This is a genomic window from Mesorhizobium sp. GW821-FHT04C10 (assembly GCF_059420305.1).
On the sequence record NZ_JBWKTL010000001.1, the window covers coordinates 5,066,479 to 5,120,982 of the forward strand.

The following is a 54,504-nucleotide window of genomic DNA, read 5'->3' on the forward strand; positions in this document are numbered from 1 at the left end:
GCACGGACTTCACGGATGTTGTGGCGGGGATTGTTCATCATTGTCCCTTTCAAGACGGGCGGCGCGTCAGCGCCTTGCCCAGTCGATCGCGGTTTCGAGGATGGTCTTCAGCGTCGCGCGGATCGGCGCCGCATAGGTGGCGTCGTAAGGGACCGGCCAGTTCTCCGGCGACCCCTTCTGCGACGGCTCGCGCATATAGCCACGGTTGGAGAGCTCCATCTGCAGCGCATGAACACCGTTATGCGGCTGGCCGAAGCCGCGGGTGATAGAGCCGCCCTTGAAGCGACCGTTGACCACCCAGGTCTCGCCGGTCGCAGCGAGGATGGCGGCGACCTTATCCTGAAGAATGGGGTCGATGCTCTTGCCGTCATTGGTGCCGAGATTGAAGACCGGCAGCGTGCCTTCGAACAGCCGCGGCAGCACCGAGCGGATCGAATGGCAGTCGTAGAGTACGATCTTTTCATGCATGCCGCGCAGCCGGCCGATCTCGGCCTGCAACGCGGCATGATAGGGCTTGAAATAGGTTTCGCGGCGCTGATCAATCTCGGACGGGGTCGGCTCCTCGCCCATGCGATAAAGCGGATCGCCGTCAAATGTGTCGGTCGGGCAAAGTGTGGTCGTGGTCTGTCCGGGATAAAGCGAAACGCCTGAGGGGTCGCGGTTGACGTCGATCACGGTGCGCGAAATGGCGGTGTGCACAACGGTTGCACCGAGGTCGTTGGCGAAGTCATAGAGCTTGTCGATCCACCAATCGCAGTCGCGGCGGCCGAGCCAGGGCGACACCAGCCGGCTTTCGATGCCGGCAAGGTCGATGCCGGTGTGCGGGATCGACACCAGCAGCGGCGCGGTGCCTTGGCTGACTGTTAGCCAGGGTGTGGCGGCCATCATGCCGCTCCCGCAATCGACGGCAGCGCCACCGCGCCGGCAGCCTTCACGGTCGCGCCACTGCGCACCATGGCGATTGCCTTCTCCATGTCAGGGTGGAAATGCCGGTCATTGTCGAGATGCGGCACTTCGGCCCGGACCAGCTTGCGCACCGCTTCGAGCGCGGCGCTCGACGCCAGGGGCGCATGGAAATCGCAGCCTTGCGCGGCGGCCAGCAACTCGATGCCGATCACCGCCGTGGCATTCTCGACCATGCCGATCAGACGGCGCGCGCCGTGCGCGGCCATCGAGACATGGTCTTCCTGGTTGGCCGAGGTGGGGATGGAATCGACTGATGCCGGATAGGCCTTCTGCTTGTTTTCCGAAACAAGCGCGGCCGCCGTCACCTGCGGGATCATGAAGCCGGAGTTCAGGCCGGGCTTCGGTGTCAGGAAGGCCGGCATGCCGGACAGTGCCGGGTCGACCAGCATGGCGATGCGGCGTTCCGAGAGTGAGCCGATCTCGCAGACGGCAAGCGCGATCATGTCGGCGGCAAAGGCCACCGGCTCGGCGTGGAAATTGCCGCCGGAGAGCGCGGTGTCGTCCTCGGCGAAGATCAGCGGATTGTCGGTGACGCCGTTGGCCTCGGTTTCGAGCGTATCGGCGGCCTTGCGCAGCACGTCGAGCGCGGCACCCATCACCTGCGGCTGGCAGCGCAGGCAATAGGGATCCTGCACGCGCTCGTCGCCGACGCGGTGCGACTCGCGGATGGCACTGCCGGCCATCAGATTGCGCAGCGCGTCCGCCGTCTCGATCTGGCCACGGTGCTTTCTCAAGAGATGAATGCGCGGATCGAACGGCGCGTCGGACCCCTTGGCGGCATCAGTCGACAGCGCGCCGGCGACCAGCGCCGATTGGTAGAGAACCTCAGCGTCGAACAGAGCGGCCAGCGCATAGGCGGTGGAAAACTGCGTGCCGTTGAGCAGCGCCAGACCTTCCTTGGCGCCAAGCGTCACCGGCTCGAGGCCGTGCGAGACGAAGGCGACCTTGGCAGGGAAGCGGCCATGCGGAGTAAAGCATTCGCCGACGCCAATCATCACCGCCGTCATATGCGACAGCGGCGCGAGGTCGCCGGAAGCGCCGACGGAGCCTTGCGCCGGCACAACGGGGATGACGTCATTGGCAAGCATCGCTTCCAGCAACTCGATGGTTTCGGGGCGAACGCCAGAGGCGCCCTGCGCCAGGCTGGCAAGTTTCAGCGCCATCATCAGGCGGGCAACGGCAACCGGCATCGGTTCGCCGACGCCGGCGGCATGCGACAGAACGATGTTGCGCTGCAAGGTCTCGAGATCGCCGGCGGGGATACGCACGCTGGCCAATTTGCCGAAGCCGGTGTTGATGCCATAGACCGGCTCGCCCTTGGCGACGATCCTGGCGACAGCCTCAGCGCTCGCCTTGATCTTCGGGCGGCACGCATCGTCCAGCCTCAATGCTGCGCCACGGTAGATGGCGCGCCAGTCGGCCAGCGTCGCATTGCCGGGCTTCAAGGTCAGTTCGGTCATTGTCCTCTCCAGATGCGGGCATGAAGCGGGTTGAAGCCCATGCGGTAAACGAGTTCGGCGGGGCGCTCGATGTCCCAGATCGCCAGGTCGGCGGATTTTCCCGCTTCCAGCGTGCCGGTTTCCCCCAACAGGCCCAGCGCGCGGGCGGCCTCGCGGGTAACGCCCGCCAGACACTCATCGACCGTCAATGCAAACAAGGTCGCCGCCATGTTCATGGTCAGAAGCAGCGAGGTCAGCGGCGAGGTGCCGGGATTGTTGTCGGTGGCGACAGCCATCCTGACACCATGCTGGCGGAACAGGCCGATCGGCGGTTTCTTCGTCTCGCGAATGAAGTAATAGGCGCCCGGCAGGATCGTGGCCACGGTCCCTGATCTGGCCATCGCCACGGCACCGGCCTCATCGGTGTATTCGAGATGATCGGCCGACAGCGCGCCATAGCGCGCGGCGAGTTCAGCGCCATGCAGGTTGGACAGTTGGTCGGCGTGGAGTTTTACGGGAAGACCGGCTGCCTTTGCCGCATCGAACACGCGTGCCATCTGTTCCGGCGAGAACGCTATGCCTTCACAAAAACCGTCAATCGCGTCGGCCAGACCTTCGGCGGCAACCGCCGGTACGATGGTTCCGGCAACAAGGTCGATGAAGGCGTCCTTGTCGCCCTTGGCTTCGGGCGGCAGCGCATGGGCGGCCAGACAGGTCGTGCGGATCGTCACCGCCCGTTCGCCGCCCAGCCGGCGGGCGGCGCGCAGCGACTTCTTCTCATTGTCGACATCGAGGCCGTAGCCCGATTTGACCTCAACCGATGTGACCCCCTCGGCGATCAGCGCATCGAGGCGGGGCAGCGTCTGGGCGACCAGTTCGTCCTCGGTGGCGGCGCGCAAGGACTTGACCGAGGACACGATGCCGCCGCCGGCCCTGGCGACTTCCTCATAGGTGGCGCCAGCCAGCCGCATCTCGAACTCGTTGGCACGATTGCCGGCATGGACCAGATGGGTGTGGCAGTCGATCAGGCCGGGCGTGATCCAGCGGCCCTCGCAATCGACCGTGTCGCCCCGAGCAAGCGCCGAGGGCATCTCGGATTCCGGCCCGGCGTAGACAATGCGGCCATCCCGCGCGGCGACGACGCCATGCTCGACAATACCGAGACCGGCGGAACTTTCGGCCAAGGTCGCCAGGCGCGCATTGCGCCAAACACGAAGATCCCCTGCCCGGCTTTTGCTCTCTGCAGCCATCATCTTTTCCGTTTCAATCGGTGGCGATTATGTATATACATATTGAAACGCACTGCAAGTGCCATCATCGCATGAGAGACGGGAAAGCGGAGAGAAAAGTGACTGACATCTTTGCGGAACAGGCGCTTCTTCCCAATGGCTGGCACAACAATGTGCGGATCACCTGCGCCAACGGACGCATCACGGCCGTTGCGTCCGGGGCCACCGCGTCAGCCGGAGACGAGCGCCATTCCGTCCTGTTGCCCGGCATGCCCAATCTGCACAGCCACGCATTCCAGCGCGGCATGGCTGGTCTTGCCGAGCTTCGCGGCCCCTCCGCCGACAGTTTCTGGAGCTGGCGCGAGGTGATGTACCGTTTCGCACTGTCAATGACGCCGGACCAAGTCGAGGCGGTTGCGGCCCAGCTTTATGTCGAGATGCTGGAAGCCGGTTTTTCACGCGTCGGCGAATTCCACTATCTGCATCACGACCGCGACGGGAAACCATATGCCAATCTCGCCGAGATGGCCGAGCGCATCGCGGCCGCGGCTGGCGAAACCGGCATCGGCCTGACGCTGCTGCCGGTGTTTTACGCGCACTCCTCCTTCGGCGGCGCAGCGCCAAATGAAGGCCAGCGCCGATTCATCAACGATGTGAATCGGTTCTCCCGGCTTGTTGAGAAGGCTGGCGAATCGGTTCGCGCGTTGAATCAAGCCGTCGTCGGTGTCGCGCCGCACAGCCTGCGCGCCGCGACGCCGGAAGAACTGGCCCAGGTTGCTGCCTTGGCTCCAAATGGACCGATCCACATCCATGTCGCCGAACAGGTCAAGGAAGTCGAGGACTGCCTGGCCTGGTCCGGTGCGCGGCCAGTCGAATTCCTGCTTGGCCATGCCGATGTCGACCAGCGCTGGTGCCTGATCCATGCCACCCACATGACCGACACCGAAACCACAGGCATGGCCAGGAGCGGCGCCATCGCCGGTCTTTGCCCGATCACCGAGGCCAATCTCGGCGACGGGACGTTCGCGGCGCCGCTGTTCAGGGAGCATGGCGGCCGCTTCGGTGTCGGCTCCGATTCCAACGTGCTGATCGGCCTGCCCGACGAATTGCGCCAGCTCGAATATTCTCAGCGCCTGGCGCACCGCGCCCGCAACGTGCTGGCGGTGGCCGGCGGCTCGACCGGGCGGGCGCTGTTCGATGCGGCGCTTGAAGGCGGTGGCGTCGCGCTCGGTGCCGGTGCCTCGCGGATCGCCGCCGGCGCGGCCGCCGATCTCGTCTCGCTCGATGCCAAGACCCCCTCTCTGGCCGGCAAGTCCGGCGACGCCATCCTCGACGCCTGGATCTTCGCCAATGGCAGCAAGGTCGACTGCGTCTGGGTGCATGGGCAGAAACAGGTCAGCGGCGGCAGGCACCTGAAGCGAGACGCGGTAGGCGAGCGATTCCGCAAAGTGATGACGGCGCTGTCCGAAGGCTGATCCCAGATGAGCATGGCCGAAACGACCGAGATCGAGGACAGCGAGACCGTCTCGCTGCACCAGCGCATCCTCTCCGATATCCGCGAAAAAATCCTGTCCGGGGCCTGGGCGCCCGGTCACCGCATCCCGTTCGAACACGAGCTGACCGCCGAATACAAATGCTCGCGCATGACGGTGAACAAGGCGCTGTCGCAGTTGGCGAAGGCCGGCCTGATCGAGCGCCGTCGCCGTTCCGGCAGTTTTGTACGCCAGCCGCAGTCGCAGGCGGCGGTGCTGGAACTTCACGACATCAGGATCGAGGTCGAAGCGCTCGGCCTGCCCTATCGCTACGAACGGCTGGAGCGCCTGAAACGGCGCGGCAGCGCGGAGGACAGAGCGCTGCTAGGGCTGTCCGCGGCAGGGCCATTGCTGTGGGTCGAAGGCCTGCATTTTGCCGGCGAGCGGCCGTTCGCACTCGAGCAGCGCCTGATCAATCTTTCGGCTGTTCCGGAAGCGGGGGACGAAGAGTTCGTGGAAATCGCCGCCGGGCCTTGGCTGATCGGCCGCGTGCCCTGGAGCGAGGCCGAACACCGCATCCGCGCCATGGCCGCGGATGAGAGCGTTGCCGACGCGCTCGACATCGATCCCGGCGCGCCCTGCCTTGTGGTCGAGCGCCGCACCTGGAGCGCGGAACATCCAGTCACCCATGTCCGGTTTGTCTATCCCGCGGAAAGCCACACGCTGGTGGCGAGGTTTACGCCGTCGCAGGGGTAGCGCCTCTTCACCCTCCCCCTCGTGGGGAGGGTCGCTGCGAAGCAGCGGGGTGGGGGCGGCGCCAGCCCCCCACCCGGACCTGCGGTCCGACCTCCCCACAAGGGGGAGGTAGAAGGCGGCCGTGCCTTAAATCGCCGCCGTAATGATGATCTCGACCAGATATTCCGGGCCTGCGAGCTTGGCTTCGCCGGTAGCGCGGGCGGGAGTGTGGCCCTGCGGCACCCACTTGTCCCATTCCGAATTCATCTCGGCGAAGGTGCCCATGTCGGCCAGCCAGATGATCGCCTGAACGATCTTGGTCTTGTCGGTGCCGGCCTTGGCCAGCAATTCGTCGATGGCCGCCAGAATATCACGGGTCTGCGAGGCGACGTTGCCGCCGGGTTCGCCGACCTGGCCGGCCAGATAGACCGTGTTGCCGTGAATGACGATCTGGCTCATGCGCGGGCCAACATCGATGCGTCGAATGCTCATGGGAGGTTCCTTCCTGTTATGGGTGGCGACTGTTTAGAGTTGCGGTTCGCTTCGAGCAAGGCCGCCGGGGCCAAATCCCCTTGGACCAGCAAGGGTGAGATTCACGGCAAGTTGAGCCGCCGTTCGCAATTCCGCCCGATTGGCTTGTTGACTAATGTAATAACATCACATATCCAAACCGCCACCCCTGCCGGACATGGCATCGCCACGGAACGACATGACCCAGACCTGCCTGACATTCCGTGACCTGACGCTGGGCTACAACAGTCACCCGGCGATCCATCACCTCGACGGCGCGATCCGCAAGGGCTCGCTGACGGCCGTGGTCGGCGCCAACGGGTCCGGCAAATCGACGCTGATGAAAGGTATTGTCGGCGTGCTGAAGCCGATGGCCGGCGAGGTTGTTCGCGCACCCGGCGTGCGTGCCGCCTACCTTCCCCAGCAATCGGAACTCGACCGCTCTTTCCCGGCGCGCGTTGTCGACCTTGTCTCGCTGGGGCTCTGGCCGAAGCGCGGCATGCTCGGCCGCTACACATCGGAGGATCGCGCGGCGGTCAGTCAGGCGCTGATGGCGGTCGGCCTTGGCGGCTTCGAAAAGCGCCCGATCGACACGCTGTCGGGTGGCCAGTTGCAGCGCACGCTGTTCGCCCGTGTGCTGTTGCAGGATGCCGACCTCATCCTGCTCGACGAACCGTTCAACGCCGTCGATGCCAAGACTGTCGGTGACCTGATCGCCCTGATCAAGCGCTGGCATGGCGAAGAACGCACCATAATGGTCGTTGTCCATGATCTCGATCTGGTCCGTCAGAATTTCCCGGAAACCCTGCTTTTGGCCCGCCAGCCGATCGCCTGGGGCGAAACGCGCGAGACGCTGAAGCCGGAAAATCTGCTACGCGCGCGCCGCTTCCATGAAGCCTGGGAAGAAAACGCGCCCTGGTGTGAACCGAACGAGCACACCGACGATGATGCGCATGGCCACGATCATCACGGCCACGATCACGACCACCATCATCATGGCGCCGGACCGAGGGCTGCCTGATGGACACGCTCTATGGTCTTTTCATCGCGCCCTTCGCCGATTTCGCCTTCATGCAGCGGGCGCTGTTCGGCTCGCTGATGCTGTCGCTCGGCGCGTGTCCGATCGGCGTCTTCCTTATGCTGCGGCGCATGAGCCTGTCGGGTGACGCCATGGCGCACGCCATCCTGCCGGGTGCGGCCGCCGGCTTCCTGTTCTATGGCCTCGAAATCCTGCCGATGACCATTGGCGGCCTGATCGCAGGCGTCATCGTCGCGCTCGGCGCCGGCGCGGTCTCGCGCTTCACCATCCAGCGCGAGGACGCCTCGATGGCGGCCTTCTACCTGATCTCGCTCGCCATCGGCGTGCTGATGGTCTCGATCCGCGGCTCCAGCGTCGACCTCATGCATGTGCTGTTCGGCACCGTGCTGGCGCTCAACAACGAAGCGCTGACGCTGATCGGCGGCATCGTCGTGGTAACCCTGGTGAGCCTCGCCGTCTTCTGGCGGGCACTGGTCGCCGAATGCCTCGATCCGCTGTTCCTGCGTTCGGTCAGCCGCATGGGCAGCCCTGTGCATTTCATCTTCCTTGGCCTGGTCGTGCTCAACCTCGTCGGTGGCTTCCAGGCGCTGGGCACCTTGTTGTCCGTCGGGTTGATGATGCTGCCGGCGGCCGCCGCCCGCTTCTGGACGGTGCGCGTCGAGCCGATGTGCGTGCTGGCCGTGCTGATCGGCTTTGCCTCCTGCATCGCCGGACTGCTTTTGTCCTATCACGCCTCGCTGCCGTCCGGCCCGGCCATCATCCTGTCGGCCGGCGTCGTCTATTTCGCCTCGATCCTGTTCGGCACGCGCGGCATTCTGCGCGCGCGCATCATCCATCACCGTCACAGAACGGCCTGATCCCCGCCCCTCGAAAGGAGACCCGCTTATGCTGAAATCAATCCGTGCCGCCCTGGCGATGAGCGTTATAACATTAACTGCTTTTGGCGCTTCCTCGGCCTTCGCGGCACCGCTGAAAGTGGTCGCCAGCTTCACCGTCATCGCCGATTTCGCCAGGAATGTCGGCGGCGACCGTGTCGACATCACCACCATCGTCGGGCCGGATGGCGACGCCCATGTCTATGAGCCGAGCCCGGCCGACGCGGTCGCCATGGCCAAGGCCGACATCGTGCTGGTCAACGGCCTGCACTTCGAAGGCTTCTTGCAGCGGCTGGTCGATGCCAGCGCCACCAAAGCCTCTATCGTCACCTTGACCAAGGGCGTGACGCCGATCGACTTCAAGCCTGAATTCGCCGACGCCGACGCGGCCGAAGGCGCCGGCACCGGCGGCGGCAAGACGGTCACCGATCCGCACGCCTTCCAGTCGATCGCCAATGCCAAGATCTATGTGAAGAACATCGCCGAGGCCTTCTGCGCGGCCGACAGCGAGGGCTGCGTCAGCTACCAGACCAATGCCGCCGCCTACACCAAGAAGCTCGATGCGCTGGAAGGCGAAGTGAAGGCGGCGATCCAGTCGATTCCCGAAGCCAAGCGCGTCGTCATCACCTCGCATGACGCCTTCGGCTATTTCGAACACGAATATGGCCTGACCTTCCTCGCCCCGCAAGGCATCTCGACCGACTCTGAACCGTCTGCCGCCGATGTCGCCAAACTGGTCGAGCAGGTGAAGCAGGACAAGGCCGCGGCCATCTTCGTCGAGAACATCACCAACCCGCGCCTGATCGAGCAGATCGCCAGCGAGACCGGCATCAAGGTGGGCGGCACGCTCTATTCGGATGCGCTGTCGCAGCCCGATGGCCCGGGCTCGACCTATATCGACATGATGCACAACAACATCCGCCAGATCAAAGGCGCCATCCTCGGCAGTTGAGGAGCGCCGTGCTCGGAAAGGCGGAGCCAGTCTCCGCCTTTTTTAGCATTCAATACGTAATAAAATAACATAACAGATCGACTAAAATCCCGGAACCCAATCATGAATAAAATGCCCGGTCTCAAACGCCTTCCCGTCACCGTGCTTTCCGGCTTCCTCGGCGCCGGCAAGACCACGCTGCTCAATCACATATTGTCGAACCGCGAGGGCCGCCGCGTCGCCGTCATCGTCAACGACATGAGCGAGATCAATATCGATGCCGAACTTGTGCGCGATGGCGCCGACCTGTCGCGCACCGACGAGAAACTGGTGGAGATGTCGAATGGATGCATCTGCTGCACGTTGCGCGACGACCTGTTGAAGGAGGTCCGCGCACTCGCCGAACAAGATCGCTTCGACTATCTGCTGATCGAATCGACCGGCATCTCCGAGCCCCTGCCCGTCGCCGCGACCTTCGATTTCCGCGACGAGACTGGGAATAGCCTGTCCGACGTCGCCCGTCTCGACACGATGGTGACCGTGGTCGATGCGCTCAATCTGCTCAAGGATTATTCTTCGTCGGATTTCCTCAAGCAGCGTGGCCAGTCGCTTGGCGAGCAGGACGGCCGGGCGCTCGTCGACCTTCTGGTCGAGCAGATCGAGTTCGCCGACATCGTGGTGCTGAACAAGATCGGCGTGGCGAGCCCGCACCAGCGCGACATGGCAAGGCTGATCGTGCGGGCGCTCAACCCCAGTGCCGAGATCGTCGAAGCCGATTTCGGCAAGGTGCCGCTCGACAAGGTGCTCGCCACCGGCCGCTTCGATTTCGACAAAGCGCAGCAGAATCCGCTCTGGTTCAAGGAACTCAACGGTTTTCGCGACCATGTTCCCGAGACCGAGGAATACGGCATCCGTTCCTTCGTCTACCGAGCGCGAAAACCGTTCGAGCCGGCGAGGTTCCAGACCTTCATGGGCCGCGCATGGCCGGGCGTGGTGCGGGCCAAAGGCTTCTTCTGGTTGGCGACACGGCCGCGCCATGTCGGCGAAATGAGCCAGGCGGGCGCACTGGTGCGGACCGAAAAGCGCGGCCTGTGGTGGGCTGCCGTGCCGCAAAGCCGCTGGCCCGACCATGCCGAATGGCGTCAAAGCATGGCCCCCTATCTCGACCCTGTCTGGGGCGATCGCCGCCAGGAACTGGTCTTCATCGGCTGCGAACCGATGGATGAGGCGCAAATCCGCGCCGAACTGGACGATTGCCTGGTCGACGCCGAGGATTTTCGGCCTGAACAGTGGCGAGCGCTGCCCGATCCGTTCCCGGCCTGGGCAGCCTGAGTTGGATTCTCAGCGGGAAACGTCTATCTGCGCTGAATGATTTCTGTCGGCGCGGATTGCCGGCCACGTCGGGGAGTGGCAAGACTCCTCGACAAACCAGATTGCGAGGATGTTGCCATGGAATACCGCGAGATCAGCGAAGACTATTCGGTCTCGGGCCAGATCCAGCCCGAAGACGTCGCGGCCATCAAGGCCGCCGGCTTCAAGAGCGTCATCTGCAACCGGCCGGATGACGAACAGCCCGGCCAGCCTTCGGCCGACACGCTCAAGGCGGCGGTCGAAGCCGCAGGCCTCGCCTTCCGCTACATCCCGGTCATCAGCGGCCAGATCACAGCTGAGAATGTCGAGGATCAGGCCGAGGCGCTGGACGAATTGGAAGGGCCGGTCTTCGCCTATTGCCGCTCCGGCGCGCGCTGCACGAATTTGTATGGGTTGATCCAGCAGTCGAAGGGCTGATCCTTTGGCGCCAGCAGTGCAATGACCGATCGGATCTACGCCGCACTTACCTTAGCTGCGCTTTTTGGTGCAGTGCTCCCAATCCATTGGTTATCATACCAGCGCTACAGAATCGTGAAGCGGCATGGTGGCTTGGGGAAATTCGCCAGAGTTGGACACGCAGGGGTTGTTTCCGTCGACTGGGAAAGCAACCAACTGACCCGGGATTTCGTGATCGACTGGAAGCTGCACATTCCGGGATACAGCATCATTGCCTATGGACTCGCCTTAGTGTTCGGAACCATCTTCGCGGCAATGGCCTATTACCGGCACTAGCCCAAGGAAATTACTTTCGTGGCTGGCCGCGACGTCACAAAGGTAGACTACTCGTCTCCTTCAGCGTCTCCAGCACAATCGCTGTCTTTACATGCTGCACCGATTCATGTGGCAAAAGCACAGCGTTGACGAATTCCGACAGTGATTTGAGATCGGGCGTCACCACCTTCAGGATGTAATCCATCTCGCCAGTCAGCGCGTGCGCTTCCTGCACTTCGGGCAGCCGCGCCACCAATTCACCGAAGCGCCGGGCGTTGTCGCGGTTGTGGGTGGCCAAGGTCACCGAGATGACGTTGACCAGCGAGAAGCCGAGCTTGTCGCGGTCGAGCACCGCCCGATAGCCCTTGATGTAACCGTCTTCCTCCAGCCGCTGGCGGCGGCGCGAGCATTGCGATGCCGACAGGTTCACCCGCTCCGAGAGATCATTGTTGGTCAGCCGCGCGTCACCCTGCAGGAGCGCCATTATCTTGCGGTCAAACTGATCAATGCGCGTCTCATCCATGATTTTTTCTCTCAACATGCATGCTTCACGCATGAGATGATCATTTCAAGCGTTTGAATGCAAGCACCATGCGCCGACTGCGCGCTATGATGGCGTCAAATGGCCGTTTCAGACCGAGCCAGCTTCCGGAGGAATACCATGGGCCCCTTCCCGCACGACGCCCCGCCCGCCAAGATCAGCAAGGAAAACCCTGCCGGCACCGATGGTTTCGAGTTCGTCGAATTCGCGCATCCGGAGCCTCAGAAGCTGGCCGAGCTGTTCACCCGCATGGGCTATGTGGCGGTGGCCAAGCATCGCACGAAAGACATCACCGTCTGGCGCCAGGGCGACATCAACTATGTCATCAATGCCGAGCCAGGCTCGCATGCGATGAAATTCGCCGACAAGCATGGTCCGTGCGCCGCCTCGATGGCCTGGCGCGTGGTCGACGCCAAGCACGCTTTCGACCACGCCGTCTCGAAGGGCGCCACGCCGTATGAAGGCGACGACAAGGCGCTCGACGTTCCGGCGATCGTAGGCATCGGCGGCTCGCTGCTCTATTTCATCGATGCCTATGGCAAGAAGGGCTCGGCCTACGATGCCGAGTTTGAATGGCTCGGTGCGCGCGATCCGCGGCCGCAAGGCGTCGGCTTCTATTTCCTCGATCACCTGACCCACAATGTCTATCGCGGCCAGATGGATAAATGGTGGGATTTCTACCGCAATCTATTCGGCTTCAAGCAGATCCATTTCTTCGACATTGACGGCAAGATCACCGGCCTGGTCAGCCGAGCGATTACCTCGCCCTGCGGCAAGATCCGCATTCCGCTCAACGAATCCAAGGACGAGACCAGCCAGATCGCCGAGTATCTGAAGAAGTACAATGGCGAAGGCATCCAGCACATCGCGGTCGGCACCGACGAGATCTACGCCGCCACCGACAAACTCGCCGCCAACGGGCTGAAGTTCATGCCCGGCCCGCCGGAGACCTACTACGACATGTCGTACGACCGGGTGAACGGCCATGACGAGCCGATCGAGCGGATGAAGAAGCACGGTATCCTGATCGACGGCGAAGGCGTGGTCGACGGCGGCATGACCAAGATCCTGCTGCAGATATTCTCGAAAACCGTGATCGGCCCGATCTTCTTCGAGTTCATCCAGCGCAAGGGCGACGAAGGCTTTGGCGAAGGCAATTTCCGCGCGCTGTTCGAATCGATCGAGCAGGACCAGATCAAGCGCGGTGTGATCAGGGTGGACGGCAAGGCAGCGTAGGCTGCCCCGAACCGAACTTTCTTACGGCGCGAGCCATTATGACCTAAATTATGGTCATAAAGGATCGCGCTATGAATGTTTCCATCGCCGAGGCCAAGGCTAAATTGTCTGAACTCGTCAGCCGCGCTGAAGCCGGCGAGGAGATCATACTTACACGCCACGGCAAAGTGGCCGCGCGCATTGTACCGCCGGCGGCCGCCGAAACGCTGCTGCGTATCGGCGCCTTGAAGGGCACGATCTGGATTGCGGACGATTTTGACGAACTCGGTCCCGAATGGGACGAGTACGTGAAATGACGGTCGGCCAGTATCTCGCCGACACCCATATCATCCTCTGGTCGATTTCGGACGACCGACGTCTCAGCGAACAGCACCGCGCTATCCTGGCTTCGGACGCGGTGGTGTTCGCCAGCGCGGCAAGCGTGTGGGAAATCGCCATCAAACGTTCGATCGGAAAACTCGATACGCCGGACGATCTGCCAACGTTGCTTCCAAGGATGCGATTTCAGCCGCTCGCCGTAACTTTACATCATGCGAATACCGTCAGCGGCCTACCCCAGCACCATGGTGATCCGTTCGACAGACTGCTGATCGCGCAGGCGCAGGTGGAGAACCTGACCATCCTAACATCTGACCCGCATTTAGCCCGCTACGGCATCGCTCTGGCCTGATAGGCGAAAAAACCGGCTCACAATCCCAACCTCTCGACCTCTGCCTCCCTCAGCTTAATGTCATAATCGAGCAGGAACTCATCGAGTTGCGGCGGCGCCACCGAGGTGCCGGACAGCATGGCGTGCACCTGACCGCGATGGTGGATGTCGTGCAGGAAGACATGGGCGAGGATATCGCCGATGCGTTCGGGGATCATGCCGTCCTCGCGCCGGTCGGTGATGACGCGGCGGTCGAGATCGGCCTCCGACAGGCCATCGCAGAAGGCGATCAGTCGCCGGTCGGCCGCGATCTGCGCGGCAAACAGCGCATGGGGCTCGTCGAAAGGCACAAAATCATCATGGGCCGCGGCGCCGATGCCGCCCTCTTCGAGAAAATCGAGATAGAGATAATCGACGGCGAGGATGTGGTTGAGCGTTGCCTTGATCGACGGGAAAAAGCTGGTGCGCTCGGCCTCGAACTCACCGGGCTTGAGCGCAAGCACGGCGCGATAGAGCCGGTCGTTCGACCAGAGATTGTTACCGGCCATGCGGCACAGATGATCGAGCAGGGTCATGACGTCATCCTGCGGACCGAACCAGGTGCAAACCCGCACCCATAACCACGAATCCGGCGAGCACGATCAATAGCAACCCGTTCATGCGCCGCCGCATGGCTTGCGTTTCCTCGTCCCGCGCGACATTCATGTTGGTGATGGTGTGGAACATCATCGCCTTGCGCGGAAGGCCGCTGCGGTTGGTCAGGTCCGGCGAGCGCGCCTCGATGCGATAGCTCAGCCGGATCGCCAGGATGAAGACAGCCAGAATAGCCAGCGCCCAGACACCGGCCATCAGATAGAATATCTCTCCCGTCATTCCATCCCCGCTATCGTTCGTATTTCTCGACCTTCTGCTCGATGGCGCCGAAGATCGAATGTCCGGCCTTGTCCTTCATCTCGATGCGCACCGTGTCGCCGAAGCGCAGGAACGGCGTCTTGGGCTCGCCTGACGCAATGGTCTCGATCATGCGCAGTTCGGCGATGCAGGAATAGCCCGCGCCGCCGGCCGAGACAGGTTTTCCCGGGCCGCCGTCGAGCTTGTTGGAAACCGTGCCCGAACCAATGATGGTGCCGGCGACAAGCGGTCGCGTCTTCGCGGCGTGCGCGATAAGGGTCGGGAAATCGAAGGTCATGTCAACTCCGGCATTGGCGCGGCCGAAAGGCTTGCCGTTGAGATCGGCAAGCAGCGGCAGGCTGACCTTGCCGCCATCCCAGGCATCGCCCAGTTCGTCCGGCGTCACCGCCACGGGTGAAAAGGCCGAGGACGGTTTCGACTGGAAGAAGCCGAAACCCTTGGCCAGTTCCGGCCCGGTGAGTGCGCGCAGGGTGACATCGTTGACCAGCAAGACCAGCCGGATGGCGGCGCGCGCTTCATCGAGGCTCGCCCCCATCGGCACGTCGTCAACGATGACGGCGACTTCCGCCTCCATGTCGATGCCGAAGGCTTCGTCGGTCATATGGATCGGATCGCGCGGCCCGATGAAGGAGTCCGAGCCGCCCTGGTAGATCAGCGGATCGGTCCAGAAGCTTGCCGGCATCTCGACGCCACGCGCCTTCCGCACCAGTTCGACATGGTTCACATAGGCCGACCCGTCGGCCCATTGATAGGCGCGTGGCAGCGGCGAATGCGCGTCGTGCTCGTGAAAGCGCGCTGATGGCATCGCATTGTTCTCCAGCGATTCCGCTATGGTCGCGAGATGCGGCGAAATCCTGCGCCAGTCGTCGAGTGCCGCCTGCAGCGTGCGCGCCAGGAACGAAGCATCGGTGTACTGCGTCAGGTCGCGCGAGACGACGACGAGTTTTCCGTCGCGCGTCCCGTCCTTCAATGTGGCAAGCTTCATGCGATTTCCTCTCCTGATGCGGCTTTGACACCGCTTAGTTCCACAACAAGGCCGTCACGGGCGATCGTCAAATCGCCGGCCCATGTTTTCCTGACAGCAGCAAGCCAGTTCGCCTCGCCGATCTCGGGATCGTCGGCGGGAATGAGATGATTGAGCACCAACCTCTTGACGCCGGCATCGCTGGCGATGCGCCCGGCTTCCTCGGCAAAGCTGTGGCTGGCGAGCAGATGTTCCTTGAGCCGCGCGCCATTGCCGGTTCTGGCGACCAATCGCTCGATCCCTTCCTCCAGCATGGCTTCATGGACGAGAAGGTCGGCACCCTCGGCGAAATCGGCGAGCGGTGGAAAGAAGGCCGTATCGGCGGAAAAGACCACGTTTTTCGCACCATGCTCGAAGCGCAGGGCAAAACAGTCGGTCACCGGCGGATGGTCGACACGCAGCGCAGTGACCTTCAGGCCACCTTGCTCGACCACCTGGCCCTCGCCGAACTCATCGATCGAAACCAGCTCGCGAATGTCAGGCCGGCCCTCGTCGACGATGCGGATCTCGATGTCGAATTCCATCGCCTGGCAAAAGCGCCGCCAGTAGTGGCCGGTGCCGGGCGGACCAAACACGCGGACCGGCGTCGCCAGCCCCGCCGTCCAGGCGGTGTGGATCAGCGGTCCCAGTTCCAACACATGATCTGAATGCAGATGCGTGATGAAGATCAGGTCGAGCGCCTTCAGGCTGATGCCGGCATCGACCAGAGCGCGCGTCACGCCAAGCCCGCAATCGACGACGATGGTTCGCCCTCCGATTTCAAGCAGCGACGAACTCGGCCATGGCCCGCCAGGCCGCAGCGCCGGGCCGCCCTTTGAGCCCAGCAGCACCAACCGATCCGGCATTGGCTTGCGGCTCAAGACCAGTCGCCCTCCGGCGTGCCATTAAAACGCTTCTTCAGGTCTGCCCAGCAATCGATGTAGTTGTCCTGGCGGGTCTCCAGTTCGGCGCCGTAGCGGGTCAGCATCTGCGGGAAGCGGGTCTCGAACATGAAGGCCATGGTGTTGTCGAGCTTGACCGGTTTCAGATCCGCGCGCGAGGCTTTTTCGAAGCCAGGGGCATCCGGGCCATGGGCCAGCATCAGATTGTGCAGGCTGATGCCACCGGGAACAAAGCCTTCTTCCTTGGCATCGTACTGGCCATGGATCAGGCCCATGAATTCGCTCATGATGTTGCGGTGGTACCATGGCGGCCGGAACGTATCCTCGGCCACCAGCCATCGCGGCGGGAAGATGACGAAGTCGATATTGGCCGTGCCTTCCTCGCCGCTCGGCGCGGTCAGCACGGTGAAGATCGACGGATCGGGGTGATCGAACAGGATGGCGCCGACCGGCGAAAACGTCGCCAGATCATATTTGTAAGGCGCGTAATTGCCATGCCAGGCGACGACGTCGAGCGGCGAATGACCGATCTCGGTGACATGGAAATTGCCGCACCATTTCACGATCAGCCGGCATGGCGTCTCCTTCTCCTCGAACCAGGCGCAAGGCGTCTTGAAATCGCGCGGGTTGGCCAGGCAATTGGCGCCGATCGGGCCGCGATCAGGCAAGGTCAGCTTGGCGCCATAGTTCTCGCAGACGTAGCCGCGCACCTGCCTGTCGACCAATTCGACCTTGAAGACGAGGCCGCGCGGCAAAACGGCGATCTCACCGGGCCGAAGCTCGATGACGCCCATCTCCGTCACCAGACGCAGGGCGCCGACCTGCGGCACGACCAGCAACTCCCCGTCGGCATCGAAGAAATGATCGTCGACCATCGATGTGTTGGCGACATAGACATGCGCTGCCATGCCGGTCTGCCCGAGCACGTCGCCGGCCGTGGTTATGCTGCGCATGCCCTGGATAAAATCGGTCGGCTCCTTCGGCATCGGCACCGGGTTCCAGCGATACTGGCCAAGCGCCAGTTCGTGGTCACCGACATTGGGAGCGGTCTTCCACAGGGGATATCTCGCCGCCTTGAAGCGGCCGGTGTGCTTGACGCTCGGCCGGATGCGATAGAGCCATGACCGCTCATTGGTGCCGCGCGGCGCGGTGAAGGGCGAACCGGAAAGCTGTTCGGCGTAAAGGCCGTAGGCCGGCCGTTGCGGCGAGTTCCGCCCCTGCGGCAGCGAGCCGGGCAAGGTTTCGGTCTCGAAATCGTTGCCGAAGCCCGGCATGTAGGAAAAGGCCATCGCTTCCTCCCTTGCGCATCCGGCCAGACGCCAGCCGCATTGACCAAACTGGTTTCATTTGTAACCATCGAAAATGTAACTATCAATGCCACCATGGCGCGCAAGGAAATGAACCATGGACCCGGAGATCCTGGAGCTCGAAAGCTTCCTGCCCTACCGGCTGTATCGTCTTGCCGACGCCGTCAGCCGCGAGTTCTCGCGGATATACAAGGACAGTCACGGGTTGACGCGGCCGGAATGGCGCATGCTTTCCGGACTTGGCCAGCGCGGGACGATGACCGCGACAGAGCTCGGCGAGCAGTCGGCCATGCACAAGACCAAAGTGTCGCGCGCGGTGGCGGAGCTTGAAAGGCGGCGCTGGCTCATCCGGACTCCCGATGAGAACGATCGCCGTGTCGAGCATTTGAGGCTTACCAAAGCGGGCCTTGCCGCCTATCGTGAGATGGTGCCGCTGGCGAAGGCGTTCGAGCAGGCGCTGCTGGCCAAATTGAGCGCCGACGAACGAACTTCCATCGTAAAGGGCGTCTTGTCGCTGGAAACCGCATTGGATAGGAGATAGCCGCCGTCGCCGGAGGGGATATAAGACGGTCGCCGCGAAGGGGTAGCGCGTTCAGGCAGCCACGGGTCTCGCGATCCCTGCTTGTCCGGTAGCGGATTTTCTGCGCCTGCATGTCAGCTGGCGGATGATCCATGAGCGAATTGGGGGATGGATGAAGTCGCTGATTGCCAAGCCGGTGGCGGTGATCGTCTTGCTGTTTGCGCGTGCCATCACCGCTGTGCGGCCGTTCTGGCACGAAGGCAGGCTGCCTCGCCGTCGCTCGATCTTCTTTGCCAACCACTCCAGCCATGGTGATTTCATCCTGATCTGGGCTGTTCTGCCGCCGCGCCTGCGTCGGCGGGTCCGTCCCGTAGCGGGCGCCGACTACTGGCTGAAATCAAAACTCCGAAGCTTCATCGGGCGCGACGTTTTCAATGCCGTCCTGATCGATCGCAATCGCGACGCACGCACGATGGATCCTGTCGAGAGCATGGGGGAAGCGATGAAGGAAGGCTCTTCGCTGATCCTCTTCCCGGAGGGCACGCGCAACCAGTCCGATGCGTCCTTGCAGCCATTCAAATCCGGCCTGTTCCATTTGGCGGCATTGCACCCGGACTTCGAGTTGGTGCCGGTATGGATCGCCAATCTCAACCGAGTGATGCCGAAGGGGGAGTTCGTGCCCATACCGCTGATCTGCACGGTGACGTTCGGCGAGCCAATGCATCTGGCTGATGGCGAGGACAAGGACATGTTTCTCGAGCGAGCACGGGAAGCGCTACTCGCGCTGGCGCCGAAAAAGGCAGCGGCCGAGAGGGTAGAGGAATGAGCTCGACCCAATTCGACATGATGGTTCTCGTGCTCGGTGTCTGCGGGATCCTGCTTACGGCCTCCTTCGTGGGCCAGATCCTGGAGCGACGCTTGTCGCCAGACGGCTCGAACCCGGCCATCGAGAACCTCAACGCCCGCATCAATGCCTGGTGGGTGATGGCGATCCTCATCGCCATCGCATTCGTCGCCGGGCGAATCGGCGTTCTGCTCCTCTTCGGCTTCTGCTCCTTCGCCGCCCTTCGCGAGTTCGTGACGCTGACCAATACGCGCCGTGCCGACCACTGGGCGCTGGCCACCGCGTTTTTCGTCGTGCTGCCGTTGCAGTATGTCCTGCTCTGGATCGAGGACTACGAAATCTTTTCCGTTTTCATTCCGGTCTACGCCTTCCTGTTGATGCCCATCATCTCGGCGGTGCGAGGCGACACGCAGCACTTCCTGGTTCGAATCGCGGAGGTGCAATGGGCGCTGATGATCTGCGTCTTCTGCGCCTCGCACGTGCCGGCTCTCCTGACGTTGCACATTCCCGGCTACGAGGGCCGCAATGTGCTTTTGATAGCCTTCCTTGTCATCGTCGTTCAGTTGAGCGATGTGCTGCAATATATCTGGGGCAAGATGATCGGGCGCACGAAGATCGCACCAAGGCTTTCGCCGTCCAAGACTGTCGAAGGTTTCGTCGGCGGCATCGCCTGCGCCAGCCTCGTCGGCGCTGGTCTGTGGTGGATCACGCCGTTCTCTCCGCTTCAGGCCGGCGCAATGGCCTTCCTGATCACGTTGATGGGCTTTTTCGGCGGCCTCGTGATGTCCGCCATCAAACGCGACCGCGGCGTGAAGGATTGGGGCCATCTGATAGACGGCCATGGCGGCCTGATCGATCGGCTGGATTCAGTGGTGTTCTCCGCTCCGATCTTCTTCCACCTCACGCGTTACTTCTGGTCGCCGGCATGAGGCAGTCATGAACACGGGCGATCGCAGACCCCTTGCAAGCCGCGACACGCGCTGGGCACAGGCGACGGCCAGACGTCTCGCCGCACTCTCGGTGACGCCCAACCAGATTTCGCAGGCCAGCATCCTCGCCGGCGCGCTGGCCGGCGCCGCCTTCTGGCTTGGCGGGCAGAGCGACGGCATGGCGCGTCTGCTGTTGTTGCCGGGAGCCGCGCTGTTCTGCCAACTGCGCCTGCTGTGCAACCTCTTCGATGGCATGGTCGCCGTCGAAGGCGGCAAGGCGTCGGCCGATGGCCCCTTCTGGAACGAGTTCCCGGACAGGATCGCCGACATCGCCATCATGGTGGGAATAGGCTACGGCATCGCCATGCCTGGCCTTGGCTGGGCAGCCGCCTGTTTTTCGGTTCTCACCGCCTATGTGCGGGAACTAGGGCGGGCCAACGAAGCACCGAGCGATTTCTCCGGCCCGATGGCCAAACCGCATCGCATGGCGGTTGCAACCATTGCTGCGCTGCTGTCTTCAGTGGAGTTCCTCTGGCATGGCCGCAATGAGGTCCTGACGCTCGCGCTTGCCGTCATCGCGATCGGCTCCGCCGCAACCGCGCTGCGCCGCGCATGGCGACAAGTGCGATGGTTGAGAACCAGGAGCCCCTGAGGCGTTTTCCTGGCTGGGCTCGCCGGAGGCGCCTACCAGTCCATCACGACCTTGCCCGAACTGCCGCTCCTCATCGCATCGAAGCCTGTCTGGAAATCGTCGATGCCGATGCGGTGCGTGATCAGTCCCGAGACATCGAGCGGACCCTGCACCAGCGCGATCATCTTGTACCAGGTCTCGAACATCTCGCGGCCATAGATGCCCTTGAGGTGCAGCATCTTGAAGATGACCTTGTTCCAGTCGATCTCGAAGCCGGTAGGCGCAATGCCCAGAATGGCGATCTTGCCGCCATTGTTCATCGTGTCGATCATGTCGCGGAAGGCGGGGGCGGCGCCAGACATTTCGAGGCCGACGTCAAAACCCTCGGTCATGCCGAGCGCCGGCATGACGTCGCGCAGCTTTTGCTTCGAAGCGTCGACGACATGCTGGACGCCGAGCTTCTTCGCCAGCGCCAGCCGCACCGGGTTGATGTCGGTGATGACCACTTTTCGCGCACCAACGCATTGCGCCACCAGCGCACCCATGATTCCGATCGGCCCGGCGCCGGTGACCAGCACGTCCTCGCCGACCAGATCGAAGGACAATGCCGTGTGGACGGCATTGCCCAGCGGATCGAAGATCGCCGCGACTTCGTCCGGCACATCGTCGGGGATCGGGACGACATTGTGCTGCGGGATAGCGAGATACTCGCCGAAAGCGCCTGGCCGGTTGACGCCGACGCCGAGCGTGTTGCGGCAGAGATGCCCTCGCCCGGCACGACAGTTGCGGCAATGGCCACAGACGATGTGGCCTTCGCCCGAGACGCGCTGGCCGACCTTGTATTCGGTGACGGCCGCGCCGAAATCTGCGACGGTGCCGACGAATTCATGGCCGGTCACCATCGGCACCGGCACCGTCTTCTGCGCCCACTGATCCCAATTGTAGATATGGACGTCGGTGCCGCAGATCGCTGTCTTCTTGACCTTGATCAGCACATCGTTGGGGCCGATCTCCGGCACCGGCACTTCTTCCATCCAGATGCCCGGTTCGGCCTTGGCCTTCACCAGCGCCTTCATCATGTTCGACATTCTCTTGTCCCTTGAATCTCTTGATCCGGAATCGCTTTTCGGCGCCGGCCGCTCAGGAAATCACGCCCAGTTCCCTACCGACCGCGCCGAACGCCTCCACCGCTCGGTCGATGTCGGCGCTGGAATGCGCCGCCGACATCTGGGTGCGGATACGCGCCTGGCCCTTAGGCACCACCGGGAACGAGAAGCCGATGACATAGATACCGCGCTTCAGCATGCGCGTCGCCATCTCCTGCGCCAGCGTCGCCTCGCCAAGCATCACGGGAATGATCGGATGATCGGCACCGGCCAGCGTGAAGCCGAGCTTGCCCATCTGCGACCTGAACCGCGCCGCATTGGCATATAGGCGTTCGCGCAAGGCGTCGCCATTGCGGATCAGGTCGAACACCTTGATCGAGGCGCCGGCGATCGCCGGCATCAGCGTGTTGGAAAAGAGATAGGGCCGCGAGCGCTGGCGCAGCCAGTCGACCACTTGGCTCTTGCCGGAGGTGTAGCCACCGGAAGCGCCGCCAAGCGCCTTGCCCAGCGTGCCGGTGATGATGTCGACCCTGCCCTCGACGCCGCAATGCTCCGCCGAGCCGCGGCCATTTTTGCCGACGAAGCCGACCGCATGGCTGTCGTCGACCATGACCATCGCATCGTATTTCTCGGCAAGGTCGCAGACGCCCTTCAGGTTGGCGATGATGCCGTCCATCGAGAACACACCGTCGGTGGCGATCAGTCGGAAGCGGCAATCCTTCGCCTCCTTCAATCGCGCCTCCAGATCGGCCATGTCGTTGTTGGCGTAGCGGAAGCGCTTGGCCTTGGACAGCCTGACGCCGTCGATGATCGAGGCGTGGTTCAGCGCATCCGAAATGATCGCATCTTCCTCGCCAAGCAGCGTCTCGAACAGTCCGCCATTGGCGTCGAAACAGGAGCCGTAGAGGATGGTGTCTTCCAGGCCGAGGAAGGAGGAAATCGTCGCCTCGAGCTGCTTGTGCTCCTCCTGCGTGCCGCAGATGAAGCGCACCGAGGCCATGCCGTAGCCGTAGCGATCGAGGGCCTGCGTGGCCGCCTTTCGCAGGTCGGCGCTGTCGGCGAGGCCGAGATAGTTGTTGGCGCAGAAGTTCAGCACTTTCTCGCCGCCGACCTCGATCTGCGCCGACTGCATGGAGGAAATCACCCGCTCGGATTTGTAGAGCCCGGCCGATTTGAGCCCTGCAAGCTCACTGTCGATATGGGAGAGAAATGCTGCGGTCATGATCAGGCCTCGTTTAACGTGGGCAGACTGTCGTCCCGCTTGCGCAAAAAATCCATCGCAAAAGCGACCGGATCGGGTGGCCGGACTGCATCAACCGAGACGCGACGGGCATCGCGCGAGCGGCCACTCGATAACGCACGCGACAAGCAATACTCAAATGCAGGCCGGCGGCGAAAGGAGCCGATAACCATTTAGCGATCTTTGCGGCTCTCCCCTTGCCGGCGGGCTGTCAATTTCCAGTCCTGTTAACGTTTGCGGCTCAATGGTGACCATACAGGAATCCGTTGGCGAGAGGGCCGCCCCCGAAAATGTCGCAGCAGCCGGTGCAAACCGTTTCAGGCAAGCTCATACTGCTGATCAAGGCTGGCTACTGGCTGGCGCTGCTGATCATTGCCACCATGGTAGCAGCCTCTTTCGTCCTGCTGCAGCAGACGATGGCCACGCAGCAACACAACCACACCTTGCTCGATATCGTCGGCACGCAGAAGACATTGTCGCAGCGCATCGTCTTCCTTGCCAGCGCAACGGGTGCCGCGTCGCGCGACAAGCAGCCGGCGCTGGTCAGCGCGCTCAAGCAAGCCACGGCTGAGTTCGAGACCAATTACGATCTGCTGCTCAAGCAGACGGGCGCGGATCCGCAGTCGCCGGCCAAGCTCGATGCGAAATCGATCGAGAGCGTGCTTTTCGCCAAGCCCTTCCATCTCGACTATTTCTCGGTTGGGCTGATCGCCAATGGCGACCGTCTGATCTCCGCCCTTGAATCGAAACTCAATCTCGACAATGACGGCTACAAGGGCGGCGCTGAACGCGTCAACCTCGATACGTCGGTCGCCAACGCAACCTTGTCGGGCTATGCCGCCCTTGGCCAGCGCATCAGCGCCGAGGCCGACGAGCGCTCCGAAAAGCTGCTCGCCCTCCACCGCACGCTGTTCTACGCTACACTCGGCGTTATCCTGCTGGTGGCACTGTTCATCTTCAGGCCGATGTCCAATGCGATCCTGCGCAAGACGCGTGAACTGGTCGATGCTCGCAACTCAATGGCCTTCATCGCGGTTCACGACGGCCTGACCGGCCTGCACAACCGCACTTTCCTGACCGACCATTTCGACACGCTGATCAAGGGTGCGCACCGGCGGCGCGAACGCCTGGCCGTGGTCCAGCTGGACCTCGACCGATTCAAGCAGATCAACGACACGCTCGGCCACGCCGCCGGCGACTATGTCCTGGTTGTGACGGCGCAGCGCATGCGCGATTCGTGCCGGGCGTCGGATCTGTGCGCGCGGCTCGGTGGCGACGAATTCGTGATGATCCTCAATGGCGCGGGCACCACCGAGGACATCAACATGCTGGCACGGCGGATCCTGGCGCATATCAACGAGCCGATCATCTTCCAGGGCACCACGATTCTTCCGGGTGCCAGCGGCGGCATCGCCGTCTATCCGATCGATGCCGACAATGCTCAGGACCTGCTCGTCCATGCCGATCTGGCACTTTACTCCGCCAAGAAGATGGGCGGCGGCAACTTCTCGTTCTTCTCGGAGGAGCTGCGCCGCGAACTCGACTACCGCAAGCAGCTCGAGCACGACATCAAGGTCGCCATTTCAGAAAAAGCGTTTCAGGTCTATTTCCAGCCGCAGGTCTCCCTGACCAACGGCGCCATCAGCGGCATCGAAGCCCTGGTGCGATGGAACCATGCCGAGCGCGGCATGATCTCGCCGGGCGAATTCATTCCGGTCGCCGAGAAATGCGGTTTCATGCCGGAGATCGGCCGCATCGTGATCAGCAAGGCGATCAACGAAGCCGCCGAGTGGAACCGTGCCGGGATTGCCTTCGGCCGGCTTGCCGTTAACGTTTCGGGCACCGAACTGCGCGAGCACGATTTCGACGCGTTCTTGTTCGAGACATTGGAAAAGGCCGGGCTGCCGCCACAGAAACTGTCGCTGGAAATCGTCGAATCCGTCATTCTGGACGACGAGAAGACGGGCATCGCCGCCAAGCTGCGCCACATCAGAGCCGCGGGCGTGCATCTGGAACTCGATGATTTCGGCACCGGTTATGCGTCGCTCAGCCACGTCAATCCCAACGAGATAGATCGGCTCAAGATCGACCGCCGCTTCGTCCAGAACATCCATGAGAATGGCGACAACTCCAAGATCGTGCGCGCCATCACCGAGCTTGCCCGCGGGCTCGGCATCTCGATCGTCGCCGAGGGGGCTGAAACCGAGGCCGAACTCGACTCGCTGATGGCGATCGGCTGCGACCAGGTACAGGGCTATTCCATCGCCTTCCCGATGCCGCACGACAAGGCGCTCGAATGGCTGACCGCGCGCATGCCGAAGAAAGCCAGGCTGACGGTGCTGCAAGGCAGCCTGAAATAGGCGAAACCTGGCCCGCCTTGACAACCGGCCGCCGAGATGGCGGCCTGTGCTGATCGCAAACGGATACAGCGGCCCATGACATTCTTTCGGCTTGTGCTGGCGGCCATGTTGTTGTCCGCGCCGCCGGCTTATGGGGCGGATCGCACCATCTATCTCACCTTCGACGATGGTCCGCTGAACGGCACCAGCAACATCCTCGATGTGTTGGCGGCGGAACAGGTTCCGGCGACGCTGTTCATGGTCGGCATGCACGCCGAGGCCAGTGCGTCCAACAAGGCCTTGGTCCGGCGCGCCAAGGCGATGCCGCTGGTGACGATCGGCAACCACAGCTACAGCCACGCCTACAATCACTACCGGCACTTCTACAGCGACACGGAAGGGGTGGTTGCCGACATGCTCATGGCCAATGCCGTGCTGGGCCTTAAGCCCGCGGTGCACGCGCGACTGCCGGGGCGCGATGTATTCCGGCTGCCTTCAATGTCAAAGGACGACAACTCGCTTGGACCCGCGCAAGCCGGCCGCGAGGATCCCGACTACGAATTCGTCGCGGCTTCCGGCTTCTATCTCTACGGCTGGGACCACGAGTGGGTGCACAAGGACAATGGCGAGCCGGTCCAGAGCGTCGACCATCTGGTCAGCGAGATCGATCACCTGTTCGGCTATGGCCGCTTCGCCAAGCCGGGCAAGCTGATCCTCTTGATGCATGACGAGATGTTCCAGGACAGTTTCGACGGCAAGACGAAACTGACCAACCTGATCACCGCACTGAAACTGCGCCGCTACGCCTTTGGAACGATCCCGACCTATGACTGAGCGGGCCGTTATGATTTGATCTTGCGAGCCGGTTTGCGGGAACGAGGCGGTAAATCGTTCTTGTCACCGGGAAAAGCCGTCAGCAATTGTCCGAAGCTTGGCGCTTCGACATTGTCGCGCAATGCTGCCAATACCTGCGCGAACTCCGCCAGACGGTCGTCGGGCAGTCCTGTGCGGAGCCGCCTGTCGAAGACAAGCGCGGCCTGCCGCAATGTCTCGAACAGCGCTTCTCCCGCTTCTGTCAATTCGACCAGATGGACCCTCCGGTTGACGGGATCGCGGCGGCGCGTCAGCAGGCCCTGCGCCTCCATCGCGTTGAGATGGTGGGTCAGCGTCGCGCCCTGGATGCCGATCATGCCGGCGAGTTCGCGCTGATTGGCAAGCTTGCTCGACTTGACCGACAGCAGGGTGAGCCAGACCGGCAATGTGCCGCCCGCTTCAACCAAAGCGGCGTCGAAGGCCTGCGCAACGAGCTTGGCGGTGCGGCCGAGATTCATGCCGACTGGCGGGCGTTCAAAGGGCGTCATCGCGGGACACTAGAGCAATTCCAGGAAAAGTGTGAAGCGGTTTTCCGCCCGGAATTGCCTCCGACAAAGACGGTGTTTTCCGCGGATGGAACAGGTTCGCGTTTATACATTGACATCTAACTGTTAGATATCTAACTATTAGTGCGGTAGCGAGCGAGAGAGGAGAGCCGGCATGCAATATGTCTATATCGTGGTTATCGGTCTTCACGTCATGGCCGGCGTGTTCTGGGCTGGCACCACCATCACCCTCGCCCGCGATCCCGAGATCAAGGCGGAGCGATTCATCCAGCCGCAGATGGGCGCGGCCGGCATGGTTTTCCTGACCGGGGCGCTGCTGTGGTATTTCTTCCACGGCGCTTATTTCGGCTCGATGGAAATGGTGCTGGCGCTCGGCATCCTGGCCGCGTTTGCCGCGGCCGGCGTGCTCGGCGCCATGGTCAGGGCGCCGAGCAGGCGGCTTACCGGCGCCAATGCGGAAATCGAAACGCAGCTGCGCGCCAGAATGGCGATCGGCGAACGCATTGCCGCATGGCTTCTGGTGGTCACCGTGCTTTGCATGGCAATCGCCAGGATGGTCTGAGCGTCGTCCGCACCGCAGCTCACAAGATCGCACGTTATCAGGCGATGAGCCAACGGCGTGCGGGCGCGCGGCCAGGCCGGCATACATGGGCTCTCGTATGCAGGTCTGACCGCGCGCCACCAACCCCGACAGCCGCGGCAGCCGCTTCTCAGGTCAGTTTTTTACGCGCCTGTTTCTCGAGTTCGCCCACGAAGACGGCCGGGCTCCATCCTGCATCCAGAGCACGATGGACAAGCGCCTGTTGTGTCTCCGGCGCGAGCCCGCCGAGCGGCGGGTCGCGATCGAGATTGGTCGGAAAGGAATAACCTTCCGCCGACGACGCGATGGCATTGCCAGCCGCCTGCCTGGTCAGGCTGCCATCGCCCAGCATACGCTGCAGAATGGGGTAGAGGGCCGCGCTCATGCGGGTCCGGTCCACACTCTCCATGGCGCGGCCATAGGCCGATGAGACCTGCAAGAGATTCGCCATGCGCTGGATGTCGGCTGACCGGTTGGTGCCGGCGGCGTGGAACAGCGCCGGATTGAAGAAGGCCGCATCGCCCTTTTTCAGGGGCAGCTGAACATGATGCTCGGCGAAATAGGCCTGGAATTCGGGGCGGTTCATCGCCAGGTACCCAGGCAGGTAGGTCTGCGAATAGGGCAAATAGAGCGTGGGGCCGCTTTCCACCGGCATGTCGCAGTGAGCGACAGCGCCCTGCAGCGTCAGCACCGGCGATATCCGATGGACGTGCACCGGATAGCGTTCGATGATGGGCGAAGTCTGGAAACCAAGATGATAGTCCCGGTGCGCCGACTGCGACGCGCCACCCGGCCTGACATTGTTCACCTGCGACGTCACCTGATAGGCCGGGCCGAGCCAAGCTTCCGATATCAGCGCGATGATATCGTTGCCGTAATAGGCGGCGAAGGTCGCGGGATCGCGCAGGCACAGCTTCTCCAGCGCATTCCACACCCGGTCGTTGGCGCCGGGCTTGGCAAAATGATCGCCGCCGCCTGCTCCGGCCGCACGCTCCTCGGCGATGATGGCATTGAACGCTTCAGTGGCTGCGTCGACTGGCGCCACATCCTCGAAGGCGCCGCGAAACACGACGACACCTGGACCGTCGGTCATCGCCTCGACCCACTCGGCCAGAAGCGCCTTGCGCCGGACCGGATCGCCGGCGGCCGTGCGAACCGGCGCACCATCGTAGATCAGGATGTTCTTCCGGACCTCGGACGCGAACGGATAGTCTGCTGGATTTGTCGTCCTTTGCGTCGACGCGGCAAAATCGTCGATGCTGCACACATCGGCGGCAAGCCAGACACGATCGGATCTGAGCTCGGCATAATTGTCGGCCTTCACGGCATCCTCCCCTTGGTCTTGTTTCGACTGGATGGCGAAAGTATAGCTCTGGCTGAGAGGTGGCCTACAGCTGAAACACCTCAAAAACACCTCAAGATTGATCGAGGCGGCCGATGTCGCATCCGTTCCTGGTGAAGGACATCGCCCTGCAGGCCGGCGTCAGCATCGCCACGGTCGACCGCGTCCTGCATGGGCGCGGCGGCGTGCGTCAGCACACCATACGCCGCATAGAGCAGGCGATTCGGGAACTGGAAACGCAACGCTCCCAACTCGGCCTGTCGGGCCGCAAGTTCATTCTCGATCTCGTCATGGAGGCTCCAGTGCGCTTCACCGAGGCGGTACGCGCCGCGCTGGAGGCCGAGATGCCGGGCCTCCATCCGGCGGTGTTCCGCGCGCGCCACCACCTTGCCGAAGTGCGCGTGGCGGCGAACACCGTCGCGCTGCTCGACGCGATCGCCCGTCGCGGCAGCAACGGGATTTTCCTCAAGGCGCCTGATATTCCGGAGATAGCGGCCGCGGTGGACCGGGTCGTCAGGTCGGGAATACCGGTCGTGACGCTGGTCACCGATCTGCCGAACAGCCGGAGGCTGGCCTATGTCGGCATCGACAACCGCGCCGCCGGCGAAACGGCTGCCTATCTGATCGGCGCATGGCTTGGCGGACGTCGTGCCGATGTCCTGGTCACCTTGAGCAGCAACCGGTTCCGGGGCGAGGAGGAGCGCGAAATCGGCTTTCGCCGCGCCTTGCGCGAAAACTTCCCCGACCTTGGGATCGTCGACATCAGCGAGGGCCACGGGATCGATCGCGCGACGGGCGAGTTGGTCCGCACCGCGCTGACACATCATCCCGATGTTGCGGCCGTGTATTCGATCGGCGGCGGAAACGCCTCCATCGTGCAGGCATTCGCCGAGATGAAGCGGCCCTGCCTTGTGTTCATCGGCCACGATCTCGACGCCGACAATCTCGACTTGCTGCGAAGCCGGCACATCTCGGCCGTGCTGCATCACGATCTCAGGCAAGACATGCGTTCGGCCTGCATCCACATCATGCGGGCACAGGGCGCGTTGCCGAAATCGGTCGCGCCGGGCGCGTCCAACATCCAGATCATCACGCCGTTCAACATGCCGGCCTGAGCAGACGGTGCATCAGATCCGCAGGCCGAACCTGATCCCGTCATAGATGGCGGCATGGATGTTGCGTGAGGCGACCGCGTCACCGATGCGGAACAGCACGAAGCCCGCCCCTGGATTGCGCGCCGGGAAAATGTCGCCGCCGCCGACCAGACGTTCGTAGTCGACCGCCCCACCATTCTTCGACAGCGGCTTCAGGCTGAGATAGAGATCGTCGAGCGGCGCCGTGCCGTGCTCGACCACCACCTGGTCGACCCTGCGCTCCCCGCGCCAACCATCGGCAAAGTCCGAAGCGAGTTCCGCGACCAGTTGATTGCCCTCGCGGCGCACCGAGCGCAGGCGCGTGTTGATGGTGATGGTGACGCCCTTTTCCTGGAAGGCGCGCATATAAGGCACGTGGTTCATGCCGCCCATTTCAGGAGCGAAGAAACGCTCCGGCGAAACCAGTTCCAGCCTCGCGCCGCTGTTGGCGATCAACTCGGCCGCACCCATGCCTTGATGGCCACCATTGTCGTCATAGATGAGCACGTTCTCGGCCGGCTTGACGCTGCCGGCCATGATGTCCCAGCTCGAAGTGACGAGATTGTCGCCCGCCGTCAGCGGTGGGTTTTGCGGCAGGCCGCCGGTGGCGACGACGACCACATCGGGCGCTAGCGCCAGGACATCATCCTGCTCCGCCCAGGTGTCGTAACGGATTTCGACACCGAGCCGGTCGAGTTCGGCCAGCCGCCAGTCGATGATGCCGATCAGTTCCTTGCGGCGCGGGTTCTGCGTCGCCAGACGCACCTGGCCGCCGGCCTGGCTCGATGCTTCAAGCACCGTGACCTGGTGGCCGCGCTCGGCCGCTACACGCGCCGCCTCCAGTCCGCCGGCCCCGGCGCCGACGACAACGACCTTTCTTCTCGGCCCTTCGGTCTTGACGATGATGTGCGGAATCTCGGCCTCGCGGCCGGTCGCCGCGTTGTGCACGCACAGCGCCTCGCCGCCCTCATAGATGCGGTCGAGACAATAGGTGGCGCCGACACAAGGACGGATCTCATGCTCGCGGCCCTCCATCACCTTCCTGATGATGTGCGGATCGGCGATGTGCGCACGGGTCATGCCGACCATGTCGAGCTTGCCGGTGGCGATCGCATGGCGCGCGGTGGCGACATCGGAAATGCGCGCCGCGTGGAAGGTCGGGAACTTTGTCGCCGCCCTCACCTCGCCGGCGAAATCGAGATGCGGCGAAGATCGCATGCCGGCCACCGGAATGACCTTGGTCAATGCCGCGTCGCTTTCAATCGAACCACGGATGATATTGAGGAAATCGACCTTGCCGGAGCCGGCCAGCCGCCTGGCGATCTCGACGCCTTCCTCCTTCGACAGGCCTTTCTCGAAATCCTCGTCGGCGACCATGCGGATGCCGACGACGAATTTTTCGCCGACCGCCGCGCGCACCGCGTCCAGCACCATGTTGGTGAAGCGCAGCCGGTTGTCGAGCGAGCCGCCATACTCGTCATCGCGATGATTTGTGGCCGGCGACCAGAAGCCATCCATCAGATGGCCGTAGGACTCGAACTCGATGCCGTCGAGGCCGGCTGCCTGGCAGCGTTGCGCGGCCGACGCATAGTCGGCAACAATGCGTTCGATGTCCCAGTCCTCGATGGTCTTGGGGAAAGCGCGATGCGCCGGCTCGCGCACGGGCGAAGCCGAGAGCACCGGCAGCCAGTCGGCCTTGTTCCAGCCGGTGCGGCGGCCGAGATGAGTGATCTGGATCATCACCTTGCAGTCATGCTCGTGGCAGGCGTCGGCGAGTTCGGCAAGCCACGGCACGATGCGGTCGTCATAGACATGCAAATTGCCGAAGGCGGCCGGGCTGTCGCGCGAGACGATCGCCGAGCCAGCGGTCATCGTCAGCGCCATGCCGCCCCTGGCCTTTTCGGCATGGTAGAGCCGGTAGCGCTGTTTCGGCATGCCGTCCTCGGAATAGGCCGGCTCGTGGCTGGTCGACATCACCCGGTTCTTCAGCGTCAAATGCTTGAGCTGGTAGGGTTGGAGAAGCGGGTCGCTGCTGGTCATCGTCTTCCTGCCGTTTCAAATTGTGTTGGAGCAACATGTGCCGCTCCAGTTCCTATTTAAGCATCGGATTTATCCGAAAACCGCTGCGCACTTTCCGGTCCGATGCTAAGGAGCGGCGAAAATCGAAAGAGATCCCGCCCATGATCGATACCAAGACCCTCACCCAGCTCGGCGCCCACGTCGAGACGCCACAGAGCCCCGAACAGGCGATCCTGGAGACCGTGCCGTTTTCGCGCGGCGACGGTCCGCCGGCGATCGTGCGTTTCACCTGCCCGGAATTCACCTCGCTGTGCCCGGTGACCGGCCAGCCGGATTTCGCCCATATCGTCATCGACTACGCACCCGATGCGGCTCTGGTGGAATCGAAGTCGCTGAAGCTGTTCATGACCTCGTTTCGCAACCATGGCGCCTTCCATGAAGACTGTACCGTCATGATCGGCCGCCGCATCGTGGCGGCCACCAAGCCGCTGTGGTTGCGCATAGGCGGCTATTGGTATCCGCGCGGCGGCATTCCGATCGACGTTTTCTGGCAGACCGGCGCGCCACCCGAAGGCGCCTGGCTGCCGGACATCGGAGTGGCCCCCTATCGCGGGCGCGGCTAGTTCAGCCATCATTCGCACTGATATTGGCTGAGCGCCCATTCGCCCGTCACCGACAGCAGGTCCGATATCTTCCAGTCGCCGCCGACCTTCTTGAACTTCCATTCGAGACGGTGCTGATGGCCTTCGACGACGAAGGCGACCACCACCTTGGCTTGATCGCCGTTCACGGCCTCGATGCTCTTCAGGCTCTTGTCGATTGCGAGCTTGTCGTAGTCGGCATTGTCGAGCGCCATATTGGGGTCCAGACACTCGCCCTGCCCCGAAGCCCGCAGCGCATCGCTCTTGTCGAGCACTGTCTTGGCCGGATCGACAAAATTCTTGCGCTGGGTCGGATCGAGCTCCAGCCCGGGATGGTCGTAGAACGGCTTGACCACCGCCGTCGGCGAGCCCGGCAACACGGGCGCGGCCGGCTCGGATGGCGGCCATGCCAGAGGTGGCGTTGCCGGTTCCACCGCGTTGCCGGGTGGGTTTGCAGGCGGTGCATCGCCGCTGCCCGGCGTGGCCTGCGCCGGGGCGTTTGCCGGCGGGGCGCCGAACAGTCCCTGGGCAACAGCGCCGCTCAAACCCGCCGCCAGCAGGCACATTGCCGACAGAGCCAAGAACACGCGACGGGCCATCGCATCACTCCGGATCTTGGCCCGCCACGCATTCGAGCTGGCTCAGCGTCCAGTCGCTGGTCTTCGACGCAATGTCCGAGACCTTCCACTTTCCGCCGACCTTCTTCAGCGACCAGTTCATTTCGCGTTTTGAATCGTCTCCGTCCGAAAAAAGGCTGAAGCTCGCCACCACTTGCGCCGTATCGCCATCCACCGTCTCGGACAGTTTCAAGGTCTTGGAGACGGTCTTCTGGTCGAAATCCTGCGCATCCAGGCCAGGATCGAAGTCGATACAGGCGACCTGGTCGGGATTTTTCTTGGTCGCCTGGTCGTTGAGATCGAACAGTTTCGTCACCGGCTCGGTGAAGCGGTCCCGGTATTGTGCGTCGGCCTCGAACCTGACCGCCGGGACATAGAAGAACTTCACGGCGTCGGACGCTGGCCCCGCCAAGGCGGCCGCGGGCAAGGCTGTCGTAAGGGCGGCAAGAAGCACTGTCCGTCTCATGCAGAATCTCCGGCTTTTGATGGCTTGAAGCTATCAACACCACGCATCCTGCATATCGGCTTTTTTGCGGCTCATGAAGTCCCTGCCCGGCCTCCTTTCAGCCGTCGAGCCAGACGTTCTGGAGATCCATTTCGAAGGTCTGGTGGACCCCGTAATTCCTGACCTTCTTGTTGGTGTGGCTGAAGAGCTTCTGCCAGAACGGCTGAATGATGACGCCCGAATCCTGCAGGATCTGCTCGACGTCCTTCATCACCTCCTTGCGCTTGGCCACGTCGATCAGCGACAGCGCCTGTTTGAGCTTGGCGTCGAAGTCGGGATTGGAAAAGGCGGATTCATTCCACGCCTCGCCGGTGCGATATCCCAGCGCCAGCACCTGAACGCCGAGTGGGCGCATGTACCAGATGGTCATCGAATAGGGATATTTCGTCCAGTCGTTCCAGAAGGTCGAACCCGGCAGCACCGTGCGCTTTACCTTGATGCCGGCGTCGCGCAGCTGACCGGCGATCGCGTCGCCGGTGTTCTTCTGCCAATCGTCCTCGATGGTGATCAGCTCGTGCTCGAAGTCGGCCTGGCCGGCTTCCGCCATCAGCTTCTTGGCGCCGGCGGCGTCGCGCTCCTTCTTCGGCAGGGGATAATATTCAGGATGGATCGGGCTAACGTGGTGGTTCTCGCCGACCGTGCCGCGCCCGTTATAGCCGAGTTGCAGCACGGCGTTGTTGTCGACGGCCATCTGCAGCGCGTTGCGCACCCGTTTGTCGTCATAGGGTTTATGGGTGACATTGGTGCGGGCAACGAGTGTCGTCGCCGTCGCGACCTCGGATTTCTGCAGACCCATCTTGTCGAGAATGTCGATGAAGTCGGCGGGCGATTCGAAATTGAGGTCGATCTCGCCGGAGTCGAACGCGTTGACCGTGGCGTTGAAATCCGTGCCGTAGTCGATGAACTCGACGCCATCGAGCGGCGCCTCGCCGCCCCACCATTTGCCGTTCTCGCGGCGCTTCACCACCGCCTTCTGGCCGACATCGTAGGAGACCAGTTCGAATGGTCCCGTGCCGACCGGCTTCTTGATCGGATCGGCGCCGTCGGCGTCGAAGTTGCGGTGCACGACAAGCGCGGGATAGTCGGTGAAGTTCGGGATCAGCGAGATGTCGGGTTCGCTGAGCTTCAGCTTGACCGTGTTGTCATCGACCTTGGTGATCGCGCCATCCCTCGCCTTTCCGGTTTTTGCGTCGATCAGCGCGCCGACGCGGGCGGCCATCGAATTGCCGGCGACGCCTTTCTCGCACCAGCGCGTGACGTTGTGAACCACGTCATCGGCGTTGAAAGCATCGCCATTGTTCCAGGTGATGCCCTTGCGCACATGCAGGACGTATTCGGTGGCGTCGTCGTTGATGTCCCAGCTTTCAAGCAGCACCGGCTCGAAGGTGAACTGTCTGGTATAGCGCACCAGCGGCTCCAGCCAGCTGCGCGAGATATTGGCAAGCTCCACCCAGTCATAGGTGCGCGGGTCCTTCTGCGCCTTTACCGACATCGAGACGTGCAGCGTGCCGCCCTTCTTCGGCTCCTCGGCCAGAGCCTGCTGCGGGGCGGCAAGACCGATCATGCCATAGGCCAAGGCCGTCGATGCGCCGAAAGCGCTTGCCAGGGCCAGGAACTCACGCCGGTCCATGCGGCCCGCGCGCGCATCTTCCGCCATCGCCTCGATAGCGCTTGGGACACGATCGCCATTGCTTCTGAAGAATGTCATTTCTCTCTCCCATTGGTTCCGTCGGGTCGTTGCCCGTTCTTTCTCAACTGACGGTGTCCGGCAGCTTCTCCTCCCGCCGCGCGATCAAATCCCTGAGACCCTCGGCGATCCCCTCATCCAGCTTCGGCTCCTCATAATCGGCCAGCATGTTGCGCGCTTTCTCGCGGCCGCGTGTATCGTGATCCTTCGCCCCTTCGGCATTCCACTGCTCGTAGGAATTGAAGTCCATGATCGAGGGCATGAAGAAGGCGGACTCGAAGTGTTCGAGCGTGTGCTGGGTGCCGAGGAAATGGCCTTGCGGCCCGACCTCGCGGATCGCCGCCATCGCTTCCTTGAAATCGTCGAAGGAGAGCCCGCCTGCGTATTTGTACCAGCCGACAAGCTGTTCGCAGTCCGTGGCGAATTTCGAATAGCCGCAGGTCAGGCCCGCTTCCAGCCAGCCGGCGGAATGCCAGATGTAGTTGGCGCCGGCGAGAATGGCGGCATGCATCAGCATGTTCGATTCGTAGCCAGCCTGGGCGTCGTTCAGCTTCGAGCCGACATGGAAACCCGACGTGCGCCATGGCAGGCGATATTTCCGTGCCAAGGCGCCCATCAGGTACATCATCTGGGCGGCTTCCGGCGTGCCTCCCATCGGCGCGCCGGTCTTCATATCGACCGTGACCATGAACTGGCCGTAGATCTGCGGCGAGCCTGGGCGGATGAGCTGGGTCAGCGCCACGCCGGCAAGCGCCTCGGCGTTGACCTGCGCCACCGCGCCGACGGCGGAAGCCGAGGTCGAAGCGCCGCAGAGCGCGAAAGGCGCCAGGATCAGCGGCTGATTGTGGCTCGCGTAGACCCGCATGGCGTCGATCATGGTGGCGTCCCATACCAACGGCGAATTGCAGTTGGTGATCGCCACCAGCACAGGGTTGTCGCGTACGAACTCCTCGCCGAAGACGATGCCAGCCATCGCCATCGTGTCCTCGGCGCGCTCTTTCGACGTCACTATGCCCATGAACGGCTTGTCGGAATGCTTCAGCGCCGAGTGGATGATGTGCAGATGCCGTTTCGGCACCGCTATCTCCATCGGCTCGCAGATGACCGAACTCGAGGAATGCAGCGCCGGCGCCATGTAGGCCATTTTGTGGAAATTGTTGAGGTCGGCGAGCGTGCCGTAACGCCTGACATTGTCGAGGTCGCGGACGTAGGGCGCGCCATACATCGGCACGAAAATCGAGTTCGTGCCGCCGACGCGCACCGTGCGCTCGGGGTTGCGCGCATGGAGCGTGAACTCCGATGGAACCTTCGAGACGAGTTCCATCAGCAGCGCGCGGTCGATGCGGACACGCGTATCCCTGACATCGGCGCCGGCCGCCTTCCAGAGCTCGATCGCGCCGTCGTCGCGGAATTCGCAGCCCACTTCCTCGAGGATCTTGAGCGATTCCTCGTGGATCAGTTCCACCGCCTCGTCAGGCACGATCTCATAGGCGGGGATCTTGCGCACCAAGGTCGGAAAGGAAGCGATCGGAGCGCTTCTGAGCGCCTTGCGGCCAAGACGGCCACCGCCGCGGCGATGGGTCTGTTCGGTCAATTCGACGGCCGGTGCGTTCATGGAGCCTCCTTCTTCCCGCCACACACGTTAGCGACCCGAAATATGGCTGTGACGCTGGAAAATCCTGATCTTCTGTATAAGCTGTGCTTATGCGAAGCCTGCGCCACCTCCTGCCGTCCGCCGGCAGCCTGATCGTCTTCGAGGCAGCCGGCCGGCTGTCGAGCTTCACCGCCGCGGGACGCGAGCTCGGCATGACGCAGGCAGCCGTCTCCTATGCGGTGCGCGGACTGGAAGAACAGCTCGGCGCCAAGCTGTTCCAGCGCCGTCATCGGCAGGTCAGCCTAACGGAAGCCGGCGAACGCTTCCACGCCGATGTCTCGCTGGGCTTGTCGCACATCCGCAAGTCGGCCGAGGATCTGCGCCTGCAGGCAACCGGCGGCCATGTGACGCTCGCCGCATCGACCGCTTTCGGCTCCTTCTGGATGATGCCGCGCCTGCAGCAGTTCCGCGACGAATTGCCGGGCATTGATCTGCGCATCCAGACCGCAGACCGCGACCTCAACATCATCGCCGAGGGTATCCCGCTCGGCGTGCGCGGAGGCGTGCCCGGACAATGGCCGGACTATCATTCGATGCCGCTCTCCGACGAGGAGATCTTTCCGGTCGCGGGCCCCAGCTATCTCGCCAAGTTCGGCCTGCCCAGGACGGTCGCTGAACTGGCCGCGCACCGGCTCATCCATCTTGAGGAGCCCTATCGAGAGGCCCCCAATTGGGACGAATGGTTTGCATCCGCCGGAACCAGCCTGCGCAATGCCGAGCGCGGACTGCGCATCAATGACTATGCCCTGGTGATCCAGGCGGTCATGGAGGGGCAAGGCATCGCGCTCGGCTGGCGGCATCTCGTCGAGCGGCTCGTGGCATCCGGCCTGCTGGTGCCGGTCACCGACCATGTGATGAGGACCGGCATCGCTTTCTACGTCATCTGGCCGAAGAACCGCGACCTCAGCGAGAATGCCCGCAAGGTAAGGGATTGGCTGGTGGCGCAGGCGTGAGTTCAATGCAATCCGGTGCGTGGCCGGATTGCATTCGCAGGCTGGAGCGATCAGACCGAACCGTCATTCTTGAGGCCCAGCACGTCGACCTTGTCGATGGTCGGCGGGCCAGCGAACAGCGTTTCGGCATTGGCCATCAGCGCCTTTGCAATCTCGCCAGTGAGATGGGCCTGCCGCCCTGCCTCGTCGTGAAAGGCATCGAAGACACCGAAGACGCTTGGCGAAAGCTGCAAGGCAAACCAGATCGGTGTTCCTGCTTCCCGATTGGCCAGCTGCAGTCCGGTTTCGAGGAACGCGGCGACGTCCTTCTCCTTGCCCGGCTTGGCTTCGAAGCGTGCGAACAATGCGAGTTTGATCATTTGTCTTCTCCTCGTCGTTTGTGCGGCCGAGGCGGCCGTCGAAACAACAGTTGCAGCATCAAGTCGCAAAGCGTATTGGCAAAAATGACATCTTTGATACCATTATCGCCATGAACATTTCCGTCCTTGCGCTTGATGGCGTCTTCGACACCGGACTGGCCACGATGCTCGACGTGTTCGGCACCGCCAACGAACTGGTCGGGATGCTGGTTTCGCCGCCCGGGCGCTTCACAACGACTATCGTCGGGGTGAGCGCCTCGGTCCGCACGGCACAGGGCCTTCAAGTGCCGGTCGTCGCGATGGGCAGCCAGCCAGATCCCGATTGGCTGGTGATCCCGGCGATCGGCCAGAAGATGCCGGGCCCGCTTGCCGACGCCCTGAAACGCAGCGATATCGCCGACGCAACCAAGGCGTTGCGCGCGGCCGCCGAAACAGGCACACGCATCGGAGCTGCCTGTATCGGCACTTTCATCCTGGCGGAAACCGGCCTGCTCGACCACAGGCCGTCAACGACGACCTGGTGGCTGGCGCCGATGTTCCGGCAACTTTATCCGCGAGTGCGGCTCGATGCCGCGCGCATGCTGATCAATGACGGGCAGTTCGCAACCGCCGGAGCCGCGCTTGGCCACATCGATCTCGCTTTGATGATCATTCGCCAGACAAGCCCGGAACTCGCTGCGCTGACGGCGAAATACCTCATCGTCGACAGCCGGCCGTTGCAATCGGCCTACGCGATCTCCGACCACCTTGCCCATTCCAACCCGCTGGTCGAGCGCTTCGAACGCTGGGCGCGCGACCATCTCGCCGCCGGGTTCAATCTCGACGAAGCAGCCACTGCACTCGGCGCCAGCAAGCGCACGCTGTCGCGACGGGTCAACGAAGTGCTCGGCAAGACGCCGCTATCCTATTTTCAGGATCTGCGCGTCGAGCAGGCTGTGCATTTGTTGAAAACCACATCCGACAGCGTCGACGAGATCGCCGCGAAGGTCGGCTATAGCGAGGGGGTGACGTTGCGCAATTTGCTGCGCCGGCGGCTGCGCAAGGGTGTGCGCGAAATCCGTACCGCCAACTGATCCACCGCCAACGCAATTCTGCCTCTCCCGCGAAGCCCGAATCCGCCTATAGTGCCCCATGCCCATTCGTCAGCTTTCCGAAACGATGATCAACCAGATCGCCGCAGGCGAAGTCATCGAGCGTCCGGCAAGCGTGGTCAAGGAACTGGTCGAGAACGCGCTCGATGCCGGTGCTTCGCGCGTCGAAATCGTCACGGCAGGCGGCGGGCTGAACCTGATCCGCGTCACCGATGACGGTTCCGGCATCCCCCAGCGGGAGCTGGCGCTGGCGATTGCCCGCCACTGCACCTCCAAGCTCGCCGAGGATATCAACGACATCCGCTCGCTCGGCTTTCGCGGCGAAGCGCTGCCGTCGATCGGCTCGGTGTCGCGGCTGTCGATCCGCTCGCGCACGGCATTGAGTGACAGCGCCGCCGAAATCGGCATCGAGGGCGGCCGCGTCCTGCCCGTCAAGCCGGCGGCGGCCAATCGGGGAACCACGGTCGAGGTGCGCGACCTGTTCTTCGCCACGCCGGCGAGGCTGAAATTCATGAAAGGCGAGCGCGCCGAAAGCTCGGCGACCAGCGATGTCGTCAAGCGCATCGCCATCGCCTTCCCGGCCGTGCGGTTCACGCTGGCCGGTTCCGACCGCTCGACGCTGGAACTGCCGGCGACCGATGACAGTCCGGAAGGCAGTCTGCGCCGCGTCGCCCAGGTGATGGGGAGCGAATTTCCCGACAATTCCATTGCCATCGACGCGATGCGCGAAGGCGTGCATCTGACCGGCCATGTGTCGATCCCGTCCTTCACTCGCGCCAATGCGCTGCAGCAATATGCCTATGTCAACGGCAGGCCGGTGCGCGACAAGCTGATCGCCGGCGCCATCCGCGGCGCCTTCGCCGATGTGCTGCCGCGCGACCGCCACGCCGTAACGGTGCTGTTCCTTTCGCTCGATCCGGCCATCGTCGACGTCAATGTCCACCCGGCCAAGGCCGATGTGCGCTTCCGCGATCCGGGCCTGGTTCGCGGGCTGATCGTCGGCGCCATCCGCCAGGCCCTGGCGGACGCCGGCATCCGCTCAGCCACGACCGGAGCCGCCGGCATGATGGCGGCGTTCCGGCCGGGCGCCGCTCCCTACAATCATGGCGGCCCGGCCAACGGCCATCGCTCCTACGAAGCGGCATTCCACGCATCCGGCTCCACCGGTTTCGACCCCTCGCGCTCGCCACAGCGGCCGCTCGACATGCAATTCGAAGGCTCTGGCTTTGAACGCGCCGGCGCAAGGCATGGCGGCTTTGGGGAACCCGGCCAGGCCGCTTTCGATACCGGCCCGCTTGCCAGCGCCGATGCGCGCGCCGGGCAGAGCGAGGCGGCGGAGACGCTGCTTGGCGCGGTGCTGGGTGCCGCACGCGCCCAGGTGCACGAGAACTACATCGTTGCCCAGACCAGGGATTCGCTCGTCATCGTCGACCAGCACGCGGCGCATGAGCGGCTGGTTTACGAAGCGCTGAAGAACGCCCTGCATTCGCGCCCCGTGCCTTCGCAGATGCTGCTCCTGCCAGAAATCATCGATCTGCCGGAAGAAGATGCCGAGCGGCTCGCCATGCATGCTGAAACATTGGCCCGCTTCGGCCTCGGCATTGAGCGTTTCGGCCCGGGCGCCGTTGCCGTGCGCGAGACGCCATCGATGCTTGGCGAGACCAATGTCCCGCAATTGGTGCGCGATCTCGCCGACGAGATCGCCGATAATGACACGGTCGAAACGCTAAAAGAACGGCTGGACAAGATCGCCGCCACCATGGCCTGCCACGGCTCGGTGCGTTCCGGCCGGCTGCTCAAGGCCGAGGAGATGAACGCGCTGCTGCGCCAGATGGAGGCGACGCCGGGTTCGGGCACGTGCAACCATGGCCGCCCGACCTATATCGAGCTCAAGCTGGCGGATATCGAGCGGTTGTTCGGGCGGCGGTGAGCAGTTCGCCCGGGCACAGAAGCCGGAGCGAATAAAGCGGGCCACTCAGTGCACCAAGCGGTGATACTTCCCGGTTTTGAAAGAGAGGCCATACTCTGCCGTATAGCCCCCGTTTCCACCGCGAAAATTCACGAAAATGATCTCTTCATCCTGCTTCTGAACGTTCATATAGATGGGCGTCATCAACATGCCTGCATTGCAGTCATCGTCGTCGAACCGGATGCTCTGAACGGCTTTCCTTGTCTTCTTGCTGATGACCTGCAGTTTGGTCATGCAGATGCCGGCGTCGGTTTTGGTGAAGATACCGGCAAATCGATGGGCGGCCGTCTGCGTCCAAAAGGGAATCTCGACGATTCCATTGATCTTGCCCTCGGCCGTATCGTCGAGGCCCGCAACCTGCTTAAGCACGACCGGGAGCGTATCCGCTCCCTTTACCCAGAACCCCGTCGCGCCACTTTCGCTGATGTCGAGCGAAAGCGGGCATCCCGTGGTGTCGACGGGCGTCTTTGATCCCACCACCAGCACGCGATCCAATTCCTTGTCGTCCGCGATCTCACAAAGCGTGAGTTTGGTTCCTTCGGCTTTGCCGTAGAGCGCGATCGGGCTCTGCTTGGCATCATAGAAGTAGCTTCCCTCGACCGTGATCCCGCTGCCGAAGCCGTCATATCTCTGCAGCGACAGATGAACCGGGCTCGGTCCGATAGAGCCTTCGAAATTCTTTACCTGATACCAACCCGCGGCAGCTTGCCCGGTCAGCGCCAACAGGCAGAAAACCACCGATATGAAAAGTCTTCCCATTCCGTCCCCCAGCCAAGGCAGCCCACCATAGCTGCGCTTCCGCGGGGTGTCTGCATGCTGGCGAAAAAAGGTTTTTGGTTTGAATCCGCAAACGCCTCCAACCTTCTGTTTTACCTCTTCAAATTCACCACGATGACGCCGCCGAGCGCCAGCACGCCGCCGAGGATGCCGAGCAGCGTCGGCACTTCGCCCAACCAGAAGAAACCGATCAGGGCGGACATGGGCGAGACCAGGTAGAGAAAGTTCGATGCACGCGCCGCCGGCAGGCGCGACAGGGCCGTCGCCCAGGCCGCATAGGCGATCAGGCTCGGCACGATGCCGAGATAGATGACGGCGCCGAGGCCGGCTGTGTTGGCGACAGCCGCCTGCTGGAAAGCGGCGGGCAGGAAAGGTGCCAGGCAGAGCGCGCCGAGCACCATGTTGGACGCCGCGATGGTCAGCGGATGGTGGCGGGCAAACAGCGGCTTCTGGACGATGGTGTTGACGGCCGAGCAGAGCGCGGAGCCGAGCACCAGCAGTGCGCCGGCATTGAAGTGCAAGCCATGGCCGTCGGCCACGGCGATGATGCCGATGCCGGCGAAGGAGATGGCCGTGCCAAGCCAGGCCAGACGCGAGAAACGCTCGCCGAGAAGCGCCATCGCCATGATGGCGGTGAAGATCGGGCTGACATTGATGATGAAGCCGGCGGCGCCCGCCGAGACGGTCAGTTCGCCGAAATTGAGCATCGCCGTATAGAGCGCGACGAAAATGGCGCCGCCAAAGGCGAAGCGCCACAATTCGCCAACTCTGGGCAGCGCCGGGCGCTTGACCGCAAGGAAGATCGCCGCCGGCACCGCGGCGATGGCAAAGCGCAGGGCGCCAAGCTCCAGCGGCTGGAAGGCGGCAAGGCCGGCACGGATCGCCGGAAAGGCCGACGCCCAGCCGACAACCGTCAACGCCACGGCGACGGCGGCCGTGGTGTCCATCCGCTGTGTCTGATTCAACGTGCCCGTCATTGCGCTCATCTCACTGTCCTCGTGTTGCCCGTCCTGAAAGCCACAAAACGCCCTTTCCCGCTTGTTGACAAACGACCAAATCGAGGATCACCTGTGACTATGGATCACAGCTCAGACGCAATGGTGCCGCTCGAAACCCTGCGTGCCTTCGATGCGGCGGCCCGGACAGGCAGTTTTTCGGCGGCGGCCGAAAAACTCAACATCACCCATGGCGCGGTCAGCCGGCAGATCGCCAAGCTCGAGGACTGGCTGGGGCTGAAGGTGTTCGATCGCGGTGCGCGCGGGGTGACGCTGACGATCGAAGGCAACCGGCTGCATCTGCGCACGTCCGAAGCTTTCGCGCTGATATCGACCCATTCCGACCGCTGGGTCGAGCCGCGCGGCACGGCGGTAGTGCGGCTGACCTCGATCCCCTCGGTGAGCGGGCTGTGGCTGATGCCACGCATGGCGGCCCTGGAGAACAATCCCACCAAGCTGCGCATCGTGCTCGATGTCGACATCCGCCAGGCCGACCTTGCCGATGAAGGCATCGATCTGTCGATCCGTTGCGGCCGCGGCGGCATTCCGGGCCGCGTCTCGGTGAAACTTTTCGAGGAGCATGTCTTCCCTGTCGCCTCGCCGGAGCTTGCACGCGAGATCGGCCGCGGCGACCCGGCCCGGCTGCTCAAATTCCCACTGATCAACGATTCCGACGCCTCAGGCTGGCGCGCCTGGTTCGCGGCACAAGGCATGGATTACCGTCCGCGTCCGCAGGACCGGCGCTTCGAGGACTATAATCTGGTGCTGGACGCCGCCGCCTACGGGCTCGGCATCGCATTGGCACGTCCGCCGCTGACCGGGCATCAGCTGAAATCGGGCCGCATCATCGCGGTCGAAGAGCGCACCGCGCTCAATCCGGTGTCCTACTGGCTCGACCGGCCAATGGGACGGCCACGCACGGCCGCGGCCGATCTCGCCCGCCGCATCGCGCAGCAGGCCGGATTGGCGCCGGAGAAGATCGAAGCGTTTATCGAGGCGGAACGATAGGCCTCCAGGCCGGTAGACCCGTCAACCGGTTCGCAACTCAGCGAAGCAGCAACAGAACAAACCCGAAAATCACGGTTGCCAATAGACCGGTCATGATCGAAACAAAACCGATCCTCACCAGCATGCGCTCGGGGTTCGGCGCCACACCACGGGATTGATTGCCAGGCCTTCCGTGTCCCGCCGGTGTACCCAGGGCGGCTGCGTTTTTCGGGACCGGAACCTGCGGCGGGATAAACGACAGCAAGGACACTCCCGCAGCCCTGACGGGAGCGTTGTCATTGGCGGTTGCCGTGGGTGGCAAGGCGCCTCGCTGCGTTTCGGTTTGCGGCGCCGCTTTCCTGGCCACGACGGTTGCCAACGCCGCCTCATCCCTCGTCTCGATCTGGGCCTGATAGGCCTCGACGATACCGGCCGACGCAATCTGCTGCGATTTGACGGCCATTGGCGCGGCGGGCATTGCCAACAGGGCCGGCGCCGTACGTTCCGCGAACAGGGAAGGCGCCGGGGGCTGGACCAGTTCCCTGACCAGGGCCGTCCTGACCGGATCTGCCTTTGCCAACGGCACGGGTTGCGGCGTCATCGCCTCCTTGAGCAAGGAAGCCAGGCGGGCGGAAGAAATATCCATCATGCCCCCGATAAAAGCGCTTTTCAGCCTCTCATAGCGCCTCAGCATTGTCCGAGGCTTGTCGCCAGCTTGACCTGACCGGAGATTTGTGGCGATGAAATCTCCATGAACCTCGGCACCACCGCATGATGAACCGTTTCGAAGGCCCGGGCGGCAAGGAAGCCCGCATCCGCTACCTCGATGGCGATTTCCAGGTCACCAGCCCCGGCTCGTTCGTGCGCTGCGCCGTGACCGGGGAAAACATCCCATTGGATGAACTGAAATACTGGAGCGTCGCCAGGCAGGAGCCCTACGTCAGCGCCGCCGCCTCGCTGCGCCGCGAAATCGAAGCGCATCCGGAGCTGCGCAGCCGGCGCTGAGCAGGTGGAAGCACCTCTGAGTTCGTCATGGGCGACGCCAATCGCGCCTTACCCTCTCAGCTTGCGCTGCCGCCAGGCATCGAGCGTTTCCTCGATGATGCGTTCAGGCACGTGGTCAAGCTCGAAAACCGTGTCGATTTCCAGCACGTCGAGACCATCGAGAAAGCCTTGCGGGGCGCCGTGACGCAACCGGGCGGCGTCCTTGGCGGTGGTGATGAGGCCGAGACCTTCGGTGCGTGCCGTCGCCACCAGTTCGGCAAGCTCGTCCTCGGCGTAGAAATGATGGTCCGGAAAGGGCTTTGAAAGAACCACCTCGCCGCCGGCCTCGCGTACCGTGTCGAAGAATTTGTCGGGATGGCCGATGCCGGCGAAGGCGAGGAAGCGCTTGCCGGCAAGCCCTGTCTTGCTGCTGGGCTGCGTATGGGCCTCGAAGATCGGCCGGCCGGCGCGCGCCGCCTGGCGCACCACGGCGTCGGCGGCGGTGCCCTCGCCCATCTTCAACAGCCCGCTGGTGAAGACCAGCTGGTCGACGATTTTGGCCCGAAGCGGGCCGCCAGGGATAACGCGGCCATTGCCGATGCCGTAGCGGGCATCGACGACGACCAGCGCGTAGTCGATATGGATGCGCGCGCTCTGAAAGCCGTCGTCCATGATCAGGAAATCGCAGCCGTGCCTTTCCAGCAGCAGCCGGGCGCCGGCGGCGCGGTTCGGCGTCACGGCCACCGGCGCGTGTTCGGCCAATAACAGCGGCTCGTCGCCAACATGCCTGGCGCTGTCATGGCTGATATCGACGACATGCGGTTCGGCGAAGGAGCCGCCATGGCCGCGCGACAGGAAACCGGGCTTCAGCCGCATGCGCCTGGCCTGTTCGGCGAGTGCGATGGCGACCGGCGTCTTGCCCGTGCCGCCAACGGTGAAATTACCGACGCACAGAACCGGCGCCTCGATCTTCTCGCGCCGGGCCCGCCGCATGCCACGGCCGGCGACGAGCGCATAGACGGCCGACAGCGGCGACAGCGCCAGGACTTTCCAGTCCGGCTCTTCCCACCAGAATGGTGGTGCTTCGGAGGCCACCTTAACGCCCGTTCGCGCCCTTCAGGCGCGACTTGACAACCAGCGGCTGGATATAGGGTTCGAGCGATTTCAGCGTGCGCGCCAGCGCGCCGCGCATCTCATCGACGGTCGCTACCCCTGCTGCCATCATCTCATGGCGCGCCACTTCGTTGGTCAAAAGGAAGTTGACGGCGCCGGCCAGCATGTCGCGATCGCGCACCAGCTTGGCGCCGCCGCTGTCGATCAGGCGCTGATAGGCCTCGCGAAAATTCTGTACATTGCGGCCGGCAAGAACCGCGGTGTCGAGCATGGCCGGTTCGAGCGGATTCTGGCCGCCCTCGGAGGTCAGCGAACGGCCGACGAAGGCGATCTCGGTCAACCGGAGATAGAGCCCCATCTCGCCGATCGTATCGCCGAGCAGGATATCGGTGTCGGGTCCGATACGATCGCCCTTGCTGCGCCGCGCGACCTTCAGCCCCATGCCCGAAATCTGCGCGGCAAGGGCCTCGGCGCGATCGGGATGGCGCGGCACGACGATGGTCAGCAGGCCGTGGTGGCGCTTGTGCAGCGTGGCGTGGACCTCCGCCGCGACCACTTCCTCGCCATCATGGGTCGAGATCGCCGCCCAGGTCGGACGGCCGCCGATCTGCCGCTGCAAGGTGGCCAGCGCGCGTTGGTCAACCGGGGGCGGATTGGTGTCGACCTTGAGGTTGCCCGAGACCGTGACCGGCCGGGCACCCAGCGCGCGGAAACGCTCGCCGTCGACATCCGACTGGGCAACGACATGGGCAAGGTTCTCAAACAGCGCCTCGGCGATGTTGGCGCGCTTTTTCCAGGAGCTGAACGAGCGGTCGGAAAGCCTGCCATTGACCAGAACCTGCGGCACATGGCGCGCGCCAAGCTCGAGGATGGTCATCGGCCAGATCTCGGATTCGGCGATGATCGCCAGGTCCGGCCGCCAGTGATCGAGGAAGCGGCTGACCGCCGGCTTCAGGTCGAGCGGCACATATTGGTGGATGATGCGGTCGCCGAGCCGCTCGTCGGCAACCTGGGCCGATGTCACTGTGCCGGTCGTCAGCACGATGTTGACGCCATAGTCGAGAATGCTCTCGACCAGGGGCACGACGGCTATGGTTTCGCCGACGCTCGCGGCATGGATCCAGATAACAGGCCCTTCGGGGCGAGGACGCCCAGCGACGCCGTAGCGCTCGCGGCGGCGGTTGCGGTCTTCCTTGCCGCGCGAAGTGCGCCACGCGACATACGGTCCGACCAGCGGATAGGCCGCGGCACCTGCGAAACGGTATGCCCCCAGCATGGCGCGCGCCCAGCGGCCACTCATCGCCGGCCATCCACGAGACGGTAGGCCTCGGCGGTGGCGGCGTTGAGCGCGGTCGTGACTTCCTGGCGCTTGCGCTCCATTTCGGCGTCATCGGCGTCCGCCGCCACAAAGATCGGCTCGCCGATGGTCACCGCGGAACGGCCGAACGGCAGGTTGATGGTGGTCTTGTCCCAGCTTCTTTCCAGCACCTTGCGGCGGCTGGTGGCAATGGCGACAGGCAGGAGTGGCCGGCCCGAGAGGCGCGCCAGGAGAACGATGCCGAGCCCTGCGTCGCGCGGCGTGCCGTGGGGAATGTCTGCAATCATGGCGACGTTCTTGCCAGCCGTGAGCGACTTTTTGAGGGCGATCAAGGCCTTGGCCCCGCCCTTGTCGAGATGCCTTGCATTGTCACGGCCGCCCGAACCGCGCACCGCCTCGATGCCGAATTTCTCCAGCATCAGCGCGTTGAGCTCGGCATCGGCGCTGCGCGACACCATGGCGACCAGCGGCTTGCGCTTCGGATAATAGGCCGGCGTCAAAAGATGCTGGCCGTGCCACAAGGCGATGATGCCGGGCTCGAATTCGGCGTAGGCGCCGCCCGAAAAGCGCGCCGATCCGGCGACCAGTGGGCTGGTCAGGCGAACCAGGCGCACGAATTGGGCGAGCAGGCTGGCAACGGCGTTCTTGACGAATCGCGATTGCGCGAGCGGTTCGCGTATCTTGCGCCAGAAGGTCTTGGTCGTACGGCGGCTGCCGCCCCTGCCCTTGGGCGCGGCGTCGCTGGCTGGCCCTTTCGCCAGGTCCTGCTCCATCGAAGTCAACCGGCGTCCTTGCTGTCGGGATCCAGCAGGCGGTGCAGATGAACGACGAAATAACGCATATGGGCATTGTCCACGCTGGCTTGCGCCTTGGCTTTCCACGCTGTGTGCGCGGATTGATAGTCTGGATAGATGCCGACAATGTCGAGCCCATCGAGATCGCGAAACTCGGTACCCCCAAGTTTCTTCAGTTCGCCGCCGAACACCAGATGCAAAAGCTGTTTCTTACCGTCTTCCGCGGTCATGTCGGTCCTTCACATATTGTGAGTTTGTGACAGGTCTAGACCAAAGCCGCCGACTTTGGAACCTTCGAAAATGCTTTCACGCATCCAGCCCGGCGATGACATCGACGAGCACCGCCAGCAATTCACCGCTGCCGGCGGCGAGCGCGCCGTGGCGGGTCACCTCGCCGGCATAGAGCGGCGCGCGGCCATTCGGGTCAAGCAAGCGGCCGCCGGCCTCGCGCAGGATGAGATCGGCGGCGGCAATGTCCCAGTCATGCGCGTTCGGCTTGACGAAGGTGGCGTCGAGCGTGCCGTTGGCGATCATAGCCAGGCGATAGGCAAGCGATGGGCTGTAGGGCGCCCGTGTCAGCCGCTTCTGCCAGCCGGCCGGCACCAGGTCGATCAACTGCTTCAACCCAGATATCTCAGCCTTGTCGCCAAGCGCGCGCACGGCGATGCGCTTGCCGTTGCGGAACGCGCCCTGGCCGGGCAGCGCCCAGTAGGTCTCGTCCATTGCCGGGCATTCGAGCACGCCGGCGAGCGTGCGGCCCTGCTCGACGACGGCGACGCTGACGCACCAGGTGCGCTGGCCCTCCAGGAAGCCGCGCGTGCCGTCGATCGGATCGACGACGAAGGTGCGGCGCGCCGAAAGCCGTGCCGGATCGTCAACCGTCTCTTCCGACAGCCAGCCATAATCCGGCCGCGCCGCCAGCAGGGTGCGGCGCAGATAGGCATCGGCCGCATGATCGGCTTCGCTGACCGGCGAGGTGCCGCCCTTCATCCAGACTTGCGGGCTGTTGCCGAAATAGCGCATGGCGATGAGGCCCGCTTCGCGGGCGGCATCCTGCAGCAGCGGCAGATCCCCAGCGGCGTCAGAAGGGGCACCGGCGGTGGTCAGCTCAGGCTCCGGCAAGGGTCATGCCTTCGATCAGGAGCGTCGGCGCCGCGGTGCCGAAATTGCGGTCGAGGTCGCTTGCCGGCACCATGTTGAGGAACATCGTCTTCAGGTTGGAGGCGATGGTGACTTCGGCGACCGGATAGGCCAGTTCGCCATTCTCGATCCAGAAACCGGAAGCGCCTCGGCTGTATTCGCCGGTGATCATGTCGACACCCTGGCCAAACACTTCGGTGACATAGAAACCGGTCTTGAGCGACTTGATCAGATCCTCGGGTGAGCGCTCGCCCGGCTCGATGGCGAGATTGGTTGAGGACGGCGAAACGGAGGAGCCGCTGCGCGATCCGCGCCCGTTGGTGATCAGTCCCAGTTCGCGCGCCGCCGAAGTCGACAGGAACCAGTGGTTGAGCACGCCCTTCTCGATCATGAGAAGCTTTTCGCCCTCGACGCCTTCGCCGTCGAAGGGACGCGAGGCCTGGCCACGCGGCCTGAGCGGCTCGTCGGTGACCGTGATCGCGGATGCGGCAACCTGCTTGCCCATCATATCACGCAGGAACGAGGTCTTGCGCGCGACGGAGGCGCCATTGATGGCACCGGCAAGATGGCCGGCGATGCCGCGCGCCACGCGCGGATCGAACACCACGTCGACCGGCCCGGTCGCCGCCTTGCGCGCCCCAAGCCGGCGTACCGCGCGCTCGCCGGCCTTGCGGCCGATATCCGCCGGCGCATCGAGATCGGCAAAATGCTGGCGCGAGGAGAATTCATAGTCGCGCTCCATGCCGGTGCCTTCGCCGGCGATGACGCTGGCCGAGCGCGAGAAACGCGAGCCGACATAGTGGCCAAGGAACCCGTGCGAGGTGGCCAGCACCAGGCCGCCAAGACCCGCGCCGGCGCTGGCGCCGGCCGAATTGGTCACGCCCTTGACGGCAAGCGCTGCCTCTTCCGCCGCAAGGGCCGCTTCCTTCAACTGGTCGGCGGACACTTCGGTGGCATCGAACAGGTCGAGATCGCGCGTTTGCCTTGCCAGCAGCGCCGGATCGGCCAGCCCCTGATAGGGGTCCTCGGGCGAGACCTTCGCCATGGCCACAGCGCGCTCGGCAAGCGCTGCCGGGTCGGACGCAGCGGTGGCCGAGACACTCGCCACTCGCTGACCGACGAAGACGCGCAACGAAACGTCCTCGGCCTCAGACGATTCGGTGGCCTCGACCTTGCCGAGCCGCACCGACACGCCGGTGGATCGGCCGCGCACGGCCACAGCGTCGGCTGCATCGGCGCCTGCCTTCTTGGCGGCCTCGACTAGCGCCGCGACGCGGTCGGTCAGTTTTGCTGCATCTGATGTATCGGCCATGCCCAGGATCCTGCTGCTACGGCCAGCCCATGGCCGCCGCCCACCATCTATTGTTCCAATCCGGCTTGTGCAATGGCGAAGGCCGGAATCAGTGGATCGATTGCAGGTGTCCGCGCCAGCTTCCTGGCGGGCAGATCAAGGGCAAGGCCGGTGGCTGACCGGTTCACGGCTCCGCCACGGGCGTCCAGATCACATCCTCGATCTTCCGGGCACCGGTCGCCAGCATCGCCAGCCGGTCGAAACCGAGCGCGATGCCGCTGGCCTGCGGCATGATGGCAAGGGCGGCGAGAAAATCCTCGTCCAGCGGGTAACGTTCGCCATAGATGCGCTCCTTCTCGTCCATCTCGAGGATGAAGCGCCGACGCTGCTCTTCGGCATCGGTCAGTTCGCCAAAGCCATTGGCGAGCTCGACGCCGCAACAGTAGAGCTCGAAGCGCTCGGCGACGCGGGCGTCGCGCGGGCTTGGCCGCGCCAGCGCCGCCTCGGCGACTGGATACTCGCACAGGATGGTGGCGGAGCCGATGCCCAGGTTGGGCTCGATCTTTTCCACCATCACCCGGCTGAACAGGTCGGCCCAGCTGTCGTCAGGCGCGGTTCGCAGGCCGGCCTTGGTCAAGGCGGCGTAAAGCGCGTGCCGGTCCGTGCCGCCATCGGCGGCGACGGTGGCCAGCAAATCGATGCCGGCATGGCGGGTGAAGGCATCCGCCACCGTCAGCCGTTCGGGCTCGCCCAACGGATCGCAGTCACGGCCCCGGAAGGAAAAGCGCGTCGCCCCTGCCCTCGTCGCGGCCAGCGCCAGCAGATCGGCGCAATCGCGCATCAGGCTCTCATAGGTCTCGCCCGCCCGGTACCATTCGAGCATGGTGAATTCGGGATGGTGCAAGGGGCCGCGTTCGCGATTGCGGTAGACCGGACCCAGGCTGAAAATCCTGACCTCACCGGCGGCGAGCAGCTTCTTGCAGGCGAATTCCGGCGAGGTGTGGAGATAGAGCGGCGAGCGCGCGCCATCCGGGCCGACCGCTTCCGTGGCGAAAGCCGCCAGATGCGCCTCGTTGCCGGGCGAGACCTGCAAGGCCGATGTTTCCACCTCGATGAAATCGTTGCGGGCAAACCAGTCGCGCAGCGCGGCCATCAGGCCATTGCGCAGCATCAGGCGCGGGCGGCGGTCGGCGTGGACATGCGGCGTCCACCAGGGTGAAGCGGCGGTCATGAGCGGACTGAAGGCGTGCTGGTGCAGGCCATGTCAGTTTGCAGCGGGGGCTGGCGGTTCGCGCCAAGATGCGCTACCAGCGCCGCACAAGCCGGCAAACGCCCGTCAACTCTCGCAGGATTTAAAACCGTGGTGAAAGTCATCGCCAGTTCGCTCCGCAAAGGCAATGTCGTCGACAAGGACGGCAAGCTTTATGTGATCCTCTTTGCCGAAAACATCCACCCAGGCAAGGGCACGCCCGTGACGCAGCTCGACATGCGCCGCATCGGCGACGGGGTTAAGGTTTCGGAGCGCTACCGCACCACCGAACAGGTGGAGCGCGCCTATGTCGAGGAGCGCGAGCACACCTTCCTCTACGCCGACGGCGAAGGCTATCACTTCATGAACCCGGAGACCTACGACCAGGTGGCGGTGACGGAAGCCGTGGTCGGCGACGCCGCCCCCTATCTGCAGGAAGGCATGCCGGTACAGGTCTCGCAGTTCAACGGCATCGCGATCGCCCTGGTGCTGCCGCAGCGCGCCACCTTCGAAGTGGTCGAGACGGAGCCGACGACCAAGGGCCAGACGGCCTCGTCCTCCTACAAGCCCGCCGTGCTCTCCAACGGCGTTCGCACCACCGTGCCGCCGCACATCGCGCCGGGCACCCGCGTGGTGGTGATGACAGCCGATGGGGCTTATGTGGAGCGCGCGAAGGACTAGAGCGTTTCACCGTTTCACGGAAATGGCGAAACGCTCTATCTCTTTGTTTTGACGCATTTCCCAAGGGAAAGCGCTACGCGCTTTTGCCGGGAAAACCGCTCACACTTTTCCTGGAATTGCTCTAGGCCCGCGCCAGAGCACGTCTTGTGATGGCCTGGCGCCCTATGGCGCAAGGCTTGGCAATTCGTTGCGCTCACTGACGCGGCGACTGCTGGAATACGGCCGACAGCCGCATTGCAAATAGGGCCTTCGGATGTAAACTATCACTCGGGAGAAGGTGCGCGGACAGGTGGATGTCTCGCGGGCCCAGTACCGAGATGTTCGTAGGGCATAACCCCTACCTGGTCGCGCTCTCGGTGGTGATCGCGATCCTGGGAGGATACACAGGTTTCGGGCTCGCAGCCCGCGTGCGCGGTACCGCCGGTGCCGGGCGTAGGCTTTTGCTTGCCGGCGCGGCCTTTTTCCTGGCGGTCGGTATCTGGACCATGCACTTCGTCGGTGTGCTGGCGGCACCGCTCCCGAGCGACGCCGTCTATCTCGTCCTGCCGACCATCGTCTCCTTCCTGATCTGCGCCCTCGTCGTCGGCGTTTCGCTGTTCTTCGTCTCGGTGGGCGAGCCCTCGGACGGCCGTGTCATGGCGTCGGCGCTGTTGCTCGGGGCCGGTATCGTGTCGATGCATTATGTCGGCATCCACGGCCTGGCCGGCGCCTTCCGCGTCGAGCACGAGCGCGCCATGGTGCTGATGGCGGTGCTGATCGCTGTCGGTACGGCCTATGGCGGCCTGCGCGTGTTCCTGGCGCGCCATGTCGGCAGGCGCCTGGCGCTCAGCGCGGCGGCTTTCGGGGTTGCGGTTTCCGGCATGCATTACACCGCCATGTACGGCATGCGCTTCGTGCCGGCACCGGCTCTCGACCACGCCTCGGACGGCCTCATCGCCTCGCCGCAGGTGCTGTCCTTGATCGTCTCGCTTCTGTGCTTCCTGATCGTCGCCGGCTTTCTGCTGTTCCTCGTCCCCGAGCCGCGCCCTCGCGTTTCGGTCGCGTCCGGCGCGGCCGATGGGCAGGATTTCGATGCCGCGGAAAGCACCGGACCCGAGGGAAGCGGTTTCGACCTCATGGGCCTGCAGGCGCAACGGAATTTGCCGCTGCGAGGACTGGGACAACCGCGTATCACCGCCGCGACGCGACTACCCGTTGAGGGCAGCGACGGCACGCATTTCATCGATGTTGGAGAGATCCGCAGCGTCAAGGCGGACGCCCACTACACGCTCGTCCATGACGGCAATCGCGAACGCATGTGTCCATGGGCGATTTCGCAGGCCGAAACGCAGCTCGATCCAGCCACCTTTATCCGAGTCCACCGCAGTCATATCGTCTCGATCCCGCACGTCACGATGATCCGCAAGGAGGGGGACGGCGCCGTGGTGGAACTCGACGGCGTCGTACCGCACCTTGTGCCGGTTAGCCGTGCCAAGATCGCCGAACTCAGGGCGAGGCTGGGCCTGATCCGACGCGCCACCTGACCACCTCCCCGGCATAGGTCACGATGACTGACGCAATTCGTGCGGAATTTACCGCATTTCGTGCCTTTCCGCGCTCTTCGTGACGCCTGAAGGCCGCATGTCTTGCGCATGCCGGACAGCGGGAACAGCCTCCCCCACCAGATTATTCGTGACCGGAACCGCATCCGAGTTCCGGCTCGAGGGAGGATAGACCGACATGATTCCAGGACCTTTCAGCTATCACCGCCCCGCGAGCGTCGCCGGTGCGATCAAGCTGCTCGCCGACCTTGGCGAGGAGGCGCGGCCG

Annotated in this window: 59 protein-coding genes (2 of these 59 cut by a window edge); 28 read left to right on the top strand and 31 right to left on the bottom strand. The window is 63.5% G+C overall.

From position 1 onward, the window contains the following. The 4 genes in view from hutU to hutI are tightly spaced (at most 25 nt apart) and all read right to left on the bottom strand, a layout consistent with a single transcriptional unit that may run on beyond the window. Nucleotides 1–41: the 5' end (the start) of a urocanate hydratase gene (hutU, locus tag AC07UC_RS24695; protein WP_494907698.1), read on the bottom strand. Its footprint begins 1,633 nt before the window's first position; 41 of the gene's 1,674 nt are visible here — the first part of the coding sequence; it begins with the start codon at nt 39–41; its stop codon lies beyond the left edge, outside the window. A 25-nt stretch (nt 42–66) separates the two neighbouring features. After that, nucleotides 67–885: an N-formylglutamate deformylase gene (hutG, locus tag AC07UC_RS24700; protein WP_494907699.1), complete on the bottom strand. Its 819-nt coding sequence runs from the start codon at nt 883–885 to the stop codon at nt 67–69. Continuing rightward, nucleotides 885–2,426 (bottom strand): histidine ammonia-lyase, encoded by a 1,542-nt coding sequence (hutH, locus tag AC07UC_RS24705; RefSeq protein WP_140768026.1) that lies wholly within the window; start codon nt 2,424–2,426, stop codon nt 885–887. The genes hutG and hutH overlap by 1 nt, the downstream gene beginning before the upstream one ends. After that, entirely contained in the window at nt 2,423–3,655 is a 1,233-nt protein-coding gene (gene hutI / locus AC07UC_RS24710) for an imidazolonepropionase (protein ID WP_494907700.1), read from the bottom strand. The genes hutH and hutI overlap by 4 nt, the downstream gene beginning before the upstream one ends. 98 nt (nt 3,656–3,753) lie before the next feature. Between hutI and AC07UC_RS24715 the strand changes: the two genes are divergently transcribed. Together AC07UC_RS24715 and hutC are read left to right on the top strand one after the other, a co-directional pair. Continuing rightward, a complete protein-coding gene (locus AC07UC_RS24715) occupies nt 3,754–5,109 on the top strand; it encodes a formimidoylglutamate deiminase (RefSeq protein WP_494907701.1) in 1,356 nt (451 codons plus the stop codon). 6 nt (nt 5,110–5,115) lie between these two features. After that, on the top strand, nt 5,116–5,862 hold the full coding sequence (gene hutC / locus AC07UC_RS24720; protein WP_494907702.1) for a histidine utilization transcriptional repressor HutC: 747 nt from the start codon (nt 5,116–5,118) through the stop codon (nt 5,860–5,862). Between the two features lie 126 nt (nt 5,863–5,988). Here hutC and AC07UC_RS24725 read toward each other — a convergent pair whose 3' ends face one another. Then, nucleotides 5,989–6,333, bottom strand: coding sequence for a RidA family protein (locus tag AC07UC_RS24725; protein ID WP_202323013.1), 345 nt, complete (start codon nt 6,331–6,333; stop codon nt 5,989–5,991). Nucleotides 6,334–6,550: 217 nt separating this feature from the next. Between AC07UC_RS24725 and aztA the strand changes: the two genes are divergently transcribed. From aztA to AC07UC_RS24755, 6 genes are all read left to right on the top strand, one after another. Next, a complete protein-coding gene (aztA, locus tag AC07UC_RS24730; protein ID WP_140768034.1) occupies nt 6,551–7,372 on the top strand; it encodes a zinc ABC transporter ATP-binding protein AztA in 822 nt (273 codons plus the stop codon). Beyond that, a complete protein-coding gene (gene aztB, locus AC07UC_RS24735) occupies nt 7,372–8,247 on the top strand; it encodes a zinc ABC transporter permease AztB (protein WP_140768036.1) in 876 nt (291 codons plus the stop codon). Before aztA ends, aztB begins: the two co-directional genes overlap by 1 nt. A gap of 28 nt (nt 8,248–8,275) precedes the next feature. Then, nucleotides 8,276–9,217 (top strand): zinc ABC transporter substrate-binding protein AztC, encoded by a 942-nt coding sequence (gene aztC, locus AC07UC_RS24740; protein ID WP_140768038.1) that lies wholly within the window; start codon nt 8,276–8,278, stop codon nt 9,215–9,217. A 102-nt stretch (nt 9,218–9,319) separates the two neighbouring features. Continuing rightward, nucleotides 9,320–10,528 carry a zinc metallochaperone GTPase ZigA gene (gene zigA, locus AC07UC_RS24745; protein WP_494907703.1) on the top strand — a complete coding sequence of 403 codons (1,209 nt, stop codon included), beginning with the start codon at nt 9,320–9,322 and terminating at the stop codon, nt 10,526–10,528. Between the two features lie 117 nt (nt 10,529–10,645). Next, entirely contained in the window at nt 10,646–10,984 is a 339-nt protein-coding gene (locus tag AC07UC_RS24750; RefSeq protein WP_056562770.1) for a protein tyrosine phosphatase family protein, read from the top strand. 21 nt (nt 10,985–11,005) lie between these two features. Continuing rightward, the gene (locus AC07UC_RS24755) at nt 11,006–11,299 is read left to right on the top strand and encodes a hypothetical protein (protein WP_494907704.1); all 294 of its coding nucleotides are present in this window, start codon (nt 11,006–11,008) and stop codon (nt 11,297–11,299) included. Nucleotides 11,300–11,333: 34 nt separating this feature from the next. On the opposite strand, the gene AC07UC_RS24760 is transcribed toward AC07UC_RS24755, so the two are convergent. After that, a complete protein-coding gene (locus AC07UC_RS24760; RefSeq protein WP_202323017.1) occupies nt 11,334–11,801 on the bottom strand; it encodes an Lrp/AsnC family transcriptional regulator in 468 nt (155 codons plus the stop codon). 138 nt (nt 11,802–11,939) lie between these two features. Between AC07UC_RS24760 and hppD the strand changes: the two genes are divergently transcribed. The 3 genes from hppD (at nt 11,940) to AC07UC_RS24775 (ending at nt 13,725) form a co-directional block, all read left to right on the top strand. Continuing rightward, the gene (gene hppD / locus AC07UC_RS24765; RefSeq protein ID WP_494907705.1) at nt 11,940–13,055 is read left to right on the top strand and encodes a 4-hydroxyphenylpyruvate dioxygenase; all 1,116 of its coding nucleotides are present in this window, start codon (nt 11,940–11,942) and stop codon (nt 13,053–13,055) included. A 71-nt stretch (nt 13,056–13,126) separates the two neighbouring features. After that, complete coding sequence (locus AC07UC_RS24770) at nt 13,127–13,351, top strand: type II toxin-antitoxin system Phd/YefM family antitoxin (RefSeq protein WP_494907706.1); 225 nt, start codon at nt 13,127–13,129, stop codon at nt 13,349–13,351. Then, nucleotides 13,348–13,725 (top strand): type II toxin-antitoxin system VapC family toxin, encoded by a 378-nt coding sequence (locus AC07UC_RS24775; RefSeq protein WP_494907707.1) that lies wholly within the window; start codon nt 13,348–13,350, stop codon nt 13,723–13,725. The genes AC07UC_RS24770 and AC07UC_RS24775 overlap by 4 nt, the downstream gene beginning before the upstream one ends. A 17-nt stretch (nt 13,726–13,742) precedes the next feature. Here the strand turns inward: AC07UC_RS24775 and AC07UC_RS24780 are convergent, their stop codons facing one another. The 5 genes from AC07UC_RS24780 to hmgA are packed head-to-tail and all read right to left on the bottom strand — an operon-like array spanning nt 13,743 to nt 17,810. Next, nucleotides 13,743–14,279: a DinB family protein gene (locus AC07UC_RS24780; protein ID WP_494907708.1), complete on the bottom strand. Its 537-nt coding sequence runs from the start codon at nt 14,277–14,279 to the stop codon at nt 13,743–13,745. Nucleotides 14,280–14,283: 4 nt separating this feature from the next. Continuing rightward, entirely contained in the window at nt 14,284–14,553 is a 270-nt protein-coding gene (locus tag AC07UC_RS24785; RefSeq protein ID WP_494907709.1) for a hypothetical protein, read from the bottom strand. Nucleotides 14,554–14,587: 34 nt separating this feature from the next. Next, complete coding sequence (locus AC07UC_RS24790) at nt 14,588–15,601, bottom strand: fumarylacetoacetate hydrolase family protein (protein WP_494907710.1); 1,014 nt, start codon at nt 15,599–15,601, stop codon at nt 14,588–14,590. Then, entirely contained in the window at nt 15,598–16,485 is an 888-nt protein-coding gene (locus AC07UC_RS24795) for an MBL fold metallo-hydrolase (RefSeq protein ID WP_494908984.1), read from the bottom strand. Before AC07UC_RS24795 ends, AC07UC_RS24790 begins: the two co-directional genes overlap by 4 nt. Before the next feature lie 11 nt (nt 16,486–16,496). Further along, nucleotides 16,497–17,810, bottom strand: coding sequence for a homogentisate 1,2-dioxygenase (hmgA, locus tag AC07UC_RS24800; protein WP_494907711.1), 1,314 nt, complete (start codon nt 17,808–17,810; stop codon nt 16,497–16,499). 115 nt (nt 17,811–17,925) lie between these two features. On the opposite strand from hmgA, the gene AC07UC_RS24805 reads away from it, so the two are divergent. The 4 genes from AC07UC_RS24805 (at nt 17,926) to AC07UC_RS24820 (ending at nt 20,773) form a co-directional block, all read left to right on the top strand. Next, on the top strand, nt 17,926–18,369 hold the full coding sequence (locus tag AC07UC_RS24805) for a MarR family winged helix-turn-helix transcriptional regulator (protein WP_494907712.1): 444 nt from the start codon (nt 17,926–17,928) through the stop codon (nt 18,367–18,369). Between the two features lie 151 nt (nt 18,370–18,520). Then, nucleotides 18,521–19,174: a lysophospholipid acyltransferase family protein gene (locus AC07UC_RS24810; protein ID WP_202323025.1), complete on the top strand. Its 654-nt coding sequence runs from the start codon at nt 18,521–18,523 to the stop codon at nt 19,172–19,174. Beyond that, nucleotides 19,171–20,121: a phosphatidate cytidylyltransferase gene (locus AC07UC_RS24815; protein WP_494907713.1), complete on the top strand. Its 951-nt coding sequence runs from the start codon at nt 19,171–19,173 to the stop codon at nt 20,119–20,121. The genes AC07UC_RS24810 and AC07UC_RS24815 overlap by 4 nt, the downstream gene beginning before the upstream one ends. A 7-nt stretch (nt 20,122–20,128) precedes the next feature. Continuing rightward, nucleotides 20,129–20,773 carry a CDP-alcohol phosphatidyltransferase family protein gene (locus AC07UC_RS24820; RefSeq protein WP_202323027.1) on the top strand — a complete coding sequence of 215 codons (645 nt, stop codon included), beginning with the start codon at nt 20,129–20,131 and terminating at the stop codon, nt 20,771–20,773. 32 nt (nt 20,774–20,805) lie between these two features. Here AC07UC_RS24820 and tdh read toward each other — a convergent pair whose 3' ends face one another. Together tdh and AC07UC_RS24830 are read right to left on the bottom strand one after the other, a co-directional pair. Next, the gene (gene tdh / locus AC07UC_RS24825; RefSeq protein ID WP_140768066.1) at nt 20,806–21,840 is read right to left on the bottom strand and encodes an L-threonine 3-dehydrogenase; all 1,035 of its coding nucleotides are present in this window, start codon (nt 21,838–21,840) and stop codon (nt 20,806–20,808) included. Between the two features lie 52 nt (nt 21,841–21,892). Beyond that, nucleotides 21,893–23,080: a glycine C-acetyltransferase gene (locus AC07UC_RS24830; protein ID WP_494907714.1), complete on the bottom strand. Its 1,188-nt coding sequence runs from the start codon at nt 23,078–23,080 to the stop codon at nt 21,893–21,895. Nucleotides 23,081–23,388: 308 nt separating this feature from the next. On the opposite strand from AC07UC_RS24830, the gene AC07UC_RS24835 reads away from it, so the two are divergent. Further along, nucleotides 23,389–25,458, top strand: a complete 2,070-nt coding sequence (locus AC07UC_RS24835; RefSeq protein ID WP_140768070.1) for a putative bifunctional diguanylate cyclase/phosphodiesterase — start codon at nt 23,389–23,391, stop codon at nt 25,456–25,458. A 75-nt stretch (nt 25,459–25,533) separates the two neighbouring features. After that, nucleotides 25,534–26,271, top strand: coding sequence for a polysaccharide deacetylase family protein (locus tag AC07UC_RS24840; RefSeq protein WP_140768072.1), 738 nt, complete (start codon nt 25,534–25,536; stop codon nt 26,269–26,271). 8 nt (nt 26,272–26,279) lie between these two features. Here the strand turns inward: AC07UC_RS24840 and AC07UC_RS24845 are convergent, their stop codons facing one another. After that, complete coding sequence (locus tag AC07UC_RS24845) at nt 26,280–26,798, bottom strand: MarR family winged helix-turn-helix transcriptional regulator (protein WP_140768074.1); 519 nt, start codon at nt 26,796–26,798, stop codon at nt 26,280–26,282. 172 nt (nt 26,799–26,970) lie between these two features. Between AC07UC_RS24845 and AC07UC_RS24850 the strand changes: the two genes are divergently transcribed. Further along, the gene (locus AC07UC_RS24850) at nt 26,971–27,378 is read left to right on the top strand and encodes a hypothetical protein (protein ID WP_140768076.1); all 408 of its coding nucleotides are present in this window, start codon (nt 26,971–26,973) and stop codon (nt 27,376–27,378) included. Between the two features lie 148 nt (nt 27,379–27,526). Here AC07UC_RS24850 and AC07UC_RS24855 read toward each other — a convergent pair whose 3' ends face one another. Continuing rightward, nucleotides 27,527–28,720 carry a phytanoyl-CoA dioxygenase family protein gene (locus AC07UC_RS24855; protein ID WP_494908985.1) on the bottom strand — a complete coding sequence of 398 codons (1,194 nt, stop codon included), beginning with the start codon at nt 28,718–28,720 and terminating at the stop codon, nt 27,527–27,529. Between the two features lie 113 nt (nt 28,721–28,833). On the opposite strand from AC07UC_RS24855, the gene AC07UC_RS24860 reads away from it, so the two are divergent. Then, a complete protein-coding gene (locus AC07UC_RS24860) occupies nt 28,834–29,853 on the top strand; it encodes a LacI family DNA-binding transcriptional regulator (RefSeq protein WP_494907715.1) in 1,020 nt (339 codons plus the stop codon). Between the two features lie 12 nt (nt 29,854–29,865). Here AC07UC_RS24860 and AC07UC_RS24865 read toward each other — a convergent pair whose 3' ends face one another. Continuing rightward, complete coding sequence (locus AC07UC_RS24865; protein ID WP_140768080.1) at nt 29,866–31,911, bottom strand: oxidoreductase; 2,046 nt, start codon at nt 31,909–31,911, stop codon at nt 29,866–29,868. Nucleotides 31,912–32,051: 140 nt separating this feature from the next. Between AC07UC_RS24865 and queF the strand changes: the two genes are divergently transcribed. Further along, nucleotides 32,052–32,513, top strand: coding sequence for a preQ(1) synthase (gene queF, locus AC07UC_RS24870; protein ID WP_494907716.1), 462 nt, complete (start codon nt 32,052–32,054; stop codon nt 32,511–32,513). Nucleotides 32,514–32,521: 8 nt separating this feature from the next. Here queF and AC07UC_RS24875 read toward each other — a convergent pair whose 3' ends face one another. The 4 genes from AC07UC_RS24875 to AC07UC_RS24890 all read right to left on the bottom strand — a co-directional run bounded on the left by AC07UC_RS24875 (nt 32,522) and on the right by AC07UC_RS24890 (nt 36,955). After that, a complete protein-coding gene (locus tag AC07UC_RS24875; protein WP_140768084.1) occupies nt 32,522–33,130 on the bottom strand; it encodes a hypothetical protein in 609 nt (202 codons plus the stop codon). Nucleotides 33,131–33,134: 4 nt separating this feature from the next. Continuing rightward, the gene (locus tag AC07UC_RS24880; protein WP_494907717.1) at nt 33,135–33,614 is read right to left on the bottom strand and encodes a DUF3828 domain-containing protein; all 480 of its coding nucleotides are present in this window, start codon (nt 33,612–33,614) and stop codon (nt 33,135–33,137) included. A 97-nt stretch (nt 33,615–33,711) separates the two neighbouring features. After that, nucleotides 33,712–35,361 carry an ABC transporter substrate-binding protein gene (locus AC07UC_RS24885; RefSeq protein ID WP_140768088.1) on the bottom strand — a complete coding sequence of 550 codons (1,650 nt, stop codon included), beginning with the start codon at nt 35,359–35,361 and terminating at the stop codon, nt 33,712–33,714. A gap of 43 nt (nt 35,362–35,404) precedes the next feature. Continuing rightward, nucleotides 35,405–36,955, bottom strand: coding sequence for a trimethylamine methyltransferase family protein (locus tag AC07UC_RS24890; RefSeq protein ID WP_494907718.1), 1,551 nt, complete (start codon nt 36,953–36,955; stop codon nt 35,405–35,407). Nucleotides 36,956–37,044: 89 nt separating this feature from the next. On the opposite strand from AC07UC_RS24890, the gene AC07UC_RS24895 reads away from it, so the two are divergent. After that, on the top strand, nt 37,045–37,947 hold the full coding sequence (locus AC07UC_RS24895; RefSeq protein WP_140768092.1) for a LysR substrate-binding domain-containing protein: 903 nt from the start codon (nt 37,045–37,047) through the stop codon (nt 37,945–37,947). A 50-nt stretch (nt 37,948–37,997) separates the two neighbouring features. Here the strand turns inward: AC07UC_RS24895 and AC07UC_RS24900 are convergent, their stop codons facing one another. Continuing rightward, nucleotides 37,998–38,306, bottom strand: a complete 309-nt coding sequence (locus AC07UC_RS24900; RefSeq protein ID WP_494907719.1) for a putative quinol monooxygenase — start codon at nt 38,304–38,306, stop codon at nt 37,998–38,000. Between the two features lie 110 nt (nt 38,307–38,416). Between AC07UC_RS24900 and AC07UC_RS24905 the strand changes: the two genes are divergently transcribed. Both AC07UC_RS24905 and mutL read left to right on the top strand, forming a co-directional pair. Next, on the top strand, nt 38,417–39,379 hold the full coding sequence (locus AC07UC_RS24905) for a GlxA family transcriptional regulator (RefSeq protein ID WP_494907720.1): 963 nt from the start codon (nt 38,417–38,419) through the stop codon (nt 39,377–39,379). Between the two features lie 58 nt (nt 39,380–39,437). After that, nucleotides 39,438–41,327: a DNA mismatch repair endonuclease MutL gene (gene mutL / locus AC07UC_RS24910; protein ID WP_494907721.1), complete on the top strand. Its 1,890-nt coding sequence runs from the start codon at nt 39,438–39,440 to the stop codon at nt 41,325–41,327. Between the two features lie 45 nt (nt 41,328–41,372). Here mutL and AC07UC_RS24915 read toward each other — a convergent pair whose 3' ends face one another. Together AC07UC_RS24915 and AC07UC_RS24920 are read right to left on the bottom strand one after the other, a co-directional pair. Next, entirely contained in the window at nt 41,373–42,125 is a 753-nt protein-coding gene (locus tag AC07UC_RS24915; protein ID WP_494907722.1) for a hypothetical protein, read from the bottom strand. Between the two features lie 110 nt (nt 42,126–42,235). Further along, entirely contained in the window at nt 42,236–43,129 is an 894-nt protein-coding gene (locus AC07UC_RS24920; RefSeq protein ID WP_202323041.1) for a DMT family transporter, read from the bottom strand. Nucleotides 43,130–43,219: 90 nt separating this feature from the next. Here AC07UC_RS24920 and AC07UC_RS24925 point away from each other — a divergent pair, with 90 nt between their 5' ends. Further along, nucleotides 43,220–44,146, top strand: coding sequence for a LysR substrate-binding domain-containing protein (locus AC07UC_RS24925; protein WP_494907723.1), 927 nt, complete (start codon nt 43,220–43,222; stop codon nt 44,144–44,146). Between the two features lie 37 nt (nt 44,147–44,183). Here the strand turns inward: AC07UC_RS24925 and AC07UC_RS24930 are convergent, their stop codons facing one another. Continuing rightward, a complete protein-coding gene (locus AC07UC_RS24930; protein WP_494907724.1) occupies nt 44,184–44,819 on the bottom strand; it encodes a hypothetical protein in 636 nt (211 codons plus the stop codon). A gap of 77 nt (nt 44,820–44,896) precedes the next feature. Here AC07UC_RS24930 and AC07UC_RS24935 point away from each other — a divergent pair, with 77 nt between their 5' ends. Then, nucleotides 44,897–45,130 carry a DUF2093 domain-containing protein gene (locus AC07UC_RS24935; RefSeq protein WP_140768105.1) on the top strand — a complete coding sequence of 78 codons (234 nt, stop codon included), beginning with the start codon at nt 44,897–44,899 and terminating at the stop codon, nt 45,128–45,130. 48 nt (nt 45,131–45,178) lie between these two features. Here the strand turns inward: AC07UC_RS24935 and lpxK are convergent, their stop codons facing one another. From lpxK to epmA, 7 genes are all read right to left on the bottom strand, one after another. Further along, on the bottom strand, nt 45,179–46,204 hold the full coding sequence (gene lpxK / locus AC07UC_RS24940; protein ID WP_494907725.1) for a tetraacyldisaccharide 4'-kinase: 1,026 nt from the start codon (nt 46,202–46,204) through the stop codon (nt 45,179–45,181). A gap of 1 nt (nt 46,205) precedes the next feature. Further along, entirely contained in the window at nt 46,206–47,522 is a 1,317-nt protein-coding gene (gene waaA, locus AC07UC_RS24945; protein WP_140768109.1) for a lipid IV(A) 3-deoxy-D-manno-octulosonic acid transferase, read from the bottom strand. After that, nucleotides 47,519–48,313, bottom strand: coding sequence for a lysophospholipid acyltransferase family protein (locus AC07UC_RS24950; RefSeq protein ID WP_494908986.1), 795 nt, complete (start codon nt 48,311–48,313; stop codon nt 47,519–47,521). Before AC07UC_RS24950 ends, waaA begins: the two co-directional genes overlap by 4 nt. A 5-nt stretch (nt 48,314–48,318) precedes the next feature. Continuing rightward, a complete protein-coding gene (locus AC07UC_RS24955) occupies nt 48,319–48,564 on the bottom strand; it encodes a DUF4170 domain-containing protein (protein ID WP_056562882.1) in 246 nt (81 codons plus the stop codon). Between the two features lie 76 nt (nt 48,565–48,640). Beyond that, a complete protein-coding gene (locus AC07UC_RS24960) occupies nt 48,641–49,456 on the bottom strand; it encodes a 3'(2'),5'-bisphosphate nucleotidase CysQ (RefSeq protein ID WP_494907726.1) in 816 nt (271 codons plus the stop codon). Then, nucleotides 49,443–50,786 carry a TldD/PmbA family protein gene (locus AC07UC_RS24965; RefSeq protein ID WP_494907727.1) on the bottom strand — a complete coding sequence of 448 codons (1,344 nt, stop codon included), beginning with the start codon at nt 50,784–50,786 and terminating at the stop codon, nt 49,443–49,445. The genes AC07UC_RS24960 and AC07UC_RS24965 overlap by 14 nt, the downstream gene beginning before the upstream one ends. A gap of 163 nt (nt 50,787–50,949) precedes the next feature. Further along, nucleotides 50,950–51,996, bottom strand: coding sequence for an EF-P lysine aminoacylase EpmA (epmA, locus tag AC07UC_RS24970; RefSeq protein WP_494907728.1), 1,047 nt, complete (start codon nt 51,994–51,996; stop codon nt 50,950–50,952). A 129-nt stretch (nt 51,997–52,125) separates the two neighbouring features. Here epmA and efp point away from each other — a divergent pair, with 129 nt between their 5' ends. From efp to AC07UC_RS24985, 3 genes are all read left to right on the top strand, one after another. After that, entirely contained in the window at nt 52,126–52,695 is a 570-nt protein-coding gene (efp, locus tag AC07UC_RS24975; RefSeq protein ID WP_140768118.1) for an elongation factor P, read from the top strand. A gap of 317 nt (nt 52,696–53,012) precedes the next feature. Further along, nucleotides 53,013–54,218: an MHYT domain-containing protein gene (locus AC07UC_RS24980; RefSeq protein ID WP_494908987.1), complete on the top strand. Its 1,206-nt coding sequence runs from the start codon at nt 53,013–53,015 to the stop codon at nt 54,216–54,218. A gap of 196 nt (nt 54,219–54,414) precedes the next feature. Beyond that, nucleotides 54,415–54,504: the 5' end (the start) of an FAD binding domain-containing protein gene (locus AC07UC_RS24985; RefSeq protein WP_494907729.1), read on the top strand. The gene runs 774 nt beyond the window's last position; the window shows 90 of its 864 coding nt (coding positions 1–90); its start codon is at nt 54,415–54,417; its stop codon lies beyond the right edge, outside the window.

Excerpts from the sequence above, each read along its gene's own strand:
- hutG (WP_494907699.1), bottom strand. The coding sequence starts at position 885 with ATGGCCGCCACACCCTGGCTAACAGTCAGCCAAGGCACCGCGCCGCTG.
- hutH (WP_140768026.1), bottom strand. The coding sequence starts at position 2,426 with ATGACCGAACTGACCTTGAAGCCCGGCAATGCGACGCTGGCCGACTGG.
- hutI (WP_494907700.1), bottom strand. The coding sequence starts at position 3,655 with ATGGCTGCAGAGAGCAAAAGCCGGGCAGGGGATCTTCGTGTTTGGCGC.
- hutC (WP_494907702.1), top strand. The coding sequence starts at position 5,116 with ATGAGCATGGCCGAAACGACCGAGATCGAGGACAGCGAGACCGTCTCG.
- AC07UC_RS24725 (WP_202323013.1), bottom strand. The coding sequence starts at position 6,333 with ATGAGCATTCGACGCATCGATGTTGGCCCGCGCATGAGCCAGATCGTC.
- aztA (WP_140768034.1), top strand. The coding sequence starts at position 6,551 with ATGACCCAGACCTGCCTGACATTCCGTGACCTGACGCTGGGCTACAAC.
- aztB (WP_140768036.1), top strand. The coding sequence starts at position 7,372 with ATGGACACGCTCTATGGTCTTTTCATCGCGCCCTTCGCCGATTTCGCC.
- aztC (WP_140768038.1), top strand. The coding sequence starts at position 8,276 with ATGCTGAAATCAATCCGTGCCGCCCTGGCGATGAGCGTTATAACATTA.
- zigA (WP_494907703.1), top strand. The coding sequence starts at position 9,320 with ATGAATAAAATGCCCGGTCTCAAACGCCTTCCCGTCACCGTGCTTTCC.
- AC07UC_RS24750 (WP_056562770.1), top strand. The coding sequence starts at position 10,646 with ATGGAATACCGCGAGATCAGCGAAGACTATTCGGTCTCGGGCCAGATC.
- AC07UC_RS24755 (WP_494907704.1), top strand. The coding sequence starts at position 11,006 with ATGACCGATCGGATCTACGCCGCACTTACCTTAGCTGCGCTTTTTGGT.
- AC07UC_RS24760 (WP_202323017.1), bottom strand. The coding sequence starts at position 11,801 with ATGGATGAGACGCGCATTGATCAGTTTGACCGCAAGATAATGGCGCTC.
- hppD (WP_494907705.1), top strand. The coding sequence starts at position 11,940 with ATGGGCCCCTTCCCGCACGACGCCCCGCCCGCCAAGATCAGCAAGGAA.
- AC07UC_RS24770 (WP_494907706.1), top strand. The coding sequence starts at position 13,127 with ATGAATGTTTCCATCGCCGAGGCCAAGGCTAAATTGTCTGAACTCGTC.
- AC07UC_RS24775 (WP_494907707.1), top strand. The coding sequence starts at position 13,348 with ATGACGGTCGGCCAGTATCTCGCCGACACCCATATCATCCTCTGGTCG.
- AC07UC_RS24780 (WP_494907708.1), bottom strand. The coding sequence starts at position 14,279 with ATGACCCTGCTCGATCATCTGTGCCGCATGGCCGGTAACAATCTCTGG.
- AC07UC_RS24785 (WP_494907709.1), bottom strand. The coding sequence starts at position 14,553 with ATGGCCGGTGTCTGGGCGCTGGCTATTCTGGCTGTCTTCATCCTGGCG.
- AC07UC_RS24790 (WP_494907710.1), bottom strand. The coding sequence starts at position 15,601 with ATGAAGCTTGCCACATTGAAGGACGGGACGCGCGACGGAAAACTCGTC.
- AC07UC_RS24795 (WP_494908984.1), bottom strand. The coding sequence starts at position 16,485 with ATGCCGGATCGGTTGGTGCTGCTGGGCTCAAAGGGCGGCCCGGCGCTG.
- hmgA (WP_494907711.1), bottom strand. The coding sequence starts at position 17,810 with ATGGCCTTTTCCTACATGCCGGGCTTCGGCAACGATTTCGAGACCGAA.
- AC07UC_RS24805 (WP_494907712.1), top strand. The coding sequence starts at position 17,926 with ATGGACCCGGAGATCCTGGAGCTCGAAAGCTTCCTGCCCTACCGGCTG.
- AC07UC_RS24810 (WP_202323025.1), top strand. The coding sequence starts at position 18,521 with ATGAAGTCGCTGATTGCCAAGCCGGTGGCGGTGATCGTCTTGCTGTTT.
- AC07UC_RS24815 (WP_494907713.1), top strand. The coding sequence starts at position 19,171 with ATGAGCTCGACCCAATTCGACATGATGGTTCTCGTGCTCGGTGTCTGC.
- AC07UC_RS24820 (WP_202323027.1), top strand. The coding sequence starts at position 20,129 with ATGAACACGGGCGATCGCAGACCCCTTGCAAGCCGCGACACGCGCTGG.
- tdh (WP_140768066.1), bottom strand. The coding sequence starts at position 21,840 with ATGTCGAACATGATGAAGGCGCTGGTGAAGGCCAAGGCCGAACCGGGC.
- AC07UC_RS24830 (WP_494907714.1), bottom strand. The coding sequence starts at position 23,080 with ATGACCGCAGCATTTCTCTCCCATATCGACAGTGAGCTTGCAGGGCTC.
- AC07UC_RS24835 (WP_140768070.1), top strand. The coding sequence starts at position 23,389 with ATGTCGCAGCAGCCGGTGCAAACCGTTTCAGGCAAGCTCATACTGCTG.
- AC07UC_RS24840 (WP_140768072.1), top strand. The coding sequence starts at position 25,534 with ATGACATTCTTTCGGCTTGTGCTGGCGGCCATGTTGTTGTCCGCGCCG.
- AC07UC_RS24845 (WP_140768074.1), bottom strand. The coding sequence starts at position 26,798 with ATGACGCCCTTTGAACGCCCGCCAGTCGGCATGAATCTCGGCCGCACC.
- AC07UC_RS24850 (WP_140768076.1), top strand. The coding sequence starts at position 26,971 with ATGCAATATGTCTATATCGTGGTTATCGGTCTTCACGTCATGGCCGGC.
- AC07UC_RS24860 (WP_494907715.1), top strand. The coding sequence starts at position 28,834 with ATGTCGCATCCGTTCCTGGTGAAGGACATCGCCCTGCAGGCCGGCGTC.
- AC07UC_RS24865 (WP_140768080.1), bottom strand. The coding sequence starts at position 31,911 with ATGACCAGCAGCGACCCGCTTCTCCAACCCTACCAGCTCAAGCATTTG.
- queF (WP_494907716.1), top strand. The coding sequence starts at position 32,052 with ATGATCGATACCAAGACCCTCACCCAGCTCGGCGCCCACGTCGAGACG.
- AC07UC_RS24875 (WP_140768084.1), bottom strand. The coding sequence starts at position 33,130 with ATGGCCCGTCGCGTGTTCTTGGCTCTGTCGGCAATGTGCCTGCTGGCG.
- AC07UC_RS24880 (WP_494907717.1), bottom strand. The coding sequence starts at position 33,614 with ATGAGACGGACAGTGCTTCTTGCCGCCCTTACGACAGCCTTGCCCGCG.
- AC07UC_RS24885 (WP_140768088.1), bottom strand. The coding sequence starts at position 35,361 with ATGACATTCTTCAGAAGCAATGGCGATCGTGTCCCAAGCGCTATCGAG.
- AC07UC_RS24890 (WP_494907718.1), bottom strand. The coding sequence starts at position 36,955 with ATGAACGCACCGGCCGTCGAATTGACCGAACAGACCCATCGCCGCGGC.
- AC07UC_RS24895 (WP_140768092.1), top strand. The coding sequence starts at position 37,045 with ATGCGAAGCCTGCGCCACCTCCTGCCGTCCGCCGGCAGCCTGATCGTC.
- AC07UC_RS24900 (WP_494907719.1), bottom strand. The coding sequence starts at position 38,306 with ATGATCAAACTCGCATTGTTCGCACGCTTCGAAGCCAAGCCGGGCAAG.
- AC07UC_RS24905 (WP_494907720.1), top strand. The coding sequence starts at position 38,417 with ATGAACATTTCCGTCCTTGCGCTTGATGGCGTCTTCGACACCGGACTG.
- mutL (WP_494907721.1), top strand. The coding sequence starts at position 39,438 with ATGCCCATTCGTCAGCTTTCCGAAACGATGATCAACCAGATCGCCGCA.
- AC07UC_RS24915 (WP_494907722.1), bottom strand. The coding sequence starts at position 42,125 with ATGGGAAGACTTTTCATATCGGTGGTTTTCTGCCTGTTGGCGCTGACC.
- AC07UC_RS24920 (WP_202323041.1), bottom strand. The coding sequence starts at position 43,129 with ATGAGCGCAATGACGGGCACGTTGAATCAGACACAGCGGATGGACACC.
- AC07UC_RS24925 (WP_494907723.1), top strand. The coding sequence starts at position 43,220 with ATGGATCACAGCTCAGACGCAATGGTGCCGCTCGAAACCCTGCGTGCC.
- AC07UC_RS24930 (WP_494907724.1), bottom strand. The coding sequence starts at position 44,819 with ATGCTGAGGCGCTATGAGAGGCTGAAAAGCGCTTTTATCGGGGGCATG.
- AC07UC_RS24935 (WP_140768105.1), top strand. The coding sequence starts at position 44,897 with ATGATGAACCGTTTCGAAGGCCCGGGCGGCAAGGAAGCCCGCATCCGC.
- waaA (WP_140768109.1), bottom strand. The coding sequence starts at position 47,522 with ATGAGTGGCCGCTGGGCGCGCGCCATGCTGGGGGCATACCGTTTCGCA.
- AC07UC_RS24950 (WP_494908986.1), bottom strand. The coding sequence starts at position 48,313 with ATGGAGCAGGACCTGGCGAAAGGGCCAGCCAGCGACGCCGCGCCCAAG.
- AC07UC_RS24955 (WP_056562882.1), bottom strand. The coding sequence starts at position 48,564 with ATGACCGCGGAAGACGGTAAGAAACAGCTTTTGCATCTGGTGTTCGGC.
- AC07UC_RS24965 (WP_494907727.1), bottom strand. The coding sequence starts at position 50,786 with ATGGCCGATACATCAGATGCAGCAAAACTGACCGACCGCGTCGCGGCG.
- epmA (WP_494907728.1), bottom strand. The coding sequence starts at position 51,996 with ATGACCGCCGCTTCACCCTGGTGGACGCCGCATGTCCACGCCGACCGC.
- AC07UC_RS24980 (WP_494908987.1), top strand. The coding sequence starts at position 53,013 with ATGTTCGTAGGGCATAACCCCTACCTGGTCGCGCTCTCGGTGGTGATC.